General features: G+C 58.7%; 55 protein-coding genes and 1 other RNA gene (2 of these 56 running past the window's edge). 24 read left to right on the forward strand and 32 right to left on the reverse strand.

The window, feature by feature from the left end; all coding sequences use genetic code 11:
• Positions 1 to 384, forward strand: partial view of a CDP-6-deoxy-delta-3,4-glucoseen reductase gene (locus AACY07_RS19955; RefSeq protein WP_133079083.1) — the final stretch only. Its footprint begins 585 nt before the window's first position; 384 of the gene's 969 nt are visible here — the last part of the coding sequence; its start codon lies beyond the left edge, outside the window; the stop codon is at positions 382 to 384.
• Between the two features lie 113 nt (positions 385 to 497).
• Here the strand turns inward: AACY07_RS19955 and AACY07_RS19960 are convergent, their stop codons facing one another.
• Positions 498 to 977, reverse strand: coding sequence for a sn-glycerol-3-phosphate transporter (locus tag AACY07_RS19960; RefSeq protein ID WP_219262582.1), 480 nt, complete (start codon positions 975 to 977; stop codon positions 498 to 500).
• Between the two features lie 202 nt (positions 978 to 1,179).
• Between AACY07_RS19960 and AACY07_RS19965 the strand changes: the two genes are divergently transcribed.
• On the forward strand, positions 1,180 to 1,839 hold the full coding sequence (locus AACY07_RS19965; protein WP_257622990.1) for a gamma-glutamylcyclotransferase: 660 nt from the start codon (positions 1,180 to 1,182) through the stop codon (positions 1,837 to 1,839).
• Here AACY07_RS19965 and glpT read toward each other — a convergent pair.
• Positions 1,836 to 3,191 carry a glycerol-3-phosphate transporter gene (glpT, locus tag AACY07_RS19970; RefSeq protein WP_133079082.1) on the reverse strand — a complete coding sequence of 452 codons (1,356 nt, stop codon included), beginning with the start codon at positions 3,189 to 3,191 and terminating at the stop codon, positions 1,836 to 1,838. The two genes, AACY07_RS19965 and glpT, sit on opposite strands and share 4 nt — an antisense overlap.
• 365 nt (positions 3,192 to 3,556) lie before the next feature.
• Between glpT and AACY07_RS19975 the strand changes: the two genes are divergently transcribed.
• Both AACY07_RS19975 and AACY07_RS19980 read left to right on the forward strand, forming a co-directional pair.
• Positions 3,557 to 3,925, forward strand: a complete 369-nt coding sequence (locus AACY07_RS19975; protein ID WP_339477036.1) for a hypothetical protein — start codon at positions 3,557 to 3,559, stop codon at positions 3,923 to 3,925.
• 100 nt (positions 3,926 to 4,025) lie between these two features.
• A complete protein-coding gene (locus AACY07_RS19980) occupies positions 4,026 to 4,430 on the forward strand; it encodes a flagellar basal body-associated protein FliL (protein ID WP_339477039.1) in 405 nt (134 codons plus the stop codon).
• An 18-nt stretch (positions 4,431 to 4,448) separates the two neighbouring features.
• Here the strand turns inward: AACY07_RS19980 and AACY07_RS19985 are convergent, their stop codons facing one another.
• From AACY07_RS19985 to AACY07_RS20000, 4 genes are all read right to left on the reverse strand, one after another.
• Entirely contained in the window at positions 4,449 to 5,567 is a 1,119-nt protein-coding gene (locus tag AACY07_RS19985) for an ABC transporter permease (RefSeq protein WP_133079079.1), read from the reverse strand.
• A complete protein-coding gene (gene rbbA / locus AACY07_RS19990; protein ID WP_339477041.1) occupies positions 5,567 to 8,299 on the reverse strand; it encodes a ribosome-associated ATPase/putative transporter RbbA in 2,733 nt (910 codons plus the stop codon). The genes AACY07_RS19985 and rbbA overlap by 1 nt, the downstream gene beginning before the upstream one ends.
• Complete coding sequence (locus AACY07_RS19995) at positions 8,296 to 9,261, reverse strand: HlyD family secretion protein (protein WP_133079077.1); 966 nt, start codon at positions 9,259 to 9,261, stop codon at positions 8,296 to 8,298. The genes rbbA and AACY07_RS19995 overlap by 4 nt, the downstream gene beginning before the upstream one ends.
• Before the next feature lie 228 nt (positions 9,262 to 9,489).
• Positions 9,490 to 9,939 carry an EVE domain-containing protein gene (locus AACY07_RS20000; RefSeq protein WP_133079076.1) on the reverse strand — a complete coding sequence of 150 codons (450 nt, stop codon included), beginning with the start codon at positions 9,937 to 9,939 and terminating at the stop codon, positions 9,490 to 9,492.
• 194 nt (positions 9,940 to 10,133) lie between these two features.
• Here AACY07_RS20000 and AACY07_RS20005 point away from each other — a divergent pair, with 194 nt between their 5' ends.
• Positions 10,134 to 10,283, forward strand: a complete 150-nt coding sequence (locus AACY07_RS20005) for a hypothetical protein (RefSeq protein WP_019824485.1) — start codon at positions 10,134 to 10,136, stop codon at positions 10,281 to 10,283.
• A 42-nt stretch (positions 10,284 to 10,325) separates the two neighbouring features.
• Here the strand turns inward: AACY07_RS20005 and AACY07_RS20010 are convergent, their stop codons facing one another.
• The 4 genes from AACY07_RS20010 to AACY07_RS20025 form a co-directional block, all read right to left on the reverse strand.
• Positions 10,326 to 10,931 (reverse strand): 5-formyltetrahydrofolate cyclo-ligase, encoded by a 606-nt coding sequence (locus AACY07_RS20010; RefSeq protein ID WP_339477044.1) that lies wholly within the window; start codon positions 10,929 to 10,931, stop codon positions 10,326 to 10,328.
• A gap of 86 nt (positions 10,932 to 11,017) precedes the next feature.
• Positions 11,018 to 11,195: non-coding RNA, 6S RNA (gene ssrS, locus AACY07_RS20015), on the reverse strand.
• 31 nt (positions 11,196 to 11,226) lie between these two features.
• Complete coding sequence (locus AACY07_RS20020; protein ID WP_019824488.1) at positions 11,227 to 11,544, reverse strand: cell division protein ZapA; 318 nt, start codon at positions 11,542 to 11,544, stop codon at positions 11,227 to 11,229.
• Positions 11,541 to 11,750 (reverse strand): TIGR02449 family protein, encoded by a 210-nt coding sequence (locus tag AACY07_RS20025; protein ID WP_019824490.1) that lies wholly within the window; start codon positions 11,748 to 11,750, stop codon positions 11,541 to 11,543. Before AACY07_RS20025 ends, AACY07_RS20020 begins: the two co-directional genes overlap by 4 nt.
• A gap of 122 nt (positions 11,751 to 11,872) precedes the next feature.
• Here AACY07_RS20025 and AACY07_RS20030 point away from each other — a divergent pair, with 122 nt between their 5' ends.
• From AACY07_RS20030 to gcvH, 8 genes are all read left to right on the forward strand, one after another.
• Entirely contained in the window at positions 11,873 to 12,430 is a 558-nt protein-coding gene (locus AACY07_RS20030; protein ID WP_133079073.1) for a YecA/YgfB family protein, read from the forward strand.
• Between the two features lie 29 nt (positions 12,431 to 12,459).
• Positions 12,460 to 13,782 (forward strand): Xaa-Pro aminopeptidase, encoded by a 1,323-nt coding sequence (gene pepP, locus AACY07_RS20035; RefSeq protein WP_339477046.1) that lies wholly within the window; start codon positions 12,460 to 12,462, stop codon positions 13,780 to 13,782.
• Positions 13,779 to 14,966 (forward strand): 2-octaprenyl-6-methoxyphenyl hydroxylase, encoded by a 1,188-nt coding sequence (gene ubiH / locus AACY07_RS20040; RefSeq protein WP_338648992.1) that lies wholly within the window; start codon positions 13,779 to 13,781, stop codon positions 14,964 to 14,966. Before pepP ends, ubiH begins: the two co-directional genes overlap by 4 nt.
• 85 nt (positions 14,967 to 15,051) lie before the next feature.
• Positions 15,052 to 16,269, forward strand: a complete 1,218-nt coding sequence (locus AACY07_RS20045; RefSeq protein ID WP_339477182.1) for a 2-octaprenyl-3-methyl-6-methoxy-1,4-benzoquinol hydroxylase — start codon at positions 15,052 to 15,054, stop codon at positions 16,267 to 16,269.
• 94 nt (positions 16,270 to 16,363) lie between these two features.
• Positions 16,364 to 17,365, forward strand: a complete 1,002-nt coding sequence (locus AACY07_RS20050) for an extracellular solute-binding protein (RefSeq protein ID WP_133079069.1) — start codon at positions 16,364 to 16,366, stop codon at positions 17,363 to 17,365.
• A gap of 148 nt (positions 17,366 to 17,513) precedes the next feature.
• Entirely contained in the window at positions 17,514 to 19,130 is a 1,617-nt protein-coding gene (locus tag AACY07_RS20055) for an ABC transporter permease (RefSeq protein ID WP_339477049.1), read from the forward strand.
• A 153-nt stretch (positions 19,131 to 19,283) separates the two neighbouring features.
• A complete protein-coding gene (gene gcvT / locus AACY07_RS20060; protein WP_133079067.1) occupies positions 19,284 to 20,366 on the forward strand; it encodes a glycine cleavage system aminomethyltransferase GcvT in 1,083 nt (360 codons plus the stop codon).
• A gap of 62 nt (positions 20,367 to 20,428) precedes the next feature.
• Positions 20,429 to 20,812 (forward strand): glycine cleavage system protein GcvH, encoded by a 384-nt coding sequence (gene gcvH / locus AACY07_RS20065; protein ID WP_019824507.1) that lies wholly within the window; start codon positions 20,429 to 20,431, stop codon positions 20,810 to 20,812.
• 85 nt (positions 20,813 to 20,897) lie between these two features.
• On the opposite strand, the gene AACY07_RS20070 is transcribed toward gcvH, so the two are convergent.
• From AACY07_RS20070 to AACY07_RS20095, 6 genes are all read right to left on the reverse strand, one after another.
• On the reverse strand, positions 20,898 to 22,040 hold the full coding sequence (locus tag AACY07_RS20070; RefSeq protein WP_339477051.1) for a DegT/DnrJ/EryC1/StrS family aminotransferase: 1,143 nt from the start codon (positions 22,038 to 22,040) through the stop codon (positions 20,898 to 20,900).
• Between the two features lie 262 nt (positions 22,041 to 22,302).
• Entirely contained in the window at positions 22,303 to 22,617 is a 315-nt protein-coding gene (locus tag AACY07_RS20075; protein WP_133079065.1) for a DUF2388 domain-containing protein, read from the reverse strand.
• Between the two features lie 66 nt (positions 22,618 to 22,683).
• Positions 22,684 to 23,133, reverse strand: coding sequence for an NfeD family protein (locus tag AACY07_RS20080; RefSeq protein WP_133079064.1), 450 nt, complete (start codon positions 23,131 to 23,133; stop codon positions 22,684 to 22,686).
• A gap of 3 nt (positions 23,134 to 23,136) precedes the next feature.
• The gene (locus tag AACY07_RS20085; protein WP_133079063.1) at positions 23,137 to 24,057 is read right to left on the reverse strand and encodes an SPFH domain-containing protein; all 921 of its coding nucleotides are present in this window, start codon (positions 24,055 to 24,057) and stop codon (positions 23,137 to 23,139) included.
• A 98-nt stretch (positions 24,058 to 24,155) separates the two neighbouring features.
• The gene (locus tag AACY07_RS20090; RefSeq protein WP_339477054.1) at positions 24,156 to 25,922 is read right to left on the reverse strand and encodes a GspE/PulE family protein; all 1,767 of its coding nucleotides are present in this window, start codon (positions 25,920 to 25,922) and stop codon (positions 24,156 to 24,158) included.
• Positions 25,923 to 26,023: 101 nt separating this feature from the next.
• Positions 26,024 to 26,362: a hypothetical protein gene (locus AACY07_RS20095; protein WP_339477056.1), complete on the reverse strand. Its 339-nt coding sequence runs from the start codon at positions 26,360 to 26,362 to the stop codon at positions 26,024 to 26,026.
• 127 nt (positions 26,363 to 26,489) lie between these two features.
• On the opposite strand from AACY07_RS20095, the gene AACY07_RS20100 reads away from it, so the two are divergent.
• On the forward strand, positions 26,490 to 26,954 hold the full coding sequence (locus AACY07_RS20100; protein ID WP_019824516.1) for an Lrp/AsnC family transcriptional regulator: 465 nt from the start codon (positions 26,490 to 26,492) through the stop codon (positions 26,952 to 26,954).
• 153 nt (positions 26,955 to 27,107) lie between these two features.
• Here the strand turns inward: AACY07_RS20100 and AACY07_RS20105 are convergent, their stop codons facing one another.
• The 5 genes from AACY07_RS20105 to AACY07_RS20125 all read right to left on the reverse strand — a co-directional run bounded on the left by AACY07_RS20105 (position 27,108) and on the right by AACY07_RS20125 (position 33,180).
• A complete protein-coding gene (locus AACY07_RS20105; RefSeq protein WP_339477059.1) occupies positions 27,108 to 28,031 on the reverse strand; it encodes a hypothetical protein in 924 nt (307 codons plus the stop codon).
• Between the two features lie 244 nt (positions 28,032 to 28,275).
• Positions 28,276 to 28,752 carry a glycine zipper domain-containing protein gene (locus tag AACY07_RS20110; protein ID WP_019824518.1) on the reverse strand — a complete coding sequence of 159 codons (477 nt, stop codon included), beginning with the start codon at positions 28,750 to 28,752 and terminating at the stop codon, positions 28,276 to 28,278.
• A 261-nt stretch (positions 28,753 to 29,013) separates the two neighbouring features.
• Complete coding sequence (locus tag AACY07_RS20115; protein ID WP_339477062.1) at positions 29,014 to 31,362, reverse strand: FdhF/YdeP family oxidoreductase; 2,349 nt, start codon at positions 31,360 to 31,362, stop codon at positions 29,014 to 29,016.
• Positions 31,359 to 32,198: a formate dehydrogenase accessory sulfurtransferase FdhD gene (fdhD, locus tag AACY07_RS20120; protein ID WP_133079058.1), complete on the reverse strand. Its 840-nt coding sequence runs from the start codon at positions 32,196 to 32,198 to the stop codon at positions 31,359 to 31,361. Before fdhD ends, AACY07_RS20115 begins: the two co-directional genes overlap by 4 nt.
• A 94-nt stretch (positions 32,199 to 32,292) precedes the next feature.
• Positions 32,293 to 33,180: a LysR family transcriptional regulator gene (locus tag AACY07_RS20125; RefSeq protein WP_133079057.1), complete on the reverse strand. Its 888-nt coding sequence runs from the start codon at positions 33,178 to 33,180 to the stop codon at positions 32,293 to 32,295.
• Positions 33,181 to 33,284: 104 nt separating this feature from the next.
• Between AACY07_RS20125 and lysM the strand changes: the two genes are divergently transcribed.
• On the forward strand, positions 33,285 to 33,725 hold the full coding sequence (gene lysM / locus AACY07_RS20130) for a peptidoglycan-binding protein LysM (protein ID WP_133079056.1): 441 nt from the start codon (positions 33,285 to 33,287) through the stop codon (positions 33,723 to 33,725).
• A gap of 111 nt (positions 33,726 to 33,836) precedes the next feature.
• Here the strand turns inward: lysM and yrfG are convergent, their stop codons facing one another.
• Positions 33,837 to 34,499 carry a GMP/IMP nucleotidase gene (yrfG, locus tag AACY07_RS20135; RefSeq protein WP_339477065.1) on the reverse strand — a complete coding sequence of 221 codons (663 nt, stop codon included), beginning with the start codon at positions 34,497 to 34,499 and terminating at the stop codon, positions 33,837 to 33,839.
• 87 nt (positions 34,500 to 34,586) lie between these two features.
• On the opposite strand from yrfG, the gene nudE reads away from it, so the two are divergent.
• Both nudE and cysQ read left to right on the forward strand, forming a co-directional pair.
• Positions 34,587 to 35,153 (forward strand): ADP compounds hydrolase NudE, encoded by a 567-nt coding sequence (gene nudE / locus AACY07_RS20140; RefSeq protein WP_133079054.1) that lies wholly within the window; start codon positions 34,587 to 34,589, stop codon positions 35,151 to 35,153.
• Positions 35,150 to 35,977, forward strand: coding sequence for a 3'(2'),5'-bisphosphate nucleotidase CysQ (cysQ, locus tag AACY07_RS20145; RefSeq protein WP_339477068.1), 828 nt, complete (start codon positions 35,150 to 35,152; stop codon positions 35,975 to 35,977). Before nudE ends, cysQ begins: the two co-directional genes overlap by 4 nt.
• A 104-nt stretch (positions 35,978 to 36,081) precedes the next feature.
• Here the strand turns inward: cysQ and AACY07_RS20150 are convergent, their stop codons facing one another.
• From AACY07_RS20150 to rfbB, 5 genes are all read right to left on the reverse strand, one after another.
• Positions 36,082 to 36,537 carry a thioesterase domain-containing protein gene (locus tag AACY07_RS20150; protein ID WP_339477070.1) on the reverse strand — a complete coding sequence of 152 codons (456 nt, stop codon included), beginning with the start codon at positions 36,535 to 36,537 and terminating at the stop codon, positions 36,082 to 36,084.
• A gap of 12 nt (positions 36,538 to 36,549) precedes the next feature.
• Entirely contained in the window at positions 36,550 to 37,941 is a 1,392-nt protein-coding gene (locus AACY07_RS20155) for a sigma-54-dependent transcriptional regulator (protein ID WP_133079051.1), read from the reverse strand.
• Positions 37,938 to 39,755 (reverse strand): sensor histidine kinase, encoded by a 1,818-nt coding sequence (locus tag AACY07_RS20160; protein ID WP_339477073.1) that lies wholly within the window; start codon positions 39,753 to 39,755, stop codon positions 37,938 to 37,940. The genes AACY07_RS20155 and AACY07_RS20160 overlap by 4 nt, the downstream gene beginning before the upstream one ends.
• Before the next feature lie 147 nt (positions 39,756 to 39,902).
• A complete protein-coding gene (gene rfbD, locus AACY07_RS20165; protein WP_339477075.1) occupies positions 39,903 to 40,775 on the reverse strand; it encodes a dTDP-4-dehydrorhamnose reductase in 873 nt (290 codons plus the stop codon).
• A gap of 17 nt (positions 40,776 to 40,792) precedes the next feature.
• Positions 40,793 to 41,875 carry a dTDP-glucose 4,6-dehydratase gene (rfbB, locus tag AACY07_RS20170; protein ID WP_339477078.1) on the reverse strand — a complete coding sequence of 361 codons (1,083 nt, stop codon included), beginning with the start codon at positions 41,873 to 41,875 and terminating at the stop codon, positions 40,793 to 40,795.
• A gap of 283 nt (positions 41,876 to 42,158) precedes the next feature.
• Here rfbB and aguA point away from each other — a divergent pair, with 283 nt between their 5' ends.
• Positions 42,159 to 43,265 (forward strand): agmatine deiminase, encoded by a 1,107-nt coding sequence (gene aguA / locus AACY07_RS20175; protein WP_133079047.1) that lies wholly within the window; start codon positions 42,159 to 42,161, stop codon positions 43,263 to 43,265.
• Between the two features lie 149 nt (positions 43,266 to 43,414).
• Here the strand turns inward: aguA and AACY07_RS20180 are convergent, their stop codons facing one another.
• Positions 43,415 to 45,493, reverse strand: coding sequence for a TonB-dependent receptor (locus AACY07_RS20180; RefSeq protein ID WP_339477080.1), 2,079 nt, complete (start codon positions 45,491 to 45,493; stop codon positions 43,415 to 43,417).
• Between the two features lie 257 nt (positions 45,494 to 45,750).
• Between AACY07_RS20180 and AACY07_RS20185 the strand changes: the two genes are divergently transcribed.
• The 4 genes from AACY07_RS20185 to AACY07_RS20200 all read left to right on the forward strand — a co-directional run bounded on the left by AACY07_RS20185 (position 45,751) and on the right by AACY07_RS20200 (position 48,860).
• Positions 45,751 to 46,446, forward strand: a complete 696-nt coding sequence (locus AACY07_RS20185) for a DsbA family protein (RefSeq protein WP_339477082.1) — start codon at positions 45,751 to 45,753, stop codon at positions 46,444 to 46,446.
• A 250-nt stretch (positions 46,447 to 46,696) separates the two neighbouring features.
• A complete protein-coding gene (locus AACY07_RS20190) occupies positions 46,697 to 47,980 on the forward strand; it encodes an OprD family porin (RefSeq protein WP_133079044.1) in 1,284 nt (427 codons plus the stop codon).
• Between the two features lie 210 nt (positions 47,981 to 48,190).
• Positions 48,191 to 48,562, forward strand: a complete 372-nt coding sequence (locus AACY07_RS20195; RefSeq protein ID WP_339477085.1) for a type II toxin-antitoxin system RelE/ParE family toxin — start codon at positions 48,191 to 48,193, stop codon at positions 48,560 to 48,562.
• Positions 48,555 to 48,860, forward strand: coding sequence for an XRE family transcriptional regulator (locus AACY07_RS20200; protein ID WP_339477087.1), 306 nt, complete (start codon positions 48,555 to 48,557; stop codon positions 48,858 to 48,860). Before AACY07_RS20195 ends, AACY07_RS20200 begins: the two co-directional genes overlap by 8 nt.
• Before the next feature lie 146 nt (positions 48,861 to 49,006).
• On the opposite strand, the gene dsdC is transcribed toward AACY07_RS20200, so the two are convergent.
• From dsdC to AACY07_RS20215, 3 genes are all read right to left on the reverse strand, one after another.
• Positions 49,007 to 49,954, reverse strand: coding sequence for a DNA-binding transcriptional regulator DsdC (gene dsdC / locus AACY07_RS20205; protein ID WP_338648983.1), 948 nt, complete (start codon positions 49,952 to 49,954; stop codon positions 49,007 to 49,009).
• A gap of 83 nt (positions 49,955 to 50,037) precedes the next feature.
• A complete protein-coding gene (dsdA, locus tag AACY07_RS20210) occupies positions 50,038 to 51,384 on the reverse strand; it encodes a D-serine ammonia-lyase (RefSeq protein WP_339477089.1) in 1,347 nt (448 codons plus the stop codon).
• 43 nt (positions 51,385 to 51,427) lie between these two features.
• The gene (locus AACY07_RS20215) at positions 51,428 to 52,768 is read right to left on the reverse strand and encodes a GntT/GntP/DsdX family permease (protein ID WP_326397210.1); all 1,341 of its coding nucleotides are present in this window, start codon (positions 52,766 to 52,768) and stop codon (positions 51,428 to 51,430) included.
• 232 nt (positions 52,769 to 53,000) lie between these two features.
• Between AACY07_RS20215 and AACY07_RS20220 the strand changes: the two genes are divergently transcribed.
• Together AACY07_RS20220 and AACY07_RS20225 are read left to right on the forward strand one after the other, a co-directional pair.
• Positions 53,001 to 53,180: a type II toxin-antitoxin system HicA family toxin gene (locus AACY07_RS20220; RefSeq protein ID WP_339477091.1), complete on the forward strand. Its 180-nt coding sequence runs from the start codon at positions 53,001 to 53,003 to the stop codon at positions 53,178 to 53,180.
• 40 nt (positions 53,181 to 53,220) lie between these two features.
• Positions 53,221 to 53,628, forward strand: coding sequence for a type II toxin-antitoxin system HicB family antitoxin (locus tag AACY07_RS20225; protein WP_339477094.1), 408 nt, complete (start codon positions 53,221 to 53,223; stop codon positions 53,626 to 53,628).
• A 96-nt stretch (positions 53,629 to 53,724) separates the two neighbouring features.
• On the opposite strand, the gene AACY07_RS20230 is transcribed toward AACY07_RS20225, so the two are convergent.
• Positions 53,725 to 55,834, reverse strand: partial view of a TonB-dependent siderophore receptor gene (locus AACY07_RS20230; protein ID WP_339477097.1) — the 3' portion only. It continues 329 nt past the right edge of the window; only the last 2,110 of its 2,439 coding nucleotides appear in the window; the start codon falls outside the window, past its right edge — the gene reads right to left on this strand; the stop codon is at positions 53,725 to 53,727.

The raw sequence follows: 55,834 nt of genomic DNA on the forward strand, positions 1-55,834 counted from the left end.
GTGCTGATCGCTGCGGGTACCGGCATGGCGCAAATGCACAGCTTGATCGAGCATTGCCGCGCAAAAGGGTTCAAGCACCCGGTGCACTTGTACTGGGGCGTACGTCGTCCTGAAGATTTCTACACCCTGGAAGAGTGGGAGCAATGGGAGAAAATCCCCAACCTGTTCCTGCACAAAGTGGTGAGTGATCTGTGCGGGTGGGAAGGTCGGTGCGGCATGCTGCATGAAGCCGTGTGCGAAGACATCAGCGATCTGGCCAGTGTGCATGTCTACGCCAGCGGTTCACCGGCGATGATCTACGGTACCCTCGACGCCCTGGTGGCAGCCGGCATGGACGCGCACCAGATGCGCGCCGACGTCTTTGCCTACTGCCCGCGGCCTTGAATGTGTGGGAGCGGGCTTGCTCGCGATGGCATCACAGCGGTCATGCAGCTAGACCGCGCCGTCTGCATCGCGGCAGGTTGAATCGTCGCACCGCCGCTCCCACAGGTTTTGCCTCAAAAACGTAAACCGGTGGTGATCATTGCGGCATTGAAGCCCAGCAGCACCAGCTCGACGGCTGCCGGGCCATAGTAGGCGCCGACCGAAGGAATGATCACCGGGGCTACGCCAAAGCGGTTAAGCGGGATCTTGTCCTGATATTCGCCGTGATAGCCTTCCAGCAGGCCGCCTGTGAGCTTCAAATACACAGGGTACGTGTCGCTATCAAAGCGCTTGCCCGCATAGGCGTAATACGAACGCTGGCGAAATGAGTTGCGAAAGGTTGCCCCGCCAACTAACCAGCCTGAAGCGTCATGGCGCTCAATACCGATTAGATCCTGATTGTTGTTGTGCTCAGGGTCTGGCGAAAAGTGCCGGGTATAGACACTGGTTTGCAGATACCAAAACCCCTCTTTTTTTTGCTGTGCGTCATCTTGTGCCAGTGCGGAAGTGGCATACGCCAGTATCGCCAGGAAGCAAATCCCAAGTTTTCTCATCTACCTACCTCATTGGGTGTGCGCCTGCGGCCAGCAACTATAAAGGGATGACTTGAACATCCCCTGAACAAAACGAATTCTAGTGTAGTTGCAATCATGAAGTCGCCCGGTCATACGTCTTGCCGAGCAGGCCATATGGCATTTGGTGCTATAAGATTAATGTCGTTATTTTGTTTACTGCATGTAATGCCTGTAGGACCCAATGCCACCAGCGATAAATATCAGTGAATCTTCTTGCCTGAATCTGGCTTATCCGCCGCGACTTGATCTCGGTGCGCCGCTGACGCCAGAACAATTGCTCAACTCCATGCACAGCACCATGGCGCGCCATCAAGGCGGGCCGGTCTGGCTATTTGCATATGGTTCATTGATCTGGCGTCCTGAATGCACGGCGGTCGAACGCGTGCGTGGCCGGGTTCATGGCTACCATCGCGGGCTGTATTTGTGGTCTCACGAGCATCGCGGCACACCTCAGTGGCCGGGCCTGGTCTTTGGCCTGGACCGTGGTGGTTCGTGCAGTGGCTTCGCTTATCGCTTGCCGGAAGACAACCTCGACGCGTCGCTCTACGCCCTGTGGCTGCGTGAAATGCCAGTGCCCTCGTATCGGCCGCACTGGCTGACGTGCCGACTCGAAGACGGCAGTCAGGTGCAGGCTTTGGGGTTTGTACTGGAGCGACATCTACCCAGCTATGCGGGCAACTTGCCGGATGGCGTGTTGAGCCAGGTACTGGCCAACGCCAGCGGACGCTACGGTACGACTCGCGATTATGTCGAGCAGACCGTAAGCGCCCTGCGCAGCCACGCCATGCCAGATCGAAATCTGGAGGCGCGGCTCAAGCGCTGTGTGCCGATCACGCCTTAGGCGGGAGCAGTAACCGCACGTTCTTCACTGGCCACATTTTTGTGGCGCAGGGTCGGGATCATGAACGCGATGGCCAACAGGCACGCGCTGATCAGCAGCACAAAGCCGCCATCCCAACCGAAGTGGTCAACCAGGTAGCCCATTGCCGCGCTGGCCGCGACGGAACCGCCCAGGTAGCCGAACAACCCGGTAAAGCCTGCGGCAGTCCCTGCAGCTTTCTTGGGTGCCAGTTCCAGAGCCTGCAAGCCGATCAGCATCACCGGCCCATAAATCAGGAAGCCGATAGAAAACAGCGCGATCATGTCGATGGTCGGGTTGCCCGGCGGGTTGAGCCAGTAAACCAGTGTCGCAACAGTCACCAGCGACATGAACACGATGCCGGTCAGGCCGCGATTGCCGCGAAAGATCTTGTCCGACATCCAGCCGCACAGCAGCGTGCCCGGAATCCCTGCCCACTCGTAGAAGAAGTACGCCCACGAGGTGGTGTCCACCGTGAAGTGCTTGGCTTCCTTCAGATAGGTTGGCGCCCAGTCCAGTACGCCATAGCGCAGCAGGTAAACGAACACGTTGGCCATGGCGATATACCAGAGCATTTTGTTGCGCAGCACGTATTTGACGAAGATCTCTTTGGCACTGAACTCGTCTTCGTGGCTGGCGTCGTAACCCGCCGGATAATCATTTTTGTACTCTTCAATCGGCGGCAAGCCGACTGACTGCGGCGTATCGCGCATGGCAATAAACGCAAACAGTGCCACTAACAGGGCAACGGTGGCGGGTACATAGAAAGCGGCGTGCCAGTCGTTGAACCAGGCCATGCCCAGCAAAAACAGCGGGCCGATCAGGCCGCCGCCCACGTTGTGGGCCACGTTCCACACAGACACCACACCGCCGCGTTCTTTCTGCGACCACCAGTGAACCATGGTCCGGCCACTGGGCGGCCAGCCCATGCCCTGAGCCCAGCCGTTGATAAACAGCAAAATGAACATCATGGTCACGCTGGACGTTGCCCAAGGTGCGAAACCGAAAATGAACATGACCCCAGCTGAAATCATCAAGCCAAAAGGCAAAAAGAAGCGTGGATTAGAGCGGTCGGACACCAGTCCCATCAGGAACTTGGACAGGCCGTAGGCAATGGCTATCGCCGACATCGCCACGCCCAGTTGACCCCGGGTATAACCCTCATCAATCAGGTACGGCATGGCCAGCGAGAAGTTTTTACGCAGCAGGTAGTAACCGGCGTAACCAAAAAAGATACCGGCGAAAATCTGCCAGCGCAGTCGTCGATAGGTGCTGTCTATTTTTTCTTCAGGCAGGGGAGCCTGGTGTGCGGCAGGTCGGAAAAAAGCAAACATTCAAGAGCTCCAAATTTCTTGTTATATCAGCGGTGCCGAACGTTACATTTTCGTTACTGAAAATGACAGGCCTTATCCCTGGAGCTGAAGGAATAATCCCACGTACGATTTTCGCTTGTGAACATCTCGCGTGCTTATAAACCCGACAGCAGACACCTTGAGTCTGGGATCTGTCAGAAATCTACTTCCAAGGGCTGATAAATAATTGTTCTGAGATGTTTAAGTGGGCAGAGGCGGGTTGTTCAATCGGAGCGATCTCACGACAGGCTCAGAGCCGGTGAACTGAGAGGTCAGCCAGCACACCACTACTATTTCCCCCTTTGGATTCCAGTGGGCGCGGTTTGGCGCAAAAAAGGGGGCAGTAGATGAAGTGTCTGGTGTGGTTTTTCGTGATGTTTATGGCAGCGGGTGCACGGGCAGAGGCGTTTTCGATCGACCTGCGCAGCGCAACCTGCCTCAAGCTGAACCGGGAAGTGAAGGGCTACCTTCGTGGCGCAATTGACCAGCCTCTGGCCGAGATAACGTTGTTCCGGCAGACCCGCAGCCTATTGATCGAGGGTTTTGAGGCCGGGCAGTATTCCATCGATCAGTTGGCGACGGGCTTGTACGCGCTTTCGCAAGGTGCGGGCAAAGTGATTGAAACCTGTCAGCGAAAACGCAGCCGGAAATTTGTGGACATGTTGCCTGAACGCGTCAGGGCGCTACTGATGACCGGGGTGGCTGGACACAACTGAATCGCGCTGGCCTACGGCTTTTCAGGGATTGGCCGATAAGGGTAGATAGGTCCGCAAGCAGCCCCGTATGCTTGCCCCCAACCGTATTAAGGAGCGAATTGTGAAAGCGTGGATCATGTTGATGCTGGCCCTGTCCTTGCCGATGGCAGCGGTTGGAGAAGAGGCGCAAGAAGGCGGCGACAAGGTTAGCTATATCACCCTGAGCCCACCGTTTGTAGGCAATTACGGCCTGGACGGCAGTTCGAAACTCAAGGTGTACAAGGCCGATATTTCCTTGCGCGTGACGGGTCCCGAGGCTGCCAAGGCGGTTAAAGCCAATGACCCGTTGATTCGTAATCAGCTGGTGGGGCTGTTTACCCAGCAGACCAGTGACACCCTGGGCAGCGTCGAGGCAAAGGAGAAGCTGCGTCAGCAAGCCCTGAAGCAGATCCAGCAGGTGATGACCGATGAAACCGGCAAACCGATGGTGGACGATTTGCTGTTCAACAACTTGATCGTTCAGTAAGGCGCAACTCGCCCGACACTACGAGGCAAGGCTCTTGCGGAACCGCGCCAGCGCGATGGCGAAGAACACCAGCCCGATGGCGGCCAGTGCCAACAAGTCGGGCCACACCACATTCACCCCCGCATCGCGGAACAGTATCGCCGCGCTCAGGCTCACAAAGTGGGTCGACGGCGAGCACTGCATCACCCATTGCAGCCATTGGGGCATGCTGTCCAGCGGCGTGCTGCCGCCTGAAAGCAAGAGCATCGGGATGATCACGGGTATGGCCAGCAAACCGAATTGCGGCGTTGAGCGGGCCAGCGTTGCCAGAAAGATTCCCAGCGCGGTGCTGGCAAACAGGTAGAGCGCAGTGACCAGTAAAAACAGGGTCAGCGACCCCGCCAGCGGCACGCCCAGCGCCCACTTCACCACCACTTCCAGTGATATCCAGGTACACAACACCACCACCAGCATGTTGCTCCAGATTTTCGCCAGCATGATTTCCAGAGCTGTCAGCGGCAGCACCAGCAGATGGTCGAGGGTGCCGTGTTCCCGCTCCCGCAGCAGGGCGGTACCCGTCAGCACAATGGCCAGAATGGTGATGTTATTCACAATCTGGATGACGGCCAGAAACCATCCACCTTCCAGGTTCGGGTTGAACAGTGCCCGGTTACTGATCAGCACCGGGGTTTTGGCTGCCGCGTCGGCCTGTCCCGTGTAGTTGAGCAGCTCCCGCTGGAAGATCCGTCCGATGTAGCCCGCACCCATGAAGGCTTGGCTCATGGCCGTGGCATCAACGTTGACCTGCACGCTCGGCTCACGCCCGGCCAGCAAGTCGGCCTGAAAATTGACCGGCACGTTGATCACAAACGTGTACTGGCCGCTGTCCATCGACTGGTCCAGTTGATCGTAGGGCAGGGCTTGCGGGGCCTGGAACTCTGGGGGCAGCAGCGATTCTGCGAGTTTGCGGGACAAGGCGCTGTGGTCTTCATCGACGATGGCAACGCTGGCGTTGTGCACCCCGATAATCGAACCGGCAGCGGGCATGTAAATAGCCACGGTGAAGGCGTAAAACAAAAACAGCAGTAACACGCTGTCGTGGCGCAGGCTGGTCAGTTCTTTAAGGCCAAGGCGCAGGATGTGCGAGAGCTTGTGCATCAGACCTCCTGCTTCTTGAGCATGATCAGGCTCAGCCCGGTGAAGACCACAAAGAACCCCAACAAGGCCAGGCACTGGGGCCACAACTGGCGCAAATCCAGGGCTTTGGTAAAGGTGCCTACGGCAATGTCGAGAAAGTGCCCGGCCGGGAACAGCATGCCCATCAGTGCCGCCGAGCCCTCAAGCGAGGAGCGCGGCACGATCAGCCCGGAGAACTGAATGGTCGGCAAGCTGGTGATAATCATGGTGCCCAGGATCGCCGCGATCTGGGTGCGGGTGAAGGCGGAAATCAGCAAGCCCATGCTGGTGGTTGCCAGCACATACAGCAGCCCGCCCAGCGCCAGCGTGACACCGCTGCCTTTGAATGGAACGCCGAACAGCCAGCGGTTCATCGCCACCAGCAATGCCAGATTGACCAGGCTTACGGCCAGATACGGCGCCTGCTTGCCCAGCAGGAATTCGAGGCGGGTGAGGGGTGTGGCGTAGAAGTTGGTAATTGACCCCAGTTCCTTTTCGCGCACGATGCCCAGCGCTGTGAGCATGGCCGGGATAAACGCGAGGATGAGCGCCATCACGCCGGGGCCGATGGCGTTCACGCTGATGACGTCCTGGTTGTAGCGAAAGCGGGTTTCGAGTTTGGCCGCTGCCTGTCTGTTTTGCGCCTGACTGCTGAGGGTGGAGAGCTGCTCAAGGTTGGCGGTGTGTACCGCTTCGACATAATTGCGGCTGGTTTCGGCCCGAAATGGCATGCCACCGTCCAGCCAGGCGGCGACCGTAGGCTGGCGTCCGGCGTACAAGTCGCGGCCAAAGCCTGGCGGGATCTCCAGGGCAATTTTGATTTCAGAGCGTTGCAACCGTTTGTGCAACTCGTCGGCGCTGCTGATCGGGGCATGCTCTTCGAAGTAGCGTGAGCTGCGGAAGGCTTCCAGGTAGGCGCGGCTTTGTGGGCTCTGATCCTGGTCGTAGACGGCGAAGGCCAGGTTCTCGACGTCCAGAGAAATGCCGTAGCCAAATATCACCATCATGAACACGGCGCCCAGCAAGGCGAACGCCATGCGCACTTTGTCGCGCAGCAATTCCTTGGATTCGCGGCTGGCGACAGCGATCAGCCGGGTCAGGCTAAAGCCTTTTTTGCTGATCGGCGGCGGGGCATTGGCCACCGGCGTGGCGACAGGCTCAGCTTCAGGCGCAGGGCTGGCGTCCTGATCGTTTTGTGCCTGTTCCAGGCAGGTGACAAACGCGGCTTCCAGTGTGTCGCCCTTGAATTGGTGTTGCAGCGCATCGGGCGTGTCGCAGGCCAGCACTTTGCCCGCGTGCATCAACGATATGCGGTCGCAGCGTTGAGCTTCGTTCATGAAGTGGGTGGACAGAAAGATGGTCACCCCTTGCTCGCGTGACAGCTCGATCAGTAAACGCCAGAAGTCATCGCGGGCGGCAGGGTCGACCCCCGAGGTCGGCTCATCGAGGATCAGCACTTCGGGGCGATGCAGCACGGCAACCGCCAGCGACAAACGCTGGCGAAGGCCCAGCGGCAATTCGCCAGACTGTTGTGAGGCCACATCGCCCAGGTCGAAACGCTCAATCAACTCTTCGATACGCGGTTCGCTTTCGGCCTTGGGCAAGTCGAACAGTTGCGCGTGCAACACCAGGTTTTGCCGCACGCTCAACTCACCGTACAGCGAGAAGCTTTGCGACATGAAGCCCACACGCTTGCGGGTGGCCAGGTCTTTGGCATTGACCGGATTGCCAAGCAATTTGGCGCTGCCTTCGGTGGCGGGCATCAGTCCGGTCAGGACTTTCATGGTGGTGGTTTTGCCGCAGCCGTTGGAGCCTAAAAAGCCGAAGATTTCACCCCGGCCAATGGCAAAGCTGACGTTGTTTACTGCCGTAAAATCGCCGAACCGCAGGGTCAGGTCGTGGGCCTCAATGGCGATATCGCTGTTGTCGCTGGTGCGAGGCGGGATCACCAAAGGCTCATTATTGTGCCCGCTGTCACCCTGGTAATGGGTAAAGGCTTCGTCGAGCTTGCCGGTAGCAGTGACGGTCGCCAACTCATGGCTTAAACCGGCGGCAATCAATTTGCCGCGATCGAGCATCAGGCAGTGTTCAAACTGCTCAGCCTCTTCCATGTAGGCAGTTGCCACCAGAAGCGTCAGTTGAGGGCGCTGGCTGCGTACGTCATCCACCAGTTCCCAGAAGCGTCGACGCGACAGCGGGTCAACCCCGGTGGTGGGCTCGTCGAGGATCAGCAAATCCGGCTCGTGGATCAGCGCGCAGCACAGCCCGAGCTTTTGCTTCATCCCGCCCGACAGCTTGCCCGCGGGACGTTCGGCAAAACGCTCCAGGTCGGTGGCCTTGAGCAGTTCGGCCATGCGCTGTTCGCACTCTTCTTTTGAGAGGCCGAACAGGGTGCCAAAAAAGCGGATGTTTTCGCTGATCGACAATTCGGGATAAAGGTTGCCGCCCAGGCCTTGGGGCATAAACGCGATCAGTGGGTACAGGGTGTTGCGATGGCGGCGGTCGTCAATCGGGCCGCCGAGCACTTCAAGGTTGCCTTGTTGAAGCTTTTTGACCCCGGCAATCAGTCCCAGCAGGCTCGATTTACCCGCACCGTCCGGGCCGATCAAACCACAGCGCGTGCCTTTTGGCAGGCTGAAGGCGATGTCGAACAATGCCTGTTGTTTGCCATACCAGTGGCTGATGCCACTGGCGTTGAGCGCCAGGTCGCTCATTGCAGATTAGCCGGCCAGGCGACGTCTGCGGTTCGTACATAACCTGCTCCCGGCATGCCCGGCTTGGCCTGGGGCACGGCGCTTGGGTCGGTGAGGCGCAGCTTGACGCGAAACACCAGTTTTTGCCGCTCGTCCCGGGTTTCGACCTCTTTGGGCGTGAATTGCGATTTGGCCGCGACAAAAGCAATTTTGGCTGGCAGCGCCTGGTCGGGCAGGGCGTCGAGCACGATGCGGGCGTCGGCACCCACGGTCAGCTTGCCGACCACCGAGGCGGGCATGTACAGGTTCATGTACTGGTCGCTGGGGTCGATCATCATAAATACCCGTCCGCCTGCGCCCAGCACTTCGCCGGGTTCGGCCAGGCGCAACTGGATCACGCCGTTGATGGGGGCGCGCAGGCTGCTGTCATCGATTTCGCTGGTGAGTTGCGCAACTTGGGCTTCGGATGAGCCGATCGCGGCTTTGGCTGCTGCAACCTGGGCCTGTGCTGCCACCACGGCTGCGTTGCTGGTATCAAACCGTGCCTGTTGCTGGTCGAGTTGCTGGCCGCTGGCAAAACCGCGTTGGGACAGTTGGCGAAAGCGCGCGAGTTCCTGGCTGGCCAGGCGCTTTTCGCTTTGGCGCAATTGCACATTGGCTTCGTTGGCGGCCAGGGTTTGGCGGGCGCGCAGCACTTCGGCTTCGGCTTGCGCGCGGGTCGCTTCCAGGGTGCGGGTATCCATGCGGGCCAGCAGTTGGCCCTGAGTCACGCGATCACCTTCGTCGACCAGCACTTCGGCCAGGCGTCCCGGGGTTTTGGCTGCAATCTGTACTTCTGTGGCTTCGAGTCGACCGTTGGCCATGCTGATGCCTTCAGGAAGGCTGTCGAGCCGGGACTTCCAATACCCGAACCCGCCTGCTGCGATCAGCAGGACAGCCAAGGGGATGACGAAATAATGGGAAATTCGGGAATTGCTAGACATGCCGACATCCTGTGTCACAGAGCGCTCTAGTTTGACCTTCTCAAGGCGATTACGACTTGATGCCAGTCAAAGGAAGACCAGAGCGTAGACGGGAATACAGGATGTTGCCTGCCACGAGGCGTGGCGAGTGGTGGGAGCGGGCTTGCTCGCGATGCAGGCGGCGCGGTCTGCCAGTACCACCGCGGTGATGCCATCGCGAGCAAGCCCGCTCCCACAGGTCACAGGTGTTTACAACAACCCCATCACCGCAGCCCATTGATCATCTGTAACGGGCATCACTGAAAGGCGGCTGCCTTTTTGTACCAGCGGCATTTCGGCCAGGGCCGTTTGTTGTTTGAGGTAATCGAGCTTGATCACTTTGGGGAAGGTCTGCTCGTGGGCTACCTGCAGCGCGCTCCACGGATTTTTTTCGGCGCTGGCCTTGGGATCGAAGTAATGGCTTTCAGGGTCGAGGGCGGTCGGGTCGGGGTAGGCTGCTTCGACAATGCGACCAATCCCGGCAATACCCGGCTCGGGGCAGCTGGAGTGATAAAAGAAGAACAGGTCGCCAACTGCCATGGCTCGCATAAAGTTGCGCGCCTGATAGTTGCGCACGCCATCCCAGCGCGCTTCACCGAGCGTGTGCAAGTCTTTGATCGAGAACTCGTCAGGCTCGGATTTCATCAACCAATAGGCCATTTTCTACTCCAGAAACATGCTGTGGTTATTTTGTCTGGCAACATTTTGATAAACCGACAGTCGGTTGACGCCAGAGTTTGCGTGTGTGTTCGTGTTGCCGCAGAATGCCCGGCTTTGAAGCTTGACGCTGCTGCACGGCCTATAACAAAAACCGTTGCTGTCATCGTGTTGATTTGCCTGAAGGAGGGCAATCGATGAAACGCAAACCGGATTTACTGTGGATGCTGGTTATTTTGTTCGGTTTGGGTGTGGTTACAACGGGCTATGCGCAAAGTCTCTGGTCAAACTCGATTGACGAGCCGATTGAGCTGACACAACAGCAAGTACAACCCTTCAAACGCTAAAACCTGATCGAAGGCATCACTTGAACGGTGATGCCCTGGTGGTCAGTGGGCGACGTACCAATGACTGTCCGAGACGGTGCCCTGCAAGGGGACATCCCAACTGGCCTGGGCCAGAGATTCGACTTTCTGACACTCGTGGGCCAGCCCCAATAGCGTCGGCTTGCGCCAGCTTTGGCGTCTTGCCTGATATGCCAGGCTGCGGTCATAAAAGCCGCCGCCCATGCCCAGTCGCCCCCCCGTTGCATCAAATCCCACCAATGGCAGCAGCACCAGGTCCAGAGCCCAGACCTTGCGTTGGCGTGCACGGTTGATTCGCGGTTCGAGAATCCGGAAACGGTTGGGGATCAGCTTCTCGCCGGGAGCAACCCGCTGGAAGACCATCTTGGTTCTTGGCCAGGCGCTGAGGACCGGCAGGTAGGTGATCTTGCCCCGACGCTGGGCTTCGCGCAGCAGCAGGCGCGGATCAATTTCACCGTCGGTGGGCAGATAAAGGGAAATGTGTTTGGCGCGGCGAAACAGCGGGTGTTGTGCCAGTTGCCGGTACAGGCCGCGGGCGGCCTGGCGTTGCGCGCAGGGCGACAGGTCGCGGCGGGCTTTGCGCAGCATTCGGCGAAGTTGCGGGCGGGTAGGCGTCGCAGGTTCGTTCATTTGGCGTGCTGTTCAAGGACGAGTTCACCACAGGGTGGCTCGTGGAAGCCAATGCCAGCAGGTGGCTGACATTGCGCTAGGAAATCAGGCTCCCCGACGTACCGCTGTCGGCTTGGCCCTTGAACCCGAAAGTTCAAGGTGGAAGTTGCAGTAGACCTTAAGGCTTTCCGTCTAGCGGACATGCACACCGGCCCAACGTGCAAGCTCCAGGGTAGTGCGAATCGGCTCAGGGACATCGCTAACTGGCGAATACTCCAGGGAGTGGCGCGAGTATACCCCAAAGTAACGTTTTGAATCAGCTTTGACGTTCGTTCGGATCAGTGGCCAGCACCAGATCAACGCGCTCCAGCAAGTCGCGTACTTGCTCACGGGTGGAGCTGCTGGTTTGAACTTCGGCGACTTCCTGCTTGTGCAGCAGATCGTGGGTGATATTCAGAGCAGCCATCACGGCGATACGGTCGGCGCCGATGACTTTGCCGCTGCTGCGGATTTCGCGCATTTTCCCATCCAGATAACGGGCAGCGCTCACCAGATTGCTCCGCTCTTCCTGGGGGCACATGATCGAATATTCTTTATCGAGGATATGCACGGTGACGCTACTGCTTGAACTCATGAGTCTTGCTCCAGGGCTTTGAGGCGCGAAATCATCGATTCCACCTTGTGTCGGGCGATTTCGTTTTTTTCAATGAGGTGCGCGCGTTCCTCGCGCCAAGTCTTTTCCTGAGCAATTAAGAGTGCGTTTTGGCGGTTAAGTTGCTCGACTCGGCTAATCAGCAGTTCGAGTCTAGCCATCAGTGCATGCAGGTCGGTGTCTTCCATTGTGTCCTACTGTGTGTTTTCTGATGGATGGGGACTGACGCCTCGATGGTCTGGCACGTCTGCCAATGCTAGGATACAAGCCCTCCATTCTAGACATAGCGCCGCTTGGCGCCTAGCTGACCATGCCTATTCAGAATTCCCCGTATCAAGCCTTTGTAACCCTGCTGACTGCCAGCGGCCACTCCGTTTCGCCTGCTGAACTGCACGGCCACTTGCTGGGCCGCAGCTGCGCGGGCGCCGGCTTTGATGCCGAAGGCTGGTTGGTTGAAGCCAGCGAGCTGTTGGCAGGCGAGCCGCAAGACAACGTACGCAATGCCTTGATCGGATTGCAAGAGATGGTCAAGGGTGAACTGACCAGCGATGACATGACCGTTGTGCTGTTGCTGCCGACCGATGACGCGCCATTGCCTGAGCGCGCTGCAGCTTTGGGCCAGTGGTGCCAGGGTTTCCTGTCCGGTTTCGGCCTGACCCGCCGCGCCTACTCGCTGAGCGATGAAGCCAATGAAGTGCTGCGCGACCTGGCAGCCATCGCCCAGGTGCAGGATGCACTTGAAGAGTCCGAAGACGGCGAAAGCGACTACATGGAAGTGATGGAATACCTGCGTGTCGCACCGCTGCTGCTGTTCACCGAAACCAAAAAAACCGCTGAACCTGCGCCAGCCAAACCTTCGCTGCACTGATTGATCGTCGAGAGGGAACCCGTCTGCCCATGATCCATATCCCGAAAACGGAATACGCACGTCGCCGCAAGGCACTCATGGCGCAGATGGAGCCCAACAGTATTGCGATTCTGCCCGCTGCGGCGGTGGCCATTCGCAATCGCGATGTCGAACATGTTTACCGTCAAGACAGCAACTTTCAGTACCTGAGCGGCTTTCCCGAGCCTGCGGCCGTGATCGTGTTGATCCCGGGCCGGGTACACGGCGAGTACGTGCTGTTTTGCCGCGAGCGCAATGCCGAGCGTGAATTGTGGGACGGTTTGCGGGCCGGGCAAGAAGGCGCTATCCGCGACTTCGGTGCCGACGACGCGTTCCCGATTACCGATATCGACGACATCCTGCCGGGGTTGATTGAAGGCCGCGACCGGGTCTACTCGGCGATGGGCGGTAATCCCGAATTCGACCGCAACCTGATGGAGTGGATCAACGGGATTCGCTCCAAGGCCAACCTTGGTGCCCAGCCGCCCAACGAATTTGTTGCTCTGGATCATCTGCTGCATGACATGCGCCTGTATAAATCGGCAGCAGAACTCAAGGTCATGCGCCACGCGGCGCAGATTTCGGCTCGCGCCCATGTGCGCGCCATGCAGGCCAGCCGCGCCGGTTTGCATGAGTACAGCCTTGAGGCCGAACTGGATTACGAATTCCGTAAAAGCGGGGCCAAAATGCCAGCCTATGGTTCGATCGTCGCCTCGGGTGATAACAGCTGCATCCTGCATTACCAGGAGAATGACGCACTGCTTAAAAGCGGCGACCTGGTGTTGATTGATGCTGGCTGCGAAATTGACTGCTACGCCAGCGATATCAGCCGTACGTTCCCGGTGAATGGCCGTTTTTCACCGGAACAAAAAGCGATCTATGAACTGGTACTGGCAGCACAAGAAGCGGCATTTACCCAGATTGCCCCCGACAAACACTGGAATCAGGCCCATGAAGCAACCGTCCAGGTGATTACCGCCGGGCTGGTGGAGCTGGGCCTGTTGCAGGGCGACGTGCAGGCACTGATCGCCAGTGAAGCCTACAAACCGTTTTACATGCACCGCGCTGGCCACTGGCTGGGGCTCGATGTGCACGACGTGGGTGAATACAAGGTGGGCGGTGAGTGGCGCGTGCTGGAAGTCGGCATGACCCTGACTGTGGAGCCTGGCATCTACATCAGCCCTAACAACCTCAATGTCGCGAAAAAATGGCGGGGCATTGGCGTGCGGATCGAGGACGACGTAGTGGTCACCAGGCATGGCTGTGAAATCCTGACCGGCGATGTGCCAAAAACCGTCGCCGCTATCGAAGCGCTCATGGCGGGTGCGGCATGAGTCGCGTGAATCTGGCCATCATTGGCGGCGGCCTGGTGGGCGCGAGCCTGGCGCTGGCCTTGCAGGCCGGTGCCAAGGCACGGGGCTGGAAGATCGTTTTGATCGAGCCGTTCGCCCCCGGCAACACCTATCAGCCCAGCTATGACGCCCGCTCTTCGGCGCTCAGCTATGGCGCTCGAATCATCTATGAGCGTCTGGGCCTGTGGCAGTCGATTGCCGAGCGTGGCGAACCGATCAAGGACATTCACGTGTCCGATCGGGGGCGTTTCTCTACGGCACGGTTGTCGGCCAGCGAAGAAGGGGTTCCGGCGCTGGGTTATGTGGTCGAGAACGCCTGGCTGGGCCAGTGCCTGTGGAAAAGTCTGGATCCGGATGTGATCAGCTGGCGTTGCCCGGCTGAAGTTATCCACATGCAACCGCTGGAAGACGGCTATCGCCTGACCCTCAACGACGAGACCACCCTGGAGTGCGATCTCGCAGTCCTGGCCGATGGCGGGCGTTCGGGCTTGCGTGAGCAGTTGGGCATCCATGTGCGCCAGCAGCCTTATAACCAAAGTGCCCTGATCGCCAATATCACCCCGAGCCAGCCCCACGGCGGGATGGCGTTCGAGCGTTTCACCGACGAAGGGCCGATGGCCTTGCTGCCGTTGCCTGACAACCGTTGTGCGCTGGTATGGACCCGTTTGGGGATGGACGCCCAGCGTCTGGCTGCACTGGATGAGCGCAGTTTTCTCAGCGAGTTGCAGGGGGTGTTTGGTTATCGTCTGGGGACGCTCAAACAGGTGGGCGCCCGACATCTGTACCCGCTGACACTGATTGAAGCGCAAGAGCAGGTACGTCCGCATCTGGCGGTATTGGGCAATGCGGCCCACAGCCTGCATCCGATAGCCGGCCAGGGTTTCAACTTGTCCCTGCGCGATGCCCAGGCCCTGGCCGATGCCTTGCTGGGCAGTGATAAAAAGCCCGGTGATTTCGCTACGCTGCTGAGTTATCAACAGGCTCAAAAACTCGACCAGCAACTGACCATCGGTTTTTCGGACAAGGTGACGCGGGTGTTTGGCAGTGAGCAGCCCCTGGTTTCGTTTGGTCGCAACCTTGGCCTGCTCGGCCTTGATCTGGTGCCACCGGCAAAACGCTGGTTCGCCCGTCAAGCGATGGGCCTGGGCACCCGCGCAGACAGTTGATGTCGGCGGGGCGAGCACGCCCCATGTCGATCCATTTTTTCAGGTGCGGCGTACGCCGCTAGCGAGACAGGCTTAAAGCATGGAAATGCGTGCAGATCTGCTGATTGTCGGGGCCGGAATGGTCGGAAGCGCACTGGCGCTGGCGCTCAAAGACAGCGGGCTGAAAATCCTGCTGCTTGATGGCAGCCCGCTGAGTGTCAAACCCTTTGCCGCCCAGGCTCCGTTCGAGCCTCGGGTCAGTGCCCTGTCGGCTGCCAGCCAGCGCATTTTGCAGCGCCTGGGCGCGTGGGAGGGCATCACCCGGCGTCGCGTCAGCCCGTATGCCCACATGCAGGTATGGGATGGCAGCGGCACGGGGCAAATCCACTTCTCGGCGACCAGCGTTCATGCCGACGTGCTGGGTCATATCGTTGAAAACCGTGTGGTGCAGGATGCGCTGCTTGAGTGCTTGCAGGACTCCAGCATTGAACTGCTGGCCAATGCGCGCCTGGAACAGATGCGCCGCTCTGGCGACGACTGGCTGCTGACCCTGGCCGATGGCCGTACCTTGCATGCGCCGTTGGTGATTGCCGCTGATGGCGCCAACTCGGCTGTACGCCGCCTGACCGGCTGTGAGACCCGCGAGTGGAATTATCAGCATCATGCCATCGTCACCAGCGTGCGTTGCTCAGAACCCCATCAGCAGACCGCCTGGCAGCGTTTTACCGACAATGGCCCGCTGGCATTCCTGCCATTGGAGCGCGAGGGTCAGCAGGACTGGTGTTCGATTGTCTGGTCGACCACGCCTGAACAGGCCGAGTACTTGATGGCGCTGGACGATGGCGCCTTCTGCCGCGAGCTGGAGCTGGCTTTTGAAGGCCGTCTGGGCAGTGTGCTGAGCGCTGATCCGCGGGTGTGCGTGCCGCTGCGTCAGCGTCACGCCAAACGCTATGTCGCGGAAGGCCTGGCACTGATCGGTGATGCGGCACACACCATCCACCCGCTGGCCGGGCAGGGCGTGAATCTGGGGTTTCTGGATGCGGCGGTGCTGGCACATGTGCTGCTGCACGCGGTGGATCGCGGCGAGCGTCTGGCGGATGTGCGCGTGCTGAGCCGTTTTGAGCGTCGGCGCATGCCGCATAACCTGGCGTTGATGGCCGCCATGGAGGGTTTTGAGCGGTTGTTCCAGGCTGACTCGCTGACGGCACGATTGCTGCGCAACACCGGTTTGAAATGGGTCAATAAAATGCCCGAGGCCAAGGCCTTGTTTGTGCGTCAGGCACTGGGCCTGAGTGGCGACCTGCCGCCGTTGGCCAAGCCGTAACATCTGGTAACTCCTCCGGGGCGAGTTAGGTTGAGATGGGAAATGTGATTCACTACCATTTACGCCCGATTCGCATCAAGAGAGACCGCCCATCATGTTGGCACGCAAGCGTCTACTGACTGCCCTGGCCCTAACCGTTTTTGCGAGCAGCGTTTCTGCTGCCGAAGAGGTGGTGGTTTACTCCTCGCGTATCGACGAGCTGATCAAACCGGTATTTGATGCCTACACCGCCAAGACCGGGGTCAAGGTCAAGTTCATCACCGACAAGGAAGCGCCGTTGATGCAGCGCATCAAGGCAGAAGGCCAGAATGCCACCGCCGACCTGTTGCTGACCGTGGACGCCGGCAACCTGTGGCAAGCCGAGCAAATGGGCATTTTGCAGCCGTTCACGTCCGAAGTGATCGACAAGAACATTCCACCGCAATACCGCTCCTCTTCCCATGAGTGGACCGGCCTGAGCCTGCGCGCACGGACCATCGTCTATTCGACCGACCGGGTTAAGCCTGAAGAACTGTCGACCTACGAGGCCCTGGCTGACAAGAACTGGGAAGGCCGCCTGTGCTTGCGCACCGCCAAGAAGGTTTACAACCAGTCGCTGACGGCCACCATGATCGAAGCGCATGGTGCTGAAAAAACCGAAAAAATTCTCAAGGGTTGGGTGAGCAACCTGTCCACGGACGTGTTCTCTGACGACACTGCACTGCTTGAGGCAATCAACGCCGGGCAATGTGACGTGGGCATCGTCAATACCTACTACTACGGCCGTTTGCACAAGCAGAAGCCGGATCTGGCGGTGAAACTGTTCTGGCCGAATCAGGCGGACCGTGGTGTTCACGTCAACCTGTCGGGCATTGGCCTGACCAAGTACGCGCCGCACCCTGAGGCCGCCAAGGCATTGGTGGAGTGGATGACCACCCCTGAAGCTCAGGTCATTTTTGCAGGTGTTAACCAGGAATTCCCGGCCAACCCAAGCGTTGAGCCTTCTGCCGAAGTGGCCAGCTGGGGCAAGTTCAAGGCCGACGCACTGCCAGTAGAAGTGGCAGGCAAGCGCCAGGCTGAAGCCATCCGCATGATGGATCGCGCGGGCTGGAACTGATCAAAATCTGAAGCAATACCTGTGGGAGCGGGCTTGCTCGCGATAGCATCGCCGGGGTTTCATTGGAAACTGCGGTGTTTGCATCGCGAGCAAGCCCGCTCCCACATTTGTTTTTTACCTCGTCCTGACCACCTTCCGAGAGTTCTTCGTGGCCCATCCTGCTCAACGTCGCTGGTATCCGCTGGTTTTTGTCATTGCCGCTCTGGTGCTGTTGCCGCTGAGCGTTTTGCTGCTGTCCTGGCAAAGCATTGATACCCAGATCTGGAGCCACATGTGGGATACGCAGATGCCGCGTCTGCTGGGCAACACCCTGACCCTGATCGTTGGCGTGGGTGTCGGGGTCACGCTGCTGGGTGTCAGCCTGGCCTGGTTGACCAGCCTGTGTGAGTTCCCCGGCAGGCGATGGCTGGACTGGGCGCTGATGTTGCCCTTTGCAATTCCGGCTTATGTACTGGCGTTTGTCTTTGTCGGCTTGCTGGATTTCGCAGGCCCCGTGCAAACCCTGCTGCGTGAGTGGTTTGGCATGGGCCTGAGGTTGCCACGGGTGCGCTCCACCGGTGGGGTGATCATCGTGCTGATCCTGGTGTTCTACCCCTACGTTTATCTGCTGGCGCGCACGGCCTTTCTGGCCCAGGGCAAAGGCCTGATGGAAGCTGCCAGAGTGCTGGGCCAAAGCCCGTGGCAGGCATTCTGGCGCGTTGCGTTACCTATGGCGCGTCCGGCAATCGGTGCGGGTGTAGCACTGGCGCTGATGGAAACCCTGGCCGATTTTGGCGCGGTATCGGTGTTCAATTTCGACACCTTCACGACCGCGATCTACAAAACCTGGTACGGGTTCTTCAGCCTGTCTACGGCAGCGCAGTTGGCCAGTTTGCTACTGCTGGTGGTCATGGTGGTGCTCTACGGCGAACGACGCGCCCGTGGGGCAAGCCGCGCCAGCAACGAACGCCCCCGGGTCAGTGCCTTGTATCACCTGAGCGGTCCCAAAGCGTGGCTGGCCAGTGGCTGGTGCTTACTGGTATTTGCCTGTGCTTTCGTCATTCCGATGCTGCAACTGGCCGTGTGGTTCTGGCAGCGTGGTCGATTCGACCTGGATGAGCGGTACGCCGGATTGATCCTGCACACCCTCTATCTGGGCAGCATGGCGGCACTGATCACCGTGAGCGTGGCCTTGGTGCTCGCGTTTGCCCGGCGCCAGGCACCCACGGCGGTCATTCGTGCCGGGGTCAGCCTTGCGAACCTGGGTTATGCCCTGCCGGGCTCGGTGCTGGCGGTGTCGATCATGTTGGCGTTCAGCTATCTGGACCGAGAGCTGGTGATTCCGGTGTCGGGCTGGTTGGGCGGGGCGGGCAAGCCCCTGTTGCTGGGCAGCCTGTCGGCCCTGCTGCTGGCATATCTGGTGCGGTTTATCGCCGTGGCTTATGGCCCGCTGGAAAACAGCCTGGCGCGCATTCGTCCTTCCTTGCCGGAGGCCTCTCGCAGTTTGGGGGTCGGTGGGCCACGACTGTTTTTCAAGGTGTATCTGCCGTTGCTGCTGCCCGGCACCTTGAGCGCTGCTTTGCTGGTGTTTGTCGATGTGCTCAAGGAAATGCCGGCTACCTTGCTCATGCGCCCGTTCGGCTGGGACACGCTGGCTGTGCGGATCTTCGAGATGACGAGCGAAGGCGAATGGGCGAGGGCTTCGTTGCCCGCCCTGACGCTGGTCCTGGTCGGATTGTTACCGGTCATCGGACTGATTCGACGCTCGGCACATCGAATCGGTTAGGTGCCAGTCCTCCTTCATGCGGCTACAATGCGCGGCATTCGGTGCGGTCTGTCTGTCAGATCAGGTTTCTGCGTAGTGTAAGAAAGCCTTTTTTTAGGCTTGAAATGCTTCGCAGCCTGTCCGCACCCTCGCCAAGCCCGGAAGGAGAAACCCATGGGACAGCGTACGCCTCTGTATGACCTGCATCTCGCCCTGGGCGCGAAAATGGTCGATTTTGGCGGTTGGGATATGCCTTTGCATTACGGCTCACAAGTTGAAGAACACCATGAGGTGCGCCGCGACTGTGGGGTTTTTGATGTCTCGCATATGACCGTGATCGACATCGCCGGGTCTCAGGCCAAGGCGTGGCTCCAGCATTTGCTGGCCAATGATGTCGAGCGTCTGAATACACCTGGCCGTGCCTTGTACAGCGCCATGCTCAATGAGCAGGGCGGCGTGGTCGACGACATGATTGTCTACCTGATGCCCACGGGTTATCGGCTTATCGTCAATGCCGCCACCCGGGATCAGGATCTGGCCTGGATGGAAGCTCAGCGTCAGGGCTATGACGTGCAGCTGTTGGAACGCCCGGAACTGGCCCTGCTGGCCATTCAAGGGCCCCATGCGCGACAGAAAGTGGCCGAGCTGGTGAGTCAGGCGCGTGGCCAGTTGATTCAGCAACTCAAACCCTTCGAAGGGCAGAGCAGCGGCGACTGGTTTATCGCTCGCACCGGGTACACCGGTGAAGATGGCCTTGAAATCGTCCTCCCGGCCGACCAGGCCCCGGCCTTTTTCAACGATCTGGTGGGTGCAGGCATTTCACCGATTGGCCTGGGCGCTCGGGATACCTTGCGTCTTGAAGCCGGTATGAACCTCTACGGGCAGGATATCCATCTGTCTGTTTCCCCCCTTTGCGCCAATATGGCCTGGACCATTGCCTGGGAGCCTGCCTCGCGCAAGTTCGTGGGACGCGAAGCGCTCGAAGCCGAAAAGGCCGGGGGCGTGCAGCTCAAACTGGTGGGGCTGGTACTTGAGGAACGGGGCGTTTTGCGCGCTCATCAAGTGGTTCGCATCGCCAATGTTGGCGAAGGGGAGATCACCAGTGGTAGCTTCTCCCCTACGCTAAGCAAATCGATTGCCCTGGCGCGAGTTCCGATGGCAACGGCCGACCGTGCCGAGGTTGAAATTCGTGGTAAGTGGTACCCGGTTCGAGTAGTAAAACCGACTTTTGTTCGTCAGGGCAAAGCCCTGATCTAACGTTTACTGGTGAGAAAGCACCTTGTGTGCGCCGCCTACATTTATTCTTGAGGACACTGAATATGAGCCTGATCCCTGCTGAGTTGCGCTTTGCTGAAAGTCACGAGTGGGCCCGCCTGGAAGCGGATGGCACGGTTACCGTAGGCATCAGCGATCATGCTCAGGAAGCCTTGGGGGACGTGGTGTTTGTTGAGCTGGCCGAAGTCGGCAAAGTGTTCGCCGCAGGCGATACAGCGGGCGTTGTTGAGTCGGTTAAAGCTGCTTCCGACATCTACTCGCCGGTCTCTGGCGAAGTGATTGCCGTCAACGAAGCACTGGCGGACAGCCCTGAGTCGTTGAACAGCGACCCGTACACCAGCTGGATTTTCAAGCTCAAGCCAAGCAACACCGCCGAGCTGGAAAAACTGCTGGATGCTGCGGGCTATAAAGCCGCAATCGGCGAATAAGCTCAAATGTGTAGTCGCTGCCGAAGGCTGCGAGCTTTGTTTGGAATCAAAAGCTCGCAGCCTGCGGCAACGACTACAGGTTGAGTCAGGCGACGCTTAAAACTGCTTTCACCGCCGCCACCGAACGCTCCACATCGGCCTTGGTCATTGCCGTAAACATCGGTAACGACACAATCAGGCGCCCGACACGTTCGGCAATCGGGAACATCCCTTCTTTGAAGCCCTGTGCACGGTACAGGCTCAGCAAGTGAATGGGCGGGTAGTGGTAACCGATGCCCACACCCAAGGCTTGCATCTCTTTCATGAAGGTCGCACGTGCAGGCTGGCCGTCCTTGCGCTCAGGCAGCACAAGCTGGAACAGATGCCAGTTGGTGTTGTTGAAGTCTGCTACCGGCAGTTGTGCGCCGTACTGAGCTTCGAACTCAGGCCCGAAACAGTCGAAATAATGCTTGGCCAACTCCCGACGATGGGCGGTGATGGTTTCGATATGGGCAAACTGGCCCAGACCAATCGCAGCCGCGATGTCGGTCATATTGAACTTGCCACCCAGCACATCCACATCCAGCCCGTCGAAACCCGTGCGAGTCACGCCCTGCAGACGGTATTTCTCGGCCAGTCGCGCTTCTTCTTCATTGTTCAGCACCAGACACCCGCCCTCGGATGAGGTGATGTTCTTGTTGGCCTGAAAACTGAACGATACAAAATCGCCCCGTGCGCCAATGCGCTCGCCTTGCCAGCTGGAGCCCAGGGCTTGTGCCGCATCTTCCACTACGCGCAGGTTGTGCTTTTTGGCGATCGCGTAGAGCGCATCCATGTCCACTGGCAAGCCTGACAGGTAAACCGGAATGATTGCCTTGGTACGCGGGGTGATGGCCGCTTCGAGCTTGGCCAGGTCGATGTTGCGTGTCACCGGGTCGATATCGGCAAATACCGGCGTCGCGCCGACTTCGATAATCACGTTCGCGGTGGCTACCCATGAAATAGGCGTGGTGATGACTTCATCGCCCGCCCCGATGCCCGCAATGCGCAACGCGATTTCCATGGTGCAGGTGCCGGAGTTGAACGTACGCACCGGGCGCCCGCCAAAGTACTCGGACAGTTGTGCTTCGAACGCCTGGACCTTGGGCCCGCTGGTGATCCAGCCCGAGCGCAATACGTCGCCCACGGCAGCAATGGTGGCTTCATCAATGGTGGGTTTGGAAAACGGCAGGAAAGGCAGCGAGCTCATAGAGGCGTGACGTCCGATGTGAGTGAGTTTGGGTGACCAAAAGCAATAGCATAGCGCTCAAGATCATACCCGGAGGATCGCTCACATCCGGTGAAAATTCTGTATGGCGGCTGAATCACAGGTAGAGATGTGTGTTGCGTTGAACGGTGGGAGGGGCTGGCTCGCGATAGCATCACATCGGGTTGATGCAGGCAAACCAAGTCGCCAGCATCGCGAGCAAGCCCGGTCTCACATGGAAGTTGCCTCCAAAGTGGGAAGGCAGTTATTCCGCTGTAGCGTTTTTAACCAGGATTGCGTTGGCCAGGTCCATGTCGCTGACTTTCATGTTCGGGTTATCAGCACGCACTTGTTGCATGGCTGATTCCAGGTACGGGCCACGAATCGAACCGTTGCTGGCAACAAAGCTGCCCGCGTCATCCTGAGCGGCGATGACTTTGCGGTCTTTTTTGAAGGTCAGGTAGGTGGAGCCGGTGGTTGCACCGGAAGACAGCACATTACGCCAGAAGCTGTCGGCCATTGCAGACCCAACAGGAAGAGACAGCAAGGCGATAGCGGCTACAGCATATTTGAGGCGCATGACGGTGACTCCGAATAGATTAGCTACGAGGTTTGATTGCAAATTGCGCTCAGGAGTTCCGTAACGTCACGGTACAATTTCTACGCTTAATACTGTTCCATTCTGAGCGGTAACACGCACGGGCGTACCCACCGCAGCGTCAGGCCCTACGGCCATCCATACGCTGTCGCCGACCTTGATTTTACCCCGCCCCTCCACAATCGCCTGTTGAACGATGAAGGTACGGCCGATCAGCTCATGGCCGCGACGATTCAGGTTTGGTTGGTCGCCACTCTCGACCTTGCCGCGCTGTCGCCGCCACCAGTACACCGCCGTGAGGATTGCCAGCACTCCAAACAATGGAAGTTGCAGGGTCCAGGGCAGTTCGGGGACCAGAAAGGTCAAAGCCCCGACGATGATGCCGGCAATACCTGTCCACAGCAGATAACCACCGGCGCCAAAAACCTCCAGTATCAACAGCGCCGTGCCCAGCGCCAGCCAGTCCCAGTAGTTCAGGTGTTGCAGAAACTCCCACATGAATCAGACCTTCTTGGTATCAAAGGTGGCTTTGACGATTTCGCCGATACCGCCCACTGCGCCGATGACCTGGCTGGCCTCCAGCGGCATGAGGATGACTTTGCTGTTGTTGGCAGAAGCCAGCTTGCCCAGGGCATCGATATATTTTTGCGCAACAAAGTAGTTGATCGCCTGCACGTTGCCCGAGGCAATGGCTTCGGATACCACCTGGGTGGCCCGTGCTTCGGCTTCGGCCTGGCGCTCTCGGGCTTCTGACTCGAGAAACGCAGCCTGACGACCACCTTCTGCTTCGAGGATCTGTGCCTGTTTTTTGCCTTCGGCAGTCAGGATTGCTGCGGCTCTCAGCCCTTCAGCCTCAAGGATTTGTGCTCGCTTGATACGTTCGGCTTTCATCTGCCCGGACATGGCGGCCATCAGGTCGGCCGGCGGGCTGATGTCCTTGATCTCGATGCGGGTGATCTTGATGCCCCAGGGCGCTGTTGCTTCATCAACGGTGCGCAGCAGCTTTTCATTGATGCCGTCACGCTGGCTGAGCATGGCATCCAGCTCCATCGAACCCAGTACGGTACGGATGTTGGTTTGCAGCAGGTTGCGAATGGCGTGTTCGAGGTTGTTGACCTCATACGCGGCCTGAGCCGTGTTGACGACCTGGAAAAAACACACGGCATCGATTTGTACGGTGGCGTTATCGGCGGTGATCACTTCTTGTGGCGGGATGTCCAGCACGCTTTCCATCACGTTGATCTTGCGCCCGATGCGGTCCATCACCGGAATGATGATGTTCAGGCCCGGCTTCAGGGTGTTGGTGTAGCGGCCAAAGCGCTCCACCGTCCATTGATATCCTTGCGGTACCACCTTGAAGCCCATGAAGAGCATGGCGATAGCCAAGGCGACAAATAACAGGATCACAGTACCCGCTTGCATAACCATTCCTTGTTTTGAGGTGTAAGAATCAAACGAACGAGGAGTGTAACGATCAAAAAATTCGCGTAACTGATTAGATTTTAGTCAAAACAATTCAACTACGCGGGGGTAACTCGAATTGCTTCTGGCATTGAGGTTGTTCCAGCGGCGACTTTTTGAGCGGCGGCCAGCCTCAGGCTGATCATGCCTTGTGCGCAGGCCTGGCGACGCATGGCGTTGAGGTCGGTGTCGGGGCCAATCAACGACTTGAGCTTTTCGCTCATCACCATGATTTCGTAAATGCCGACTCGCCCGCTGTATCCGGTGTCCCGACACTGTGCGCAGCCAGTGGCCCGCCAGGTGCAGGTGGGCGGTGAGTCGGACCAGGCCGGGGCAAAGTCCTGCCAGTCCCCCGGATCCAGTGGCTGCTCGGCCCTGCAGTCAGGGCACAGCGTTCTGACCAGACGCTGGGCCATGACCCCCAGCAACGTGGCTTTTATCAAATAGGCCGCTACTCCCAGTTCCTGCAGGCGGCTGATCGCGCTGGGCGCGTCATTGGTATGCAGGGTAGAAAGCACCAGATGTCCGGTCAGCGCAGCCTGAATGGCCATCTGCGCGGTCTCCAGGTCACGTATTTCACCGAGCATGATGATGTCCGGATCCTGGCGCATCAATGCACGCACGCCGTTGGCGAAGTTCAAGTCGATGTTGGGTTGGACCTGCATTTGATTAAAGGCCGGTTCAATCATCTCGATGGGGTCTTCGAGAGTGCACAGGTTGATTTCTGGAGTGGCCAGTTGTTTGAGCGTTGCATACAGGGTGCTGGTTTTACCCGAACCGGTAGGGCCGGTGATCAAAATAATGCCGTTGGGCTGGCGGGTCATTGGTTGCCAGCGTTGCAGGTCTTCGGGGCACAGGCCCAACTGGTCGAAATCTTTGAGCAGTACCTGCGGATCAAATATACGCATCACCATTTTTTCGCCAAACGCGGTGGGCAGGGTGGCGAGTCTCAGCTCAACTTCAGCGGCGCCCGGGGGCCTGGTTTTTATTCGACCGTCCTGAGGTTTGCGTTTTTCGGCGACATTCATCCGGCCCAGGCTCTTGAGGCGACTGACGACAGCCACGGTCACCTGCGGCGGGAACTGGTAGACGTTATGCAGCACCCCATCGATGCGAAAGCGCACACAGCCTTGTTCCCGCCGGGGTTCAATGTGGATATCGCTGGCACGTTGCTCAAAGGCGTACTGAAACAACCAGTCGACGATATTCACAATGTGCGTGTCGTTGGCATCCGGCTCGCGGGCGCCTGTACCCAAGGTCAGCAACTGTTCAAGGTTGGTCTGGGGGCTGGTTTTCTGATCGTTGAGTGCGGCGCCGGTGACCGATTTGGCCAGTTGGAAAAACTCCGTGCTCAGGCGCTGGATTTCGAGGGGGTTTGCAATGACCCGTTTGATAGGACGCTTGAGCAACGGGTGCAAATCAGCCTCCCAACTGCTGACCCAGGGCTGGCAGCTGGCGATGGTGATGCTCGAATCATCGGCAGCCACCGCGAGGATTCCATGACGCTGGGCGAAGGCGAAGGACATCAGCCCTGTCACTGTGGTGACATCGATCTTGAGCGGGTCAATGCGCAGGTAGGGGTGTTCGGCGTGGTTGGCGAGCCAGGCGGTGAGGGTTTCAAGATCCAGGATCTTGCCCCCCCGGCTGGGGTCACAGAGCTGTTGTCCTGCCAGAAACACCAGCGGATGCAAGGCTGCATTGCACGCTTCGCGCCCGGTGATCAATACCTGTTCGGCACAACTATGGGGGATACGGTTTTTGGCCAGCAACGCGGTCAACAGGTCGTTGAGGTCCAGCCATTGGTCTTGGGGCGGGGGGATGCGCATAAAAGCTCCTTTGGGCACCGGCTCAGACGGATCCTTGTCTGGCTGTGAGCTTCAAAGCCTAGTCGCGCTGCTTTCACCTTCACGTGCCCAATGGTTGCGAACTATTGCCCCGAGACTTGCAGAAAAGACGCTTTGGCCGCCTGCACGGGGTGCAGCTCCATGTCGAAGACACTGATCAGATTGCGCAATTTCTCACCCATGACCTGAGCCCGGTGCCAGCTCTGCTCATGGCTTTCGATTTCAATGCTCAATATGTCCTGATCGCGCACCACTTCCACCTGCTGCGGGATCAATTGCTGCAAGGCAAACAGATTGAGCACACGGCACAAGACATCAGCATCGGCGTCCGCCTGGATGCGATAGCGCACCGGGCAAGGGGCCGCGTTGCTGGCCCAGACGTCGGGGCGTGATGAGTGGTTGACGACTTCCAGATGGGACATGCAAACGCTCCTGTTTAGGCTGGAGAAATATTTACACGTCGTGGGAGAAATTTTTTATCTAAGATGGTTTAAATCAACGATAAATAGACTTGTTCAAGTCTCTATTAGACAGCTTAAAGGTATTTTTATGCAGGGTGAACTGGATGCTTATGACCGACGCATTTTGGCACTGCTGCAAGAGGATGCTTCTCTGTCGAGCGCACAGATCGCCGAAAAGGTGGGGCTTTCGCAATCACCCTGCTGGCGGCGTATTCAGCGGATGAAGGACGAGGGGATCATTCGCGGCCAGGTGACCTTGCTCGATCGCAAGAAAATCGGGCTCAACACGCAAATTTTTGCCGAGATCAAACTCAATGCCCACGGGCGTTCCAACTTCACTGAATTCACCGACGCGATCCGCGGTTTTCCCGAGGTGCTGGAGTGCTACGTACTGATGGGGTCGGTGGATTTTCTGCTACGCATAGTTACTGCCGACATCGAAGCCTACGAGCGTTTTTTCTTCGAAAAACTGTCGATGGTCCCGGGTATTCAAGAGGTGAACTCGATCGTGGCGTTGTCAGAAATCAAATCCACCACGTGTCTGCCGGTTTGATCCGGGCCACAAAAAAACGGCCTTCATGAAGAAGGCCGTTCAGGGTTTATACCTGTTGCATCAATGCACAAACAGGGCAATCAGAATGATGATCGGGATCGGGATACCGAGAAAAAACAGCAGTAATGAGCGCATTTTCATTCTCCAGATTGATTAATAAACAGGCGGCTTGGTGGTGTGCTCCACGTAGCTCACGGCATCGCGTTGGCGGCCGCCAAACGTGGCGCAGAGGCTGGCGAAAAATGCACCCAGCAGCAGGCTGATAAACATCCACAGGGTGGTCCAGGCGGCGACTTTTGCTGCGGTGTCTGCGGCTTCCTTGGCTTTGACCTTGGCGTCTTCAACCGCCTGGTGGGCTTTGGCATACACCTGGTCGACCCGTTGCTCGGCCTCGGCCTGGCTGAGGTTGGTCCGTTGAGCGACGATTTGCGCCAGATAGGTACGGTCCTCGCCGCTTAACTGGCCGTCGTTGCCCAGGCTGCGAACAAAGATGCGGGTGACGATGCCGTGGGCGGCGTCTTCGCTGACAGCAGTGCCGCGATCATCGCGAAACAGGGTGTCGATAAAGTAATCAGAGCTATTGCCCGAACTTTTATCGGCGTGGCTGGCGGCTGCGCTGCTCATGGCCGAAGCGGCACCTGAAGCCACGCTGGCCCCAGCTTGAACACCGCTGCCAATCACGCTGCTGACCGAGCCTGCGATCAGGGTTACGGTCACCAGCGTCGCAACTGCCCAAGCCAGAAAGCCATGTGCTGTGTCCCGAAAGTACACTTCATCGCCATGCATGTTGGCCCACTTGACCCGCAAGCGGCCGGCCAGATAGCCCCCCATCCCTGACGCAATGATTTGTGTGACGGCCAGCCAGACAATGGCGGTGATGCCCAGGCCTTTGGCGCCCACGCCTTCATTGGCCCACGGTGAAACTGCCGAAAAGCCCAGGCCTGCGCCCAGCATGATCAGCAGCAGAGACAGCGCGGCAGCGGTGGCTGCCCCCGCAAAGATGGCGGCCCAGGAAACACCTGAGTGGCCAGAGGAGTCTTGCAGGGCTGCGGGATAGTGCTCAGTTGTCCCGATCATTGTTGTTGTGCTCCTGAATGGTAGGAAGTGCAGCGTTCATTCAAGAGATTGCAGGTGACATGCCAACAGGGTGCTTGTTGGTAATTTCATATCTTTCAATGGGTTAATAATTTTTTGAATTTCAGGTGCATGCAGTTTGCATGATTGACACTGTGACAGGCGGGCGTAATGCATTGAAACAATTTGGCGAGGCGAGCCAGGTCCCAATAAAAACGGGAGCCTTTCAGCTCCCGTTTTTGGGTAATCAATGATGACGATGCTTGTTCTTTTTGCGATGGCCATACGCGTGGCCACGGCCGCGGTTGTCGTCGCGGTAGTAGCGACGGTTGTCACGATCGCGATAGCGACGATCTTCGGCGTCGCTTTTATTGCCCATGTAGTTACCCAGCGCGCCACCAGCACCACCGCCAGCGGCTGAGCCGACCAGAGCACCGGTGCTGCCGCCGACACTGCGGCCCAGCACGTTGCCGCCTGCAGCGCCCAGTGCGCCGCCAATGGCCGCTTCGCCCCGGCTGCGTTTGTCGGCACCTACGGCACTGCCTGCCGCGCCACCCACGCCTGCACCAATGGCAGAACCGGTCGAGCCGCCGAGCTGTTGGCCAACCACGGCGCCAAGAACCCCGCCTAATGCGCCGCCTACACCGGCTTCGGTGGTGCCACCGGCCGAGGCTACGCCACTGACCAGGCCAAGGGACAACAAGAGAATCGAGGTGAGCTTCATAGATGAGCCTCAAAGAGATGACGGCGCGATCCTGAGGCTGTCGGTGATGGGTGACAATCGAAATCCGACGAGTAGCACGAGTTGTACACAATTCTATAAGTTGTTGTTTTTTCTAGGGAACTTAATGAATTTTTGGTGGTCTGTTTACTAGTTCGGAGAGGCCGATTTCGTAGGAAATCGGCCTTTTTTGTGCCTGAAATTTGGATGTGATGGGTTTTAAATGTGGGAGCGAGCAAGCCCGCTCCTGCACCTCAAGCTGCGTCAGCTGGCCTTGGCCATGATCAGTTTCGACGGGCTGGCGGCTTCCAGGCAAATGGCCACGAATTTGGACGTGGGCGTGTGGCTGCCATCGCCTGTGCTTTCTAGCGGCACCAACGGATTGACCTCCGGGTAATACGCAGCGGCTTGCCCGGCAGGAATATCAAATGCCAACAGGGTGAAGTTTTTGACCCTGCGCTCGTGCTGGTCATTCCAGATCGAAACGATGTCGACCTTTTGCCCCGGCTTGAAGCCCAGGCGGATGATGTCGGCTTCGTTGACGAACAACACGTCACGCTGGCCCTTGACCCCACGATAGCGGTCATCGAGGCCATAAATGGTGGTGTTGTACTGATCGTGGGAACGCATCGACTGCAAAATCAGGTCGGGCAGCTGGCCGGTAGCGCGGGTGCGTGCATCCACCAGGTCTTGTGGCAGCACGTTGGGCCGGAAGTTGGCGCGCTGCGACGGCGTGTTCCACTGCCGCGCACCGGCCGAGTTGCCCAGGTAAAAACCGCCAGGGTGCTGAATTCGCGTGTTGAAGTCCTTGAAACCCGGGATGGTGTCGGCGATCAGCTCGCGGATACGCCGGTAGTCGCCCACCACCCAGCTCCAGTCAATCGGATGAGTGCCCAGGGTGGCGGCGGCGATACCGGCAATGATCGCGGGCTCCGAACGCATCTGGTTGGACAGTGGCTGCAACTGGCCGTTGGAGTCGTGAACCATGCTGAAGGAGTCTTCCACCGTGACGGCTTGAGGGCCTTGAGCCTGGATGTCGATATCGGTGCGGCCCAGGCATGGCAAGATCAACGCTTCTTTACCGTGCATCAAATGGCTGCGGTTGAGCTTGGTGCTGATCTGTACGGTCAGGTCGCAATTGCGCAGCGCCTGGGCAGTGCGCGGGCTGTCCGGGGTGGCTTGGGCGAAGTTGCCGCCCAGGCCGATAAACACCTTGGCACGTCCTTCAAGCATGGCGTGGATGGCTTCAACCACGTTGTGGCCGTTTTCACGGGGCACCTTGAACTGGAAGCGACGCTCCAGGGCGTCCAGGAAAGCCACCGGCGGGCGTTCGTTGATGCCCATCGTGCGATCGCCCTGCACGTTACTGTGGCCACGCACCGGACACAGCCCTGCCCCAGGGCGGCCAATGTTGCCGCGCAGCAGCATCAGGTTGGCGATTTCCTGAATGGTCTGCACCGAGTGCCGATGCTGGGTGATGCCCATTGCCCAGCACATGATCACGTTTTTGCCCTTGAGGTACATGCGAGCGGCGCGCTCGATATCCACCAGGGGCAGGCCCGATTGTTCCACGAGGTGATCCCACGAGGTGTCATCGAGGCTGGAGATGTAGTCGAGGATGCCTGCGGTGTGTTCATTCAAAAAAGCGTGATCGAAAACGGCCGGCTCGCCTGCGGCCTGGGCATCGCGCTCCCACTGCAACAGAAACTTGGCCATGCCGCGCAACAGTGCCATGTCGCCGCCTAACGCCGGACGCAAATAGGCCGTGTTGGTCGGGCGGTCGCCGTTAGTGAGCATTTCCAGCGGGTGTTGCGGGTGCTGGAAGCGTTCCAGCCCACGCTCTTTGAGCGGGTTGACGCACACCACCTGGGCACCGCGTTTAACCGCTTCACGCAACGGTTCAAGCATGCGCGGGTGGTTGGTGCCGGGGTTTTGCCCCAGTACGAAAATCGCATCGGCGTGTTCGAAATCGTCGAATGTCACGGTGCCTTTGCCCACCCCGATGCTTTGCGCCAACGCCACGCCGCTGGCCTCGTGGCACATGTTTGAGCAATCCGGGAAGTTGTTGGTGCCAAACGAGCGCACAAACAGTTGGTACAAATATGCAGCTTCATTACTGGCCCGGCCCGAGGTGTAGAACTCCGCCTCATTGGGGCTGGCCAGGTTGAGCAGGTGCCGGGCGATCAAGGCGAACGCGGCGTCCCAGCTGATGGGGGTGTAGCGGTCGGTATCAGGGTTGTAGCTCATGGGCTCGGTCAGGCGGCCCTGATATTCCAGCCAGTAATCGCTTTGCTCCAGCAGTGCGCTGACGCTGTGCCTGGCAAAAAAAGCAGCATCGACACGACGTTTGGTCGCTTCCCAGTTCACCGCCTTGGCGCCGTTTTCGCAGAACTTGACCAGACCGCTCTCCGGCGAGTCACCCCAGGCGCAGCCCGGGCAGTCGAAGCCGCCGTTCTGGTTGGTCTTGAGCATCATGCGCAGGTTTTTCAGCGCGTTGTCGCTGGTCAACCAGGCTTGCGCCACACTGATCAGCGCGCCCCAGCCACCGGCCGGGCCTTTGTAGGGCTTGTAGCGGGGAGTCGGGGTTTTGTCGGCTTGATGGTGTGTGCTCACGGTTGATTCTCCTGCGCCGGGCTGTACACCCGTGGTGCGCTTTTTTGTGGCAGATGAATAAGGTTGAGGTTGTGGCGTCGTGCCCATTGCAGCGCCAGGCCCGTGGGCGAGGACAGGCTGATCAGGGTCTGGATACCGGCGCGCAACACTTTTTGAATCAGCTCAAGGCTGCAACGGCTGGTGACGATCGCCGCGCCGCCCGTCAGGTCGATGTGCTGGCGCACCAGCGCACCGATCAATTTGTCCAGGGCGTTGTGGCGGCCAATGTCTTCACGGCCCATCAGCAACTGGCCCTGGCCGTCCATATAGACGGCAGCGTGTACGGCGCCGCAGTGCTGGCCCAGCGGCTGAAAATCACTGATGCGCTGGCGCAGGCCTTCTAGCCACTGTGCCGGTGGCAACGGAGCGCCGGGCAGTACCTTGAGGTCAGGCAGGGCCTGTTCGACCGCTTCTACACCGCACAATCCGCAGCCGCTGGTACCGGCCAGTTGTCGGCGTTGCTGTTTGAGGTTCCAGAACGCGCGGCTGGCGATCTCGACCTGTGCGTAGTGGGCTGAACCGGCACCCGTAAGCTTGAGGTCATAGATTTCGCTGGCGTCATGAATGATGCCGCTGCCCAGGCTGAAGCCGACAATGAAATCTTCGAGATCGGTGGGCGTGACCAGCATTACGGCCTGGCTGATGCCGTTGTAGGCAATCGCCAGGGCGACTTCTTCGGCCAGGGCCGTTTGCTCACCGCTGCTGTGATCCAGGGTGACGTAGTCATAGTTCTGGCTGGCAGCAGGCGCGGGCGTAACAGAAGCGGGCGCCGCGCACAGGGGGCGCTTGGCGTTCATAAGGCTGTACCAACGTTCAATTCAGCTCTTAGCCTAGGCGCGACACAGTGTCGCGTCTAATCGCTAGTGCTGATCTATTGATAGATGGCGTCGATCAAGAAGGGTTTTGTGATTTCTGATATAGCGCAAAACAGGCTTCAGCCAGGGCTGAGCGCGGGGCAGCACGGCGCATGATCAAGCCCAGTCGGGCCAGTGTGCGAGCGTCTGCAATGGGATGCAGGCGCAAATCATCGGTCAATGCTTGCAGCCCGCCATCAAGGGGCATGACGGCGCAGCACAGGCCGCCGTGGACGGCTTGTAACAGTTGATGAACGGCATCGGTTTGCAGCAGGGGGTGTGGCGTGAGGCCACGGCTGTGGAAGTTGTAGTCGATGGACTGGCGAAAGTGCATGCCGCTACTGAGCAGGCCCAGCGGCAATTCAATGAGCGCCTCCCAGCTCAGGGGCTGATCGCCAAAGTTGAAATACCGCTGGTCGTACAGCAGGCCCATTCGGGTCTCGTCCAGGGCAAGGGAATCAAAGCGCTCCTGATCAAGGCGCTCGAGGTACGACACGCCTACGTCCAGCCGATTACTGGCCAGTTGTTCGAGGATTTGCTCAGAGCTCAACGCTGACAACTCGAATCGCAGCTCGGGATGCTCCTGGTGCAGGCGCTGCAATAAAGGCAGCGGATCAAAACTCGAGAGCGGGACAACTCCCAGGCGCAAGGTGCCGATCAGGTTGCCGCGACAGGCGGCTGCTTCTGCCTGCAAACCGTCGTAGGCCGCCAGCACGGTCCGGGCCCAGGCCAGGACACGTTCACCGGGTGCGGTAAAACTTTCGAAACGCTGACCGCGATTGACCAGTTGCAGGTCGAGTTCCTGTTCAAGGCTGCGCAAGCGCATGGACAAGGTGGGCTGTGTGATATGGCAGCGGGCAGCCGCCTGACCGAAATGCCGGGTTTCATCGAGGGCAATGAGGAATTTCAGCTGTTTGATGTCCATCGTCACTCCCGGCGCAATTGAGTGGGCGATTCTAGCGCGCTTGCTCGCGTCAATGATGGTCTACGCTCATGGGTCTGGATCTTCCAACCCTAGGAGCGTGATTTATGAGCATTTTCAGCTTTGTGAAAGAAGCCGGTGAAAAACTGATCAATCTGCTGACCCCCGGCAATGCCAATGCCGGTGAGGAGCTGAAGAAACACGTAGAGGAAGTGGGCCTGGGCAATCCAAATATCACCGCCACCGTTGACGGTGACAAAGTGACGGTCAGTGGCGAAGTGGCCACGCAGGAAGAGAAAGAAAAAATCATTCTGGCTGCCGGGAACATCGCGGGCGTGGCCAGCGTTGAGGATCAAATTACGGTCACTGGCCCGACTGTTGTCGCTTCGCGTTTTGTGGTGGTGAAAAAGGGCGACACCCTGAGCGCGATTTCATTGCAGGTGTACGGCAACGCCAACCAGTACAACAAAATCTTCGAAGCCAACAAACCGCTGCTCAAGGACCCGAACAAGATCTACCCGGGCCAGACGCTGCGTATTCCCGAGTAAGCCGGTTGCATCCTGTAGGAGCGGGCTTGCTCGCGATTGCATCGCCTCGATGATTCAGATCCACCGAGTTGTTTGCATCGCGAGCAAGCCCGCTCCCACAGGGTTGATTGGTTACAGCCCTTCCAGCAGTTCGCGATAGTCGTCCAACGCGGCAAATTCTTGTGTGTCCTTCGGGCCTTTTTTGCTGTCGGGCTGTTTGACTGCCAGCAAGTGGGCCACGCCAAAATCACGGGCACTGCGCAGAATCGGCAAGGTGTCATCGATAAACAGGCTACGGCCCGGGTCAAAATCGATATCGGCTTGCAGTGCATCCCAGAACGCCGGGCTTTCCTTTGGAAAACCGTAATCGTGGGAGCTGATCAGGCGCTCGAAATAAGGCGCCAGTTCAATGCGCTCCAATTTCAATGACAACGAATCACGGTGCGCGTTGGTGATCATGATCACCCGCTTGCCCGCTTTTTTGATGGCCGCCAGAAAAGTATCGGCGTCGGGTCGCAAGGCAATCAGATGAGCGGTTTCAAGCTTGAGCTCGCGTACCGGGATCTTCAGCTCGCGGCTCCAGAAGTCCAGGCAATACCATTTCAACTGGCCAGCATTGCCTTCAAACAGCGGCGTCAGCTCAAGATCCGCCATTGCCCGGCTGATGCCATGCAGCTCGGCGTAGCGCTGAGGCAGGTGTTCGAGCCAGAAATGATTGTCGTAGTGCAGGTCGAGCAGCGTGCCGTCCATGTCGAGCAGCACGGTATCGATGTCGCGCCAAGGTAAAACGGTCATGCAAAACTTCTCCCACAGGTAAAAATTTCCGACACAGACAATCGGAAAAGCCGGGGTATAGTACCCCGTTCATATTGAGGAGCCGCTATGCGCCAAAAACCCACCGTACTTGCCCGTGAAATTGTTGCCAGTAGCCGATTATTTCGGGTCGAAGAGGTGCAGTTGCGCTTCTCCAATGGCGTTGAACGCACTTACGAACGGTTGGTGGGGCGCGGCAACGGTTATGGCGCAGTGATGATTGTGGCCATGATCGACGCTGAACACGCAATTCTGGTTGAAGAATATTGCGGCGGCACTGATGAGTATGAAATTTCGCTGCCCAAGGGCCTGATCGAGCCGGGTGAAGACGTGCTGGCGGCGGCTGAGCGAGAGTTGAAGGAGGAGGCCGGTTTCGGTGCTCGCCAGCTTGAGCATTTGACCGAGCTGTCACTGTCCCCTGGCTACATGAGCCAAAAAATCCAGGTGGTGCTGGCGACTGACCTTTATGAAGCGCATCTGGAAGGCGACGAGCCCGAGCCAATGCGTGTTGATCGGGTCAATCTGCGGGAGCTGTCGAGCCTGGTGCTCAACCCGCAATTCAGTGAGGGTCGTGCCCTGGCTGCGTTGTATCTGGCGCGTGACCTTCTGACCCAGCGCGGAGTGTTCCAGCCGTGAGTGGTTTGCCCCATCCGTTGCTTGAGGGCGTCATCACCCTGGCCCATGCCGCTGGCGACGCGATCTTGCCGTTCTGGCGGGCCGGTGTTGAAGTCACCGCCAAGGCCGATGATTCCCCGGTAACCGCCGCCGATCTGGCAGCACACCATGTGCTGCTCGATGGCCTGACGGCTCTTGATCCGAGCATTCCTGTGCTGTCGGAAGAAGACGCCAATATTCCCCAGAGCATACGTGCCGGGTGGACGCGCTGGTGGTTGGTTGATCCGCTGGATGGCACCAAGGAATTTATTTCTGGCAGTGAAGAATTCACGGTAAATGTTGCGCTGATCGAAGAGGGCAGAGTGGTGTTTGGCGTGGTATCCATGCCCACCAGCGGCCGCTGCTACTACGGTGGCGCGGGCTTGGGCGCATGGCGGGCGGATGGCGATGTGAGTGTGCCCATCAGCGTGCGCAACACGCCGCCTGAAGGCGAGTCGTTGACCGTGGTTGCCAGCCGCCGGCATTCCAGCCCTGAGCAGGAACGTTTACTGGCCGGGCTGAGTGAGCATCTGGGCGAGTTGCAGCTGACCAGTGTGGGCAGTTCGTTGAAATTCTGTTTGCTGGCAGAAGGTGCTGCCGATTGCTATCCGCGTCTGGCGCCGACTTCGCAATGGGATACGGCGGCGGCTCAAGGCGTGCTGGAAGGGGCCGGTGGTGTGGTGTTGCAACTGGATGGCGAACCGTTCAGCTACCCGGCCCGTGAGTCGTTGCTCAATGACTCGTTTCTGGCATTGCCTGCCAAGGCACCGTGGCGTGAAAAACTGCTGGATCTGGCACAAGGCTGACTTTCATCTGTGGGAGCGGGCTTGCTCGCGATGGCATCGACGCGGTTCAACTGAAAGACCGCAGCGTCTGCATCGCGAGCAAGCCCGCTCCCACATAAACTGAATCAGCGATGCAACACGTACTGCCCGCTAAACCTCACCGCATCTTCCCCGCCCTGTGCATTGATCACCCGCGTGTCGAGGGTCAACCGTGCGCGGCCGTGGCGTTTGTACATGGCCAGGAATTTGGTCCAGGCTGCTTCACTCGGCGCATCACACAGCGCGATGGCGTCCTCGGTCACGGGCAGCGGGTAGCTGATATGACCTTCCTGAATCACGATATGCCCGTCCTCAATCCCCGCTTCGCGCAGGCTCAAGTGCAGCCAGCCCCAGCCCGCCAGCACTGCGGCGCAGTAGAGACTGCCGCCAAACATGGTGCTCTTGTGGTTGATATTGGCCTCGAGCGGCAATTGCAGGCGCAGTTGCCTGCCTTGCCAGCCCAGCACTTTGAGGCCCATTTCACGGGTGAGCGGAATGTCGTGATGGAGAACTGATTCCAGATAACGACTGTCGCGGTTCATGCAGTGGCCTCTTTAATCAAGTTCATCAGTGTGCGGATGACTGGCGCTGTCGAAGTTGAGCCCGTGCTTGCGCAGTTTGTCGTGCAGGGTTTTACGGGGCACACCCAGGGCTTCGGCCAGGCTGCGCATGGAGCTGTGGGAGCGCTCCAGTTCGGCGGCAATCAGGCTTTTTTCAAAGTGTTCGACTTGCTCGCTCAGCCCCCCCGAAACCTCATGACCGGTTGACTCCTTGCCTTCAGCCGAGTCGTCCAGCGCCAGCTCAAGACCAAGGGCGAAGCGCTCGGCGACGTTTTGCAGTTCTCGCACGTTGCCCGGCCAGTTATGTCGCAGTAACAACGCCCGTTGCGCCGGCTGCAGGACGTTGGGCGTCAGGTCGTGGCGCACGCTGGCCTCGCCGGCAAAGTAATCAAAGAGCATCAGGACGTCTTCACCCCGTTCACGCAACGGCGCAATACGCAGGGGAGCAACGTTCAGTCGGTAATACAAGTCGGCGCGAAAACGACCCTGATCCGCGGACTGGCGCAGGTCTTCCTTGGTGGCGGCGATTACCCTGATATCCAGCGGGATCAGTTGATTGCCGCCCAGACGCTCGACCACCCGTTCTTGCAGCATGCGCAGCAATTTGACCTGCACATCCAGGCTCATGCTTTCGATTTCATCGAGGAACAGCGTGCCGCCATTGGCAAACTCAAACTTGCCGATGCGGCGCTTTTGCGCACCGGTAAAGGCCCCCGGCTCGTGGCCGAACAGCTCGCTTTCAACCACTGATTCGGCCAGGGCCCCGGCGTTGATTGCCACAAACGGGCCGTTGCGTCTGCTCGACAAGTCATGCAGCGCCCGTGCGACCACTTCTTTGCCCGAGCCGGTCTCGCCCAGAATCAACACATCGGCCTTGGTCGCCGCCAGTGCCCCGATTTGCTCGCGCAAACGCAGCATGGCGGGCGACACACCTACCAGTCGCGTGCTCAGTAGCTGGCGATCACTCAGGGCCAGGCGCAGGCTGCGGTTATCCAGGACCAGGGCCCGCAAGGCCAGGGCACGGCGCACACTGTCGAGCAAGGCGTCGCTGGCAAAGGGCTTTTCGAGAAAGTCATAAGCCCCCGCACGCATGGCCTGAACCGCCAGCGGTACATCGCCGTGGCCAGTGATCAGCAACACGGGCAGTTCCGGGTCCTGGCCATGCAATTGGGTGAGTAACTCAAGGCCGTCCATGCCCGGCATGCGGATATCACTGACCACGACCCCCGGCCAGTCGCGGCCTATGCGTTCGGCAAGGCCGTTTGCTTCGGCCAGCGGCACTACATTGAGACCTGCCAGGTCCAGGGTTTGAAACAAGGCCTGACGCAGGTGCGGGTCATCATCGATCAGGATGACCTGAACGCGTGGATCGATGGGCTGGCTCATGACCTGGAGTCCTCCGAGGCTTGCAAACTCACGCCCGGCGCCCCTGCGCGCAGTCGTAAGGTAATTAAGGCACCGCCTTCCTTGTGGTTGGCGAACAACAATTCGCCGCCAAACGCCCGGATCAGCGTGTCACAAATGGCCAGCCCCAGGCCCAGGCCCTGAGTCCGGGTCTTGGTGGTGTAGAAAGGCTCGCCGGCGCGGCCCAACGCCTCCAGGCAAAAGCCCGGGCCGTTGTCGCGAATGTACACAGTGACGCCTTCCGGCGTGGATTGGGCACTTAGCCACAAGCGTCTGGGCGGGCCTTTTTCGGTCAGGGCATCGAGGGCGTTGGCCAGCAGGTTGCCCAGCACCTGGCGCAGGCGGGTTTCTCCGGCTTCGACCCACAGCGTGGCGGCGGGCAAATCGCGGATCAGTTCGACTTCCATTGCGCGCCGCCGTTTGGCCAGCAAGGCCAGCGCATCGTCCAGAGCCGGTTGCAGGGCGACGCTTTCAGGCGCATGGCGATCACGCCGGGCGAAGGCCCGCAGGTGGGCAATGATCGAAGACATGCGCCCGGTCAGCTCATTGATCAGTTTCAGGTTGCCCCGTGCGTCCTCGATGCGCTGGTGGTCGAGCAGCACTTCCGCGTTCTCGGCATAGCTGCGGATGGCCGCCAACGGCTGGTTGAGTTCGTGGCTGATGCTGGCCGACATGGTACCCAGCGCAGACAGCTTGCCGGCTTGCACCAGATCGTCCTGGGCGCGCACCAGTTCCTGTTGCGCATGCTCGCGCTCCAGCACTTCTTCACGCAGAAGGCGGTTGAGTCCCTCAAGGTCGCTGGTACGCTCTGCCACACGCATTTCAAGTTCACGACGGGCCTTGGCTTCAAACGCAATGCGGTCCAGGTAATGGCGCCGCCGCTGCATCATCAAGCCAATCAGCAGCATGACCACCAGCAAGGTGGCGCCACCGATGGCCAGGACTGTGCGCACCGAGCGGTCGATCAGCGTGCGCGGGGCAAGGATATTGACACTCCAGCCTGTCTCGTCGATTTTTTGGGTTTGCACCAGCCAGGCGTTGAGGTCCAGGTTCAGCGGTTTAGGGTCGCTGGTCGGGTAGGGCAGGATGGCAAAAATGGCCTGGCGCTCTTCTGGCGACAAATCGCGGGTGGCCCTGAAGCGCCATTCCGGGCGTGAGGTGAGGATGACCACGCCGTTACTGTCGGTTGCCAGCAGTTGCTCGGGCGTACTGCCCCACAGCTGTTCGGTGTGGTCCAGGTCGACTTTGACCACCAGTACGCCGAGTTTTTTATCGCCGTCGAGTATGGGGGCCGCAAAGTAGTAACCCCGTTTGCCGGAGGTGGTGCCCAGCCCGAAAAAGCGCCCCAGCTTGCCTTCCATCGCCTCGCTGAAATACGGGCGGAACGCGAAATTGCGCCCGATAAAACTGTCGGCCTGATCCCAGTTAGAGGTGGCCAGGGTATCGCCGTGGGTGTCCAGCAAGTACATGACCACGGCACCGGTCTGGTTACTGATGTCATCCAGCAAGTGGTTGGCCTTGGCCTGTGCCTCGACATCTTCAGGGTTGGCCAGTACGGCGCGCAGGTCTGGCAGTTCGCCGAGAATCTGCGGCAGTACCTCATAGCGATGCAGTGTGCCCAGCAGGTTGGCGACGTACAGGTCGAGGGTCTGGCGATTTTGTCCGGCCAGTTCGCTGCGGTAATAGCGTTCGGCCAGGTGCTGCAGCGGCCACAACAACGGTGCGAGGCACAACGCCAATAAGGCCAGGCTGCGCCAGCGGGGTCTGCGAGGAACTGAGGTGGAGGAGGTGATCATCGGGAGGCCGCGCCGCAAGAGTACGACGCAGTATACCCAACGAACCCCGTGGGAGCGGGCTTGCTCGCGATGCAAACGCCGCGGTCTTTGAAGCAGGCCGCGGTGATGCCCTCGCGAGCAAGCCCGCTCCCACAAGGGGGGTTGGCGTTAGTGTGGCTGCCCGGCCAGGCACTCGCGCAATGCGCTCTGCCAGTCGGGCTGGGTGACGTTCCACTCGCGGGCCAGGCGACTGCAATCCAGCCGCGAGTTTTGTGGCCGTGCGGCAGGCGTCGGATAGGCGCTGGCAGGGATGGGTTCCAGGCTCGCGCACGACTTGCCTTGGGCGCTCAGGTGTTCGGCAATGGCCTGGGTGAAGCCAAACCATGATGTTTCGCCCTGGGCCGTCAGGTGGTACGTGCCCCAGGCCCCGGCCTCGCCGGTTTGCCAGCGTTCTATCAATGCCCGCGTGCTCTGGGCAATGGTGCCAGCCCAGGTCGGCGCGCCGATCTGGTCAGCCACCACGCGCAGTTCCGGACGCTCTTGCAACAGGCGCTGCATGGTCAGCAGGAAGTTCTTGCCATGGGTCGAGTACACCCAGCTGGTGCGCAGGATCACATGCTGAGCTCCGCTCGCAGCGATGGCCAGTTCACCCGCCAGCTTGCTTTTGCCGTAGACGCCCAAGGGGTTGGTGGCATCGTCTTCGGTGTAAGGCGCAGGCTTGCGGCCATCGAACACATAATCGGTGGAATAGTGGATCAGCGGGATGCCCAGGGCCGCCGCTTCTTCAGCAAACACACCGGGGGCAATGCCATTGATCGCAAACGCCAGCTCAGGCTCGCTTTCAGCCTGGTCCACGGCGGTGTGTGCGGCGGCATTGATGATCAAGTCAGGCCTGTGGGCCCGTACCTGGCTGCGGATTTGCCCGGGTACGGCCAGATCAAGCACATCGCGTCCCAGCACAACCAGCTCGCCCAGACCGGCAAGGTGCTTTTGCAACTCAACCGCCACTTGGCCGGTTTTGCCACTGATCAGGATTTTCAAAGAAGCTGCTCCATCCGTTATGCGATCAAGTCCTTGGGATCAGTGCAGCCCAGGCGCTCGCCTTGATAGCTGCCGTCTTGAACCCGGCGACACCATTCCAGGTTATCCAGATACCACTGCACGGTTTTGCGCAGGCCGGTTTCGAAGGTTTCTTCGGGTACCCAGCCCAGCTCGCGTTCGATTTTGCTGGCATCGATCGCGTAGCGCTGGTCGTGGCCCGGACGATCCTTGACGAAGGTGATCAGGTCGGCAAATTGTGCAACACCCGCCGGGTGCACTGGCGCCAGTTCTTCGAGCAAGGCACAGATGCTGCGTACCACGTCGATATTGGTTTGCTCGTTGTGCCCGCCGATGTTGTAAGTCTCGCCAACCACGCCTTCGGTCACGACCTTCAACAAGGCACGGGCGTGGTCTTCCACGAACAGCCAGTCACGTACTTGCAGGCCATTGCCGTACACCGGCAGCGGTTTACCGGCCAGGGCGTTGAGGATCACCAGCGGGATCAGCTTTTCCGGGAAATGGAACGGGCCGTAGTTGTTCGAGCAGTTGGTCAACAACACCGGCAAGCCGTAAGTGCGGTTCCAGGCGCGGACCAGGTGGTCGGATGCCGCTTTACTGGCCGAGTACGGCGAGCTTGGCGCGTAAGGCGTGGTCTCGGTGAACAGGTCATCGACGCCATGCAGGTCGCCATACACTTCGTCGGTCGAAATATGGTGGAAGCGAAACGCGCTTTTTTCCGGCTCAGGCAGGGTCAGCCAGTAAGCACGGGCGGCTTCGAGCAGGCTGTAGGTGCCGACGATGTTGGTCTGGATAAAGTCGGACGGACCGTCGATGGAGCGGTCAACGTGGGACTCGGCCGCCAGGTGCATGATCGCCTGTGGCTCGAAGCGCGCAATGATTGCACTGACAGCGGCCTGGTCGACGATATCGGCCTGTACGAACTCGTAACGGGTATCGGTGGCAATGCTTTGCAGCGATTCAAGATTACCGGCGTAGGTCAACTTGTCGAGATTGAGGACTTCGTGACCGGTGTTTTTGATCAGGTGACGGATCAGCGCTGAACCAATAAAGCCGGCGCCGCCGGTGACTAAAATGCGCATGGAGTTGTTCCCTATACCCTGAAGGCCTTTAAACGTATGGCGTATAGCTTGTGGGGATGAGCCGGGTGGTGCAAGTGGGTGTGATCAGGAATATCAATACACAGGCATTTATCCGGATTTATATCCGTATTTAAGGCGTGCATGCGGTCTGATTTGAGGAAAATTAATATAATTGCGGATATTTATCGGCTATAAAGGTGCTTGTCGTTGACGCGATGCAGACCTGCATCCATTGTCTTCATACATGACGCAATCAAAACCCCGACGCTTTCCAGGAGTCCAGATGACCACTTTGCACAGTTCGCCGCGCGCTGACGGCTTTCACATGCCAGCCGAATGGGCTCCGCAGACCCAAACCTGGATGATCTGGCCTGAGCGTCCGGATAACTGGCGCCTGGGCGGCAAACCCGCGCAGGCTGCGCACGCTGCGGTGGCCAAGGCCATTGCGCGCTTTGAGCCGGTGACCGTCGGTGTATCGGCCGCCCAGTATGAAAATGCCCGTGCGCAGCTCGATGTGCCGAATATTCGCGTGGTCGAGATGTCCAGCGACGATGCCTGGGTGCGTGACAGCGGCCCGACTTTTGTCATCAATGATCGCGGTGAAGTGCGCGGCGTGAACTGGGACTTCAACGCCTGGGGCGGGTTCGACGGCGGCTTGTACTTCCCGTGGAACCGCGATCAGCAAGTGGCCAGCAAGGTGCTGGAAATTGAACGTTGCCCGCGTTACTACACCGAAGGTTTTGTGCTTGAAGGCGGCTCGATTCACGTCGACGGCGAAGGCACGCTGATCACCACGGCCGAGTGCCTGATGAACCGCAACCGCAACCCCCATCTGTCGCGCGAAGAGATCGAAGACGTACTGCGTGCGCATCTGGCTGTGGACAAGATCATCTGGCTGGCGGACGGTCTGTTCAACGATGAAACCGACGGTCATGTGGATAACTTCTGCTGCTACGTCGCACCGGGTGAAGTGCTGCTGGCCTGGACCGACGACGAGCGCGACCCTAACTACGTGCGTTGCCACGCGGCGATGGATGTATTGGCAGCCAGCACCGACGCCAAGGGGCGTCCGTTCGTGGTGCACAAAATGCCGATTCCGGGACCGATGTATGCCACCCAGCAAGAGTGTGATGGCGTGGACAAGGTGGCGGGTAGCCAGGACCGCAACCCGTCGGAGCGACTGGCCGGCTCTTACGTGAACTTCCTGATCGTCAACGGCGGCATCATTGCGCCGAGCTTTGACGATCCGATGGATGCGCAGGCCAAAGCGATCCTGCAGAACATCTTCCCGCAGCACGAAGTGGTGATGGTACCGGGCCGTGAATTGCTGCTGGGCGGCGGCAATATTCACTGCCTGACCCAGCAACAGCCCGCGCCGTTCAAGGCATAAACGGCGCTGCCCCTGTAGTCGCTGAGGAGCGTAGCGAGGCTGCGAAGCAGTCGTGAAATCATGCGTCTGGGCAGGTGAGATGCATTTTCACGATCGCTTCGCGACCGGACGCAGCCTTCGTTCCTCGTCAGCGGCTACAGAGGTACATTTTAAAACTTGTACGTCCCCGTCATCACCAGGCTGCGCGGTTCGCCCGGCATGATCTGCGCTGCGCTGGTGGCTGACTCATAGTAATAACGGTCAGTCAGGTTGGTCAGCGCACCGCTCACATCCCAGTCTTTTTCGCGATAGCCCGCCAACGCATCCCAGCGCCCGTAACCCGGCAATACCGTGGTGTTCGAGTTGTCTGCATAACGCTGGCCTACCAGGGTCAGGCCCGTTTCGGCATACCAGCCCATTTCCGGTTTCCAGGTAATGAACAGGCTGCCATTGCGCTTGGCCACGCCGTTGATGCGCTTGCCCTCCAAACCATTGTTGTCCTTGACCACTGTTGCGTCCTGCAGGCCAATGCCGCCGCGCATGTACCAGTTGCCGCCGAGTTTGCCGCTGGCCGTCAGCTCAATGCCCCGTGAACGTTGCAGGCCGGAAAGCAGGGTAATGGTCGGATCTAACGGGTCCCTGGTGCGACGGTTATAGAGCTCAAGCTCGTACACCGCCAGCGTCGTACTCAGGCGATCCCCCATCCAGTCGCTTTTCACGCCGATTTCTTTTTGCTTGGTCAGCTCCGGGCTCAGGTCATTGGTGTTGCCGACCGCCCCCGGGGTGATGCCGATCAGGCCGCCGCCCACCGGCGAGAACGTTTTGGTCCAGGACGCGTAAAACGAGTGGTTCTCCAGCGGGGTCCAGACCACGCCCAGGCGCGGGCTGGTGCTGTGGCTTTGGCGGTCTACAGTACGGTCGGTTTTTTTCAGGTAGTTGGTGGACTCGATATCAAAGCGGTCATAGCGCAAGCCAGCCAGTACCTGCCATTGATCGTTGAAGCGAATCTGATCCTGAACATACAGGCCCTGGCTTTCGACTTCGGTATGGCTGTCGCTGAATGTGGGCATTGCTCCAGTCGTGCGCAGGTTGCGGTCCGGGTTGTACAGATCAACCGAGGGTGCACTCAGGGCTTTGTAAAGCTTCGGGTCGCGACGCTGACTGCCGATTTCCAGACCGGTCAGCAGGCGGTGCTCAAGGCCAAAGGTGTCAAAGCCACCTTCGATCTCGACGTTGTTGAATATGTTGCGGGTGCTCATGTCCTGCTGCCAGCTCTGACGATCGACCCTGTTGGTGATTGGGTTGTAGCCGGTCAGGTAGGTGTTTTCGAACTCACTGTCGAGTTTGAACACGCCGAGGGTATGACGCAGTTGCCAGTTTTCGCTCAACTCATAACTCAGGCGTGAGCGCAGGTTCTGGGTTTTGTCATCGATGTAATCGTTTTTCCCGCCGTAAGACGTGCCGCGGCTGACGTCGGCAGGGCGCCCGTTGATGCTCGGGATACCGCGATCCGGGGTGCGGTTGTAGCGGCTGTATTCGTACTGCACCAGCCAGTTCAGATCCGGGGTGATTTGCCAGCTCATCGAAGGTGCGAACAGCTGACGATTGCCGCTGACGTTATCGCGAAAGCTGTTTTTGTCTTCATTGCCCATGTTCAGGCGCAGGCTGATGGTGTCGCTCGGGTCGGTGCTGAGGTCAGCGTACAGGCTGCGCAAATCCTCGCTGCCGCCTTGGGCCTGGATGCTCGACTGGCGGCCGAACTGCGGCATCTTGCTGACGCGGTTGATGATCCCGCCCTGGCTACCGCGGCCATACAGCACAGCCGCCGGGCCTTTAAGCACTTCAATGCGCTCGATGTTGTGCAGGTCGCGCACGTATTGGCTGTCGTCGCGAATACCGTCCAGATAAAAGTCGTTGCTGGCGTCAAAACCACGGATGCGCAGGCTGTCGAAACGGGTGTCGGTCGTGCTGCTGACGTTGGGAATCCCGCTCAGTGCTTCGCCCAGGCTATTGATTCCGTAATCGAGGACGTTGCTGGTTTTGACTGAATCAATGGCTTGCGGGACATAGCGCGCCGGAGTCGATGTTCGAGTGGCAGTGGTGACGTCCTTGACCCGTGGGTCATCGTCTTGCGCTTCGGTTGCGCTGATCGACAGTTCGGGAAGTACGGTGGCAGCGTTGCCAAATCCGGCGTACAGCAAAGCGCACAGCCCCAGATTCAAGGGCGTTAAACGGCGGGGGGAGAGCATGGTTGAGGAGTGTCCGGGCGGTTGAGAGAAGAGTTATATTTTTAGGGCGCGAATGGTAATGGTTCTTGTTACTTAATGTTAAGAATTAGCAATTACGTCACCTGTAAATATGTATCTGTTTGTTTCATGCGCCTGCGGCCCGCTCCGCACCTGATTTGCCCGGTTCGCGAAACACACTAAAAGCCATACCGGCGTTTTTCCTCTCGCCCCGCAAGGCTAGGCTGGCGCACTGAGTGATTGATTTTTCGGAGCGAACCATGACTGCCACACCCGTGCTGCATTACATCTACGACCCCTTGTGCGGTTGGTGCTATGGCGCCAAGCCGCTGATTGACGCAGCACGAGGCATTTTGCCAGTCGTTGCCCATGGCGGCGGGATGATGACCGGTGCCCAGCGCCAGCCGGTGTCCGCGCAATTGCGCGATTACGTGATGCCCCACGATTTGCGTATTGCGCAGTACACCGGGCAACCGTTTGGCGAGGCGTACTTTGAAGGGTTGTTGCGTGACACCACTGCCGTGTTCGATTCGGCGCCGCCAACCACGGCCGTGCTGGCCGCTGAGCAGTTAGCCGGTCGCGGTCTTGAAATGTTGGGACGCTTGCAAACGGCGCATTACGCAGACGGGCGGCGGATTGCCGATCAAGACGTGCTGATGGCGGTGGCTGCCGAAATGGGCCTGGAGGTCGAGGGGTTTCGCGCAGCTTATGACGCGGCGAGTGGCGAATTGACCCAAGCGCATTTCAAGGCCAGTCGCGGGTTGTTGTCCCGTGTTGGAGGCCAGGGCTTTCCGACTGTGGTTCTGGAAAAGTCCGGTCAATACCAGGTGATCGACCTGGGGCCGTATCTGGGCAAGCCAGAAGCCTTTGTTGCCTGGCTGCTTCAGCATGATGGCGTGAGCGTTGAACGCCCAAACGGTCTAGCGCCAGCCTGTGGCGTAGATGGCTGCCAGTAACAATTTTTGACACTTCGATCAAAACTTCTGGATGTGAAGGCAATTAACAAATTTTTCACGAAATTGACACCTTGCCTTCACGACGGCTAGGATCCTCGCCAACGCCTGTGGCGATAAGCCATACACCAACTTTGTGAAAGGCCTGTATTGAGTCGTCATGCAGGTCTTTTTTGTTATGTGAAGCAACCACCACTCAATGTTTCAGCTTGATATCCACAGCGCGCCTCTATTCAGGAATAAGGAAAATAATATGTTGAACAAACGGATAGGTCTGCTCGCTTTGGGCGTACTCAGTGCTACCCAGGCCATGGCTAACGATCAAGCTGATGCAAAAGGTTTTGTAGAAGACAGTCACCTCAATGTATTGGCGCGCAACGCCTACATCAGCCGTGACTACAAGAATGGCAAACAAGATAAAGCTGAGTGGGGCCAAGGCTTCCTCGGTACCTTCAGCTCGGGCTTCACCCAGGGCACCGTAGGCGTGGGTGTGGATGCTTTCGGCATCTACGCACTGCGTCTGGACGGCGGCCGTGGCAAAAGCGGCGCGGGCGGTATCGACTTCTTCAAGCAAGGTGCCAGCGGCAAAGCAGCTGACGACATCGCCAAGGCTGGCGCTGCAGTGAAAGTGCGTGTGTCCAACACGGTGCTCAAGTACGGCGACCAAATGCCTGCGCTGCCGGTGCTGATGTACGACAACTCCCGTCTGATGCCAGAAAGCTTCACCGGTACCCTGTTGACCTCCAAGGAGATCAACGGCCTGGAACTGAACGTCGGTCGTTTCACCGCAGAGTCGCGCAAGAGTGCTGAAGCGCGTGACAGCGGCGATCTGAAAAGCATCAACGTGTTTGGCGGTAGCTACAAGTTCACCGACAACCTGTCGGCGTCCCTGTACGGCTCCGAGATGGAAGACGAGCTGCGCAAGCAATACGTGGGCGTGACCTACGCGCTGCCGCTGCAAGACAAACAGTCCCTGACGTTTGACTTCAACGGCTACCGCACTCACGTCAACGATGACTACGCACGTGACGTGCTGAAAGTTGACGGCCAGGACAACAAGATCTGGAGCCTGGCGACCACCTACGGCTTTGGCGCACACACCGTGACCCTGGCTTACCAGAGCAGCACCGGCGAAATCGGCTACCCGTACGGCGGCTACCGCAACGCAGGCGGCGTGGGTGATGGCGGCAACACCATCCTGCTGGCCAACTCCTACTGGTCCGACTTCAACGCCAAGGACGAACGTTCGTGGCAGTTGGGTTATGGTTTCGACTTCGGCGCCGTTGGCATCCCGGGCCTGACCTACAACATCGCCTACGTGCGCGGCACCAACATCGACGACGGTTCCGACCGTGGCCGTGGTACCGAGCGCGAAATCTTCAACCAGGCCAAGTACGTTGTACAAAGCGGCCCGGTCAAGGACCTGAGCGTGCGTCTGCGCGGCTCGTGGTTGCGCGTGTCGAGCAACGCCAGCGACTACAACGTCGGCGGCAACGAAGTACGTGTATTTGTTGATTACCCGATCAGCATTTTCTGATGGGACCGGCCTGTTAAGCAGGCCGGACATCTGAACAAAAAAAAGCCCCGACTGGTTCGGGGCTTTTTTTTTGCCGAGATTAATCGCGGCAGGTTATCCGTATTTGCATGAAACCATCGCTAACACTTGAGTCATTACGAGAACTAGTTGGCCAGCAGCTGAAATCCATACAATTATTCCCTTGAGATTATATTCCTTGGGTGGCATATTTTGAGCGGAGACTGGGATGTTGAATACACCGATGAGTTTGGGCGCTGGTGGCAAGGACTGGGTGAGAAGGAACAGATCAGTGTGGCGGCCAGCGTCAAGTTGCTGGAATTGCTAGGACCCGCCCTGCGTTTTCCTCATTGCAGCGACATCAAGGGTTCGCGGCACGGTAACCTTCGAGAGCTGCGTGTGCAGCATGCAGGCCGCCCATATCGGGTGCTCTATGCCTTTGATCCGCGTCGCTGCGCCTTGCTGTTGATTGGCGGTGACAAAACCGGCAATGACCGATGGTATGACGAGTACGTACCCGTGGCGCAAAGCCTGTACGACGTTCATTTGCAAACACTGTTTGAAGAGGGCCAGGAAGATGGCTAAAAATTTTTCAGAGCTTGAAGCTCGAATGGCTCCAGATGCCCGTGCGCAAACGCACGCCTTGTACCAGCAGCATTTGAAAGAAATGCCCTTGAATGAGCTGCGCAAAGCACGGGAGCTTAGTCAGGATACGCTGGCTAAAGAGCTGAATATCAATCAAGCGGCGGTCTCCAAAATGGAGCGGCGCACGGATATGTATATAAGTACGCTGCGCAATTACATTCAGGCCATGGGTGGCGAGCTGGAAATTATCGCGACCTTCCCGGATGGCCAGGTGAAAATCGAAAATTTCGCCGACTAATTCCAGGACCTAAAACAGCAAAAACGACAACGCCAGCGAAGTCCCTCCCACCGACGGACCCAGCTCATTCGGGCCTGGCAGGGACCATTGTGGGAGCGGGCTTGCTCGCGATGCAGGCGGCGCGGTCTGTCAGGTAGACCGTATTGTCAGGGTGATGACGATTCCTGAGCGCACTCGTGCAACCAGTTCATAAGCACCTGCAATCGTTTGGGCACTGTCCTGAGCGGTGGGTGAACCAGGTAATAGTCATAGTGGCCGCACTGGCTGAAACCACCGAAGGGCAGGACCAGCTCGCCACGATCAACCCGTTTTTGCACCAGTTGCTGGCGTCCGATGGCGATGCCTGCGTGGCTCATGGCCGCTGTCACGCTCAGGTCGGAACGGTCGAAGGTCAGGGTTCGTTTTGGCAGTGCCGACAGCAGGTTGTGTTGTTCGGCCCACAGCGTCCACTCGGCATCATAGGCCGCATGATCCCAGGCCAGGGAGTCGTGCAATGTGGTGCAGTTGCTCAGATTGTGCGGGTTTTCATTCAGGCGATGGCGTTGCGCATATTCAGGGCTGCACACAGGCGCCATGCGTTCGCGCATCAATCGCTGGCTTGTGAGACCTGGAAATTCGCCGTTGGCGTAGTACAAGGCCAGGTCAATCTTGCGCGTGCGAAAGTCGACATTGTCATTGCCTACCCGCAGGTCCAATGAGACCAGTGGGTAGCGCTCAATAAAGTCGGCCAGCCTGGGCACCAGCCAGCACTGGGCGACCGAAGGCCTGGCATAGAGCGCAATTGAACCGGCAATTTCTGCCTGTGATGACTGTTCAAGCGCCTCGGACAATTCCCCCATCGCACTTTGGAGAATTTCGAAAATTCGCTCGCCTTCGTCAGTCAGGCTGACCTGACGCGTAAGGCGCTGGAACAACTTCATGTTCAACGCGGTTTCCAGCCGGCTGATGCGGTGGCTTACGGCGCTCGCGGTCAAACACAGTTCCTGCGCCGCACGGGCAAAGCTCAGATGACGGGCAGCGACCAGAAAGGTGTGGAGGTTGGCGAACTGGGTGCTGTTGAGCCTGGAGCTGATACGGGGAGGCAGGTTAAGCACGGCGGGTTTCCCTCAAGCCAAAGGCTGACTTCTTACGGGATGTGGCAATACGTGCATCTTGCCACATCCGCTTTGCGCGTGAATCAGCCCAGCAGCTCACGGCCCTTGGCCAGATACGCCTCCATTTCGTCAGCAGGCACCATATTGCCGCCCGTTGCCCAGACCAGATGGGTGGCGTTGCTCATGGCCTGCGTGTCCAGCCCGATGCGGGCCAGATAGCCTTGCTGGTCGGCCTGGACCCTGGCAATGCCGGGTACGCCCGCCAGCGCGGAAGGCTCAAGGCGCAGGCCTTCGCTGCGCTCCATGAGTGCCAGCAAGCTGTACATTTCTTCGTCGCTGACGGTGTAGAAACCGTCCAGCAAACGCTGCATGGCCTTGCCGACAAAACCGGAGGCCCGGCCTACTGCCAGGCCGTCAGCGGCCGTCACGTTATCAATGCCGAAATCCTGCACGCTGACTTCGTCGTGGAGCCCGGTGTGGACGCCAAGCAGCATGCAGGGTGAGTGAGTCGGTTCGGCGAAGATGCAGTGCACGGCGTCACCGAAGGCCAGCTTCAGGCCGAAAGCCACGCCGCCGGGCGCGCCACCCACGCCGCAGGGCAGGTACACAAACAGGGGATGTTGCGCATCCACGGTGATGTGCGCCGCCGCCAATTGCTGCTTCAAGCGCTCACCGGCCACCGCGTAGCCGAGGAACAGATTGACCGAGTTTTCATCGTCGACGAAATGGCAGGCAGGATCGGACTCTGCTTGCTGGCGACCCTGGGCCACGGCCACGCTGTAATCGCTTTCGTACTCGACCACCGTTACGCCATGTGAACGCAGCTTGTCTTTCTTCCATTGCCGGGCATCGGCCGACATGTGCACGGTCACCTTGAAGCCCAGTGCGGCGCCCATGATGCCGATCGACATGCCGAGGTTGCCGGTGCTGCCCACGGCGATTTTGTACTGACCGAAAAAGGCCCGCGCCTTGTCGCTGTGCAGCAGCGCGTAGTCGTCGTCGAGGGTCAGCAACCCACCGGCCAGGGCCAGGTCTTCGGCATGCTTGAGCACTTCATAGATCCCGCCACGGGCCTTGATCGAGCCCGAAATCGGCAGATGGCTGTCGCGCTTGAGCCACAGCGCGCCGTTCAGGGGATGCCCATAACGCTGGGCGAGCAACGGCTGAAGTTGTGCCAGGGGCACGATGTCCGATTCGATAATGCCGGCGCTGCATTCGGTTTCAGGGAAGGCGCGGCGCAGGTACGAAGCAAATCGCGACAACCGGGCGCTGGCATCGGCGACATCGGCGCTGGTCAGCCCCGGATCGGCAATGGCCTGGGCGACAGGAGCCACGCCCGGGTTGAACCAGGTGGTCTCTTGCAGCGCGACCAGATCGCGAATCAGCGGATAGCTGGCGTACCAGTTTTCAAGTGTTCTGCCCAAAATCATGTCGGGGTCCCTTTAAACGATCAGTCTGAAAATACGGGTTGAATCAAACAAAGCGCGCCAGCAGCAGGGTCAGCCCCAATGCGACCGACGACGCCAGTACCGTGGCGGTGGTGAAGGTTTTCAGGGCGTCGGTCAGCGAGACGCCCAGGTACTCCTTGACCACCCAGAAGGCCGAGTCGGTGACATGGGTCCAACCCATTGCCCCGGCACCGATGGCGATACAAATGATCTCCTTGCTCACGGTCGGATGCGCGCCGAGCATGGGCAGCACCATGCCTGCGGCACTGATCATGGCCACTGTTGCCGAACCGACGGCGAAGTGCATCAAGCCGGCCACCAGCCACGCCAGAACAATGGGGTTCATATTCAATTGGGTCAACGAGGCGGACAACGCGTTACCCACGCCGCTGTCGATCAGGATGCCATTGAATGCGCCTCCGGCGCCGATGATCAGCAGGATACTGGCCAGCGGCGGAAAACTTTTTTGCGTGTAGTTGAGCAGGTCGGACATGGACAAGCCGCGACGCAGGCCCAGCGCCCAATAGGCAAACACCACGGCAATGGACAGTGCGATCAGGGGCGTACCCAAAAACGAAATAACGCTGAATGCCGTGGAATCATGTGGCAGACCGGCAGCGAAACTTTTGCCGACCATCAGCAGCAACGGCAGGGCAATGGTCAGCAGAGTGACGCCAAGGCCCGGCAAGTCGCGGGTTTTGCTGTCATCACAATGTTCGTTCAAAAAGGCTTCTTGAGTGGCTGGCGCTTCGGGTTTGCACACCAGCTTGACCCACAGCGGCCCGGCAATGATCGCAGTCGGCAGCGCGACGATCAGACCGTACATGATCACTTTGCCCACATCGGCGCCCAGCATCCCGGTAATCGCCATTGCGGCGGGGTGGGGCGGCAACATGCAATGAACGGCCATCAGCGACACGGCCAGCGGTACGCCCAGATACAGAAGATTAATTCTGGTTTCTTTGGCGACCACATAGATAAGCGGAATCAGCAGGACGAAACCCACCTCGAAAAACACCGGGATGCCGGCTATGAATCCGACCAGCATCATGGCCCACGAGGCGCGCTCTTTACCCAGGGCCCTCAACAGTGCCTGTGCGATGCGCTCCGCGCCGCCGGACTCTTCCAGCATCTTGCCCAGAATCCCGCCCAGGCCAATGATCGTTGCCAGAAACCCGAGGGTTCCACCAACACCCGCTTCATACGACGAAGCAATTTTTGCCAGTGGCATGCCTGAACCGATCCCCACCACAAAGCTCGCAGCAGTCAGGGCTAAAAAAGCATGGACGCGGACTTTGACGATGAGAAAAACGATCAGGGCGATGGCGCAAAACAACACCAGCAATAGAGTGGGACCGCTGTGCATGGGAGATCTCCGGGAAGCGCTTTTATTGTTGAAATAAGTGATCGGAGTCACTTTGCTTCCGGCAATTAGAGGTTACATCTGCGCGGGCTGACAAAGGATGGTTTTTCACGGTACAGATGATGTGGGGTCATCTGTCAGTAGGTATTCATGTGCAATGACTACTGGAGCCCTGATTGCAGATGACATTTTGTGAGCGTGGTGGTTATAGTAACCACTATTGGAGGTGGCGAATTTGAATAGCCGGCAGCTGATAACCGCAATAGAAGCTGACGGTTGGTATCTTGTACGGAGCAAGGGGAGCCATCACCACTTCAAGCACCCGACGAAGTCGGGACTGGTAACGATTCCTCATCCGAAGAAAGATTTACTGACCAAAACGATCAACAGTATTTTGAAGCAAGCTCAGCTTTGAAGAGCAGGCTGCTTTAACCAGCCCTGTGGAGGTTTTGAACATGCTTTACCCAATAGCGATTCGCCCTGGCGATGAACAACATGCCTGGGGTGTAGACGTGCCGGATATTCCTGGGTGCTTCTCTGCGGGGGAGGATCTTGACGACGCGATGGCCATGGCACGCGAAGCCATTGAAGGGCATCTGGAGATTTTGGCAGAAGATTGCGCCAGAATTCCTGTTGCAACCCCGGTAAGCGCTCATGTCTCCAACCCGGAGTATGAGGGCTGCATCTGGGCATTGGTCGATATCGATATCACCAGATACCTCGGAAAGGCGGAAAAGCTGAATATCACCTTGCCCGGAAGTTTGCTGAATCGGATCGATGAGTATGTGAAGCATCATCCTGAACAAAAGAGCCGTTCAGGATTTCTGGCTTCGGCAGCATTGAAGGTTTTGCAACAAGCGTAGGTCGGGGGAAGGCCACCTCGCGAAGCCCCAAAATCGTGGGGGCGAGCCTGCTTGCGAAGCTCTGCAGGCCTTCGCGAGCGGGCTCGCTCCCTCAGGTCAGAAATCCCAGCGAGTGGTCAGCATGAAGTTGCGTGGCTCACCATAAATCGCCGAGTTATAGAACCCGATGTTGGTGTAGTAGTACTTGTCGAAAACGTTATTGACGTTGAGCGTGGTCGACAGGTTTTTAGTGAATTGATAACGGGTCATCAGATCCACAATCCAGTAGGGCTTTTGCGAGAAGTCTTCGTACCTGTCCTTGGGGCTGTTGTACATCTCTTGCCAGGCGGTGCTCTGCCAGCGTGCGCCACCGCCCACGGAGACCTTGTTCAGATCGCCCTTGAGTTTGTAGATGGTGTAGAAACTGAGCTGGTCTTCGGGTTCAAAGGTCGAAATCTTTTTGCCCGTGTCATCGCGCACCACCTTGTGGGTGTATCCGCCCTGCAGGCTCCAGCCAGGGCTCAGCTCACCGGATATTTCCAGCTCGTAGCCCTTGGTTTTTGCCGAGGTACCCTTGAAAGCGTAGTTGGGCGGGGTGGGCGACAGGTTGTTCCAGGCATCATCGGGGATGGGGCGATTGCTTTCCTTGACTTCAAAGTACGCCAGGCTGGCGTTCAGGCGGCCATCGAAAAACTCGCTCTTGAGGCCGATTTCATAGTTTTCACCCTCGTCCGGATCAAGCATCTTGCTGTTGCGATCCAGGTTGTAGAACTCTTGGGGCATGAATACATCGGTGTAGCTGGCGTACGCCGTCAAGTAGTCAGTCAGGTCATAGGTGACGCCCGCGTAGGGGATCAGGCGCCCCGACTCGCGGTAAGTATTGGTGGTGCCGGTGAGGGTGTAGTTGACCACTCGACCGCCCAGAAAGACTTTCAAGTCATCGGTGACATTCAGGCGTGTGGTGGCGTACATGCCTGTCTGGCGCACGGTGTCGTCGCTGATTTGGGACGCGCTGCCCCAGTCAGGTTTGGCCAGGTGCCCGTCCCAGTTAAAGTAATCGACGAGGTTGGGTGTGGAGAACGTGACGTCCCAGTAGCCTTTGCCTTTCCAGTTCGCGGTACTGATCGAGCCACCCAGCACCAGTTCATGCTCTCGTCCCAGAAAATCGTAGGGACCGCTGACATAAATGTCAGCCGCGTCGCTGACGGTTTCGCCCTTGTAGCGCTGTGCGTTGATTTTGGCGGTGCCATCAGCGGCAGGCTGGTTGAACTGGATGGCCCCTAGCTGGGCATCGTAGCCATTGATCTTGTGGTCCAGTTGCAGCTTGCCCACCCAGCCACTGCCCAGATCCTGTTCCAGGGTCGCGAAGACGGTGCGGGTGTATTGCTGCCAACTGCTCCAGTCGGTGGCGTTGCTGAACGCGCGTTTGGCGCTGTTGATCTCGCCCGCGTAGTTGTAGAGCGGAAAACTCCCCGACCAGGTAGAGCCCTGGGGTTTGTTGTCCTGATAGTCGGCACCCACGGTCAGCAATGTGTCGGGTGTCACGTCGACTTCGAGGATGCCGTAGAACACCGAACTCTGGTTCGAGTAGCGGTCGATATATGACTGCCGGTCCTGATAGGCCGCGACTGCGCGACCTCGCACATTTCCGGTTTCGGTCAATGGGCCGCTGAGGTCCACTTCCGTGCGGTAGTTGTCCCAGGAACCTGCGCCTGCGGTGATATGGCCGTGAAAATCGCTGGTGGGTTTTTTGCGTACCAGGTTGATGGTGCCCCCCAGCGACCCCGCACCGCTGAGCAGGCCGGAGGCGCCCTTCAGCACCTCGATGCGGTCATAGATCGCCATGTCACTCAGGGTGTTGCCTGCCGAGTAGGCAACGTTGCGCACGGCGGAGGGAATGCCGTCGTACTGGAAGTTGTTGATCGAAAAACCGCGGGAGTAGTAGTTGGTCCGGTCAGTGTCATAGGCCGACACGGTGATGCCGGGTGTATGGCGCATCACGTCGTCGACATTGTCGAGTGCGAAGTCATCCATGTGCTGACGGGTGATCACGCTGATCGATTGCGGCGTTTCCCGGGGTGTCAGTACCAGGCGGGTGGCCGTTGCAATCGCCCCAGGCGTGTAGGAGCCGGTGCCTTCGGTCACGGTGCCCAACTGGTTGGTGATGACTTGAGTGGCTCCCAACTCCAGCGCCGAGTCAGTGGCGTGAGCGACCAGAACATAGCCT

The sequence above is a fragment of the Pseudomonas sp. RL_5y_Pfl2_69 genome (genome assembly GCF_963970465.1).
GTDB lineage: Bacteria > Pseudomonadota > Gammaproteobacteria > Pseudomonadales > Pseudomonadaceae > Aquipseudomonas.

Excerpts from the sequence above, each read along its gene's own strand:
- AACY07_RS19960 (WP_219262582.1), bottom strand. The coding sequence starts at position 977 with ATGAGAAAACTTGGGATTTGCTTCCTGGCGATACTGGCGTATGCCACT.
- AACY07_RS19965 (WP_257622990.1), top strand. The coding sequence starts at position 1,180 with ATGCCACCAGCGATAAATATCAGTGAATCTTCTTGCCTGAATCTGGCT.
- glpT (WP_133079082.1), bottom strand. The coding sequence starts at position 3,191 with ATGTTTGCTTTTTTCCGACCTGCCGCACACCAGGCTCCCCTGCCTGAA.
- AACY07_RS19975 (WP_339477036.1), top strand. The coding sequence starts at position 3,557 with ATGAAGTGTCTGGTGTGGTTTTTCGTGATGTTTATGGCAGCGGGTGCA.
- AACY07_RS19985 (WP_133079079.1), bottom strand. The coding sequence starts at position 5,567 with ATGCACAAGCTCTCGCACATCCTGCGCCTTGGCCTTAAAGAACTGACC.
- rbbA (WP_339477041.1), bottom strand. The coding sequence starts at position 8,299 with ATGAGCGACCTGGCGCTCAACGCCAGTGGCATCAGCCACTGGTATGGC.
- AACY07_RS19995 (WP_133079077.1), bottom strand. The coding sequence starts at position 9,261 with ATGTCTAGCAATTCCCGAATTTCCCATTATTTCGTCATCCCCTTGGCT.
- AACY07_RS20000 (WP_133079076.1), bottom strand. The coding sequence starts at position 9,939 with ATGGCCTATTGGTTGATGAAATCCGAGCCTGACGAGTTCTCGATCAAA.
- AACY07_RS20005 (WP_019824485.1), top strand. The coding sequence starts at position 10,134 with ATGAAACGCAAACCGGATTTACTGTGGATGCTGGTTATTTTGTTCGGT.
- AACY07_RS20010 (WP_339477044.1), bottom strand. The coding sequence starts at position 10,931 with ATGAACGAACCTGCGACGCCTACCCGCCCGCAACTTCGCCGAATGCTG.
- AACY07_RS20020 (WP_019824488.1), bottom strand. The coding sequence starts at position 11,544 with ATGAGTTCAAGCAGTAGCGTCACCGTGCATATCCTCGATAAAGAATAT.
- AACY07_RS20025 (WP_019824490.1), bottom strand. The coding sequence starts at position 11,750 with ATGGAAGACACCGACCTGCATGCACTGATGGCTAGACTCGAACTGCTG.
- AACY07_RS20030 (WP_133079073.1), top strand. The coding sequence starts at position 11,873 with ATGCCTATTCAGAATTCCCCGTATCAAGCCTTTGTAACCCTGCTGACT.
- pepP (WP_339477046.1), top strand. The coding sequence starts at position 12,460 with ATGATCCATATCCCGAAAACGGAATACGCACGTCGCCGCAAGGCACTC.
- ubiH (WP_338648992.1), top strand. The coding sequence starts at position 13,779 with ATGAGTCGCGTGAATCTGGCCATCATTGGCGGCGGCCTGGTGGGCGCG.
- AACY07_RS20045 (WP_339477182.1), top strand. The coding sequence starts at position 15,052 with ATGCGTGCAGATCTGCTGATTGTCGGGGCCGGAATGGTCGGAAGCGCA.
- AACY07_RS20050 (WP_133079069.1), top strand. The coding sequence starts at position 16,364 with ATGTTGGCACGCAAGCGTCTACTGACTGCCCTGGCCCTAACCGTTTTT.
- gcvT (WP_133079067.1), top strand. The coding sequence starts at position 19,284 with ATGGGACAGCGTACGCCTCTGTATGACCTGCATCTCGCCCTGGGCGCG.
- gcvH (WP_019824507.1), top strand. The coding sequence starts at position 20,429 with ATGAGCCTGATCCCTGCTGAGTTGCGCTTTGCTGAAAGTCACGAGTGG.
- AACY07_RS20070 (WP_339477051.1), bottom strand. The coding sequence starts at position 22,040 with ATGAGCTCGCTGCCTTTCCTGCCGTTTTCCAAACCCACCATTGATGAA.
- AACY07_RS20075 (WP_133079065.1), bottom strand. The coding sequence starts at position 22,617 with ATGCGCCTCAAATATGCTGTAGCCGCTATCGCCTTGCTGTCTCTTCCT.
- AACY07_RS20080 (WP_133079064.1), bottom strand. The coding sequence starts at position 23,133 with ATGTGGGAGTTTCTGCAACACCTGAACTACTGGGACTGGCTGGCGCTG.
- AACY07_RS20085 (WP_133079063.1), bottom strand. The coding sequence starts at position 24,057 with ATGCAAGCGGGTACTGTGATCCTGTTATTTGTCGCCTTGGCTATCGCC.
- AACY07_RS20090 (WP_339477054.1), bottom strand. The coding sequence starts at position 25,922 with ATGCGCATCCCCCCGCCCCAAGACCAATGGCTGGACCTCAACGACCTG.
- AACY07_RS20095 (WP_339477056.1), bottom strand. The coding sequence starts at position 26,362 with ATGTCCCATCTGGAAGTCGTCAACCACTCATCACGCCCCGACGTCTGG.
- AACY07_RS20100 (WP_019824516.1), top strand. The coding sequence starts at position 26,490 with ATGCAGGGTGAACTGGATGCTTATGACCGACGCATTTTGGCACTGCTG.
- AACY07_RS20105 (WP_339477059.1), bottom strand. The coding sequence starts at position 28,031 with ATGATCGGGACAACTGAGCACTATCCCGCAGCCCTGCAAGACTCCTCT.
- AACY07_RS20110 (WP_019824518.1), bottom strand. The coding sequence starts at position 28,752 with ATGAAGCTCACCTCGATTCTCTTGTTGTCCCTTGGCCTGGTCAGTGGC.
- fdhD (WP_133079058.1), bottom strand. The coding sequence starts at position 32,198 with ATGAACGCCAAGCGCCCCCTGTGCGCGGCGCCCGCTTCTGTTACGCCC.
- AACY07_RS20125 (WP_133079057.1), bottom strand. The coding sequence starts at position 33,180 with ATGGACATCAAACAGCTGAAATTCCTCATTGCCCTCGATGAAACCCGG.
- lysM (WP_133079056.1), top strand. The coding sequence starts at position 33,285 with ATGAGCATTTTCAGCTTTGTGAAAGAAGCCGGTGAAAAACTGATCAAT.
- yrfG (WP_339477065.1), bottom strand. The coding sequence starts at position 34,499 with ATGACCGTTTTACCTTGGCGCGACATCGATACCGTGCTGCTCGACATG.
- nudE (WP_133079054.1), top strand. The coding sequence starts at position 34,587 with ATGCGCCAAAAACCCACCGTACTTGCCCGTGAAATTGTTGCCAGTAGC.
- AACY07_RS20150 (WP_339477070.1), bottom strand. The coding sequence starts at position 36,537 with ATGAACCGCGACAGTCGTTATCTGGAATCAGTTCTCCATCACGACATT.
- AACY07_RS20155 (WP_133079051.1), bottom strand. The coding sequence starts at position 37,941 with ATGAGCCAGCCCATCGATCCACGCGTTCAGGTCATCCTGATCGATGAT.
- AACY07_RS20160 (WP_339477073.1), bottom strand. The coding sequence starts at position 39,755 with ATGATCACCTCCTCCACCTCAGTTCCTCGCAGACCCCGCTGGCGCAGC.
- rfbB (WP_339477078.1), bottom strand. The coding sequence starts at position 41,875 with ATGCGCATTTTAGTCACCGGCGGCGCCGGCTTTATTGGTTCAGCGCTG.
- aguA (WP_133079047.1), top strand. The coding sequence starts at position 42,159 with ATGACCACTTTGCACAGTTCGCCGCGCGCTGACGGCTTTCACATGCCA.
- AACY07_RS20180 (WP_339477080.1), bottom strand. The coding sequence starts at position 45,493 with ATGCTCTCCCCCCGCCGTTTAACGCCCTTGAATCTGGGGCTGTGCGCT.
- AACY07_RS20185 (WP_339477082.1), top strand. The coding sequence starts at position 45,751 with ATGACTGCCACACCCGTGCTGCATTACATCTACGACCCCTTGTGCGGT.
- AACY07_RS20190 (WP_133079044.1), top strand. The coding sequence starts at position 46,697 with ATGTTGAACAAACGGATAGGTCTGCTCGCTTTGGGCGTACTCAGTGCT.
- AACY07_RS20200 (WP_339477087.1), top strand. The coding sequence starts at position 48,555 with ATGGCTAAAAATTTTTCAGAGCTTGAAGCTCGAATGGCTCCAGATGCC.
- dsdA (WP_339477089.1), bottom strand. The coding sequence starts at position 51,384 with ATGATTTTGGGCAGAACACTTGAAAACTGGTACGCCAGCTATCCGCTG.
- AACY07_RS20215 (WP_326397210.1), bottom strand. The coding sequence starts at position 52,768 with ATGCACAGCGGTCCCACTCTATTGCTGGTGTTGTTTTGCGCCATCGCC.
- AACY07_RS20225 (WP_339477094.1), top strand. The coding sequence starts at position 53,221 with ATGCTTTACCCAATAGCGATTCGCCCTGGCGATGAACAACATGCCTGG.